Source organism: Polyangium sp. 6x1 (assembly GCF_029946515.1).
In the GTDB taxonomy this organism is placed as follows: Bacteria; Myxococcota_A; Polyangia; order Polyangiales; family Polyangiaceae; genus Polyangium.
This window is the reverse complement of record NZ_JARZHH010000021.1, coordinates 1-56,496: the sequence shown is the minus strand read 5'-3', so window position 1 is coordinate 56,496 and position 56,496 is coordinate 1. Positions and strand designations below refer to the sequence as shown.

The following is a 56,496-nucleotide window of genomic DNA, read 5'->3' as shown; positions in this document are numbered from 1 at the left end:
CATCCGCGCGAGCGCGCTCGCGTAGCCGGACAGGATCGTCGGATCGTTCGGCGCGCGTTCGAGCGCTTGTTCGAGCAGCTTCACGGCTTCGCGCACGTGCTGCACCCAGAACTTCCGGTACTCGACGCGCGCCTTCAGGTAGAGCTCGACGGCCACGGGATCCGTCGGCGACTCGCGCGCGGGCTGGGCCATGTCGACGGTCAGCGCGTCGGCGATCGCCTTCGCGACCTCGTCGTTCACCACGAAGAGATCTTTCTCCGGCCGGTCGAATCGCTTCGCCCAGAGCTGGAACCCGTCGGCCACGCTGAGCACGCGCGCGCTGATGCGCATGCCTGCGGGCGTCCTGCGCACGCTGCCCTCGACGACGACCTGCACGGCGAGCTCGCGCCCAATCTCGCGTGGATCCTGATCGACGCCTTTGAAACGCATCACCACGCCGCGCGGCCGGAGCTTCAGCCCGCGCGTCATCGACAGCGTATCGATCAGATCGTCGGTGAGCCCTTCCGCGAGGTAATCGTCGTCCGGCGGCCCGCTGTTCCGGAACGGCAGCACGGCGACCGTCTTCTCGCCCGGCGACGTCTGCGCGGCGGGCGGCGGCGTGCCTCCGCTCGGCGTGGGCGTCGCGGACGGCGTCACCAGCGTCGCGACGGGCGGCAACTTGTTCATGGCCGGCAGGGTCAGGCTCGTGAGCTCCTCGGCCACCTCCTGCGCCGTGCGATATCGCTCGTCGCGATCACGCGCCATGCACTTGAGGACGAGCGTCCCGCATGCCGTCGGCAAATCGTGCCGCTTCGCGCGTGGATCCGGCGGCGGCTGCACGAGCCGCGCCGCGGCGATGCTCACGATCGACTCCCCGCGCCACGCCTTTTCCCCGGTGAAAAGCTCGTACAGCATCGCGCCGAGCGCGTAGATGTCCGCGCGCGCGTCGATGTCGGCGAGCCCTTGCACCTGCTCGGGCGCCATGTACGCCGGTGTCCCGATCACCGCGCCGACCTGCGTCCGCGCCCCTTCGGGCTCGTGCATCCGCGCGATGCCGAAATCGGTGATCACCACGCGCCCGTCCTTCGCCATGAGCACGTTCTCGGGCTTCAGATCCCGGTGCACGACGCCCGCGCAGTGCGCGGCGGCGAGACCTGCGCAGATCGCAGTCGCGATCTCCACGACGCGCCCGACCGACATCGCGCCTTGCCGCGCGACAATCACGTTGAGGGGCTCGCCCTCGACGTATTCCATGGTCAGGTACTTGTCGGCGCCGTGCTCGCCGATGTCGAAGACGCGGGCGACGTTCTTGTGGGTGACGCGGCGCGCGAGCTTCACTTCGCGGCGAAACCGTTCGAGCATCCCGGGCTCGTTCACGAGGTCTTGCCGCAGCACCTTCAGGGCCACGACCTCGTCGAGCTCCTCGTCGCGGGCGCGGTAGACGCTGCCCATCCCGCCGATCCCGAGCAGACCGAGCAGCGTGTATCGCCCGGCGACGCGATCGCCTGGCGCGCTCGAGAGGACCAGGCCTGTCGGCGCCTCGCTGAGGGGATCGGAGAACGATGGGGTCGCCTTGAAGTCGGTCATGTACTGCTGCGACGCAGGCTAACCGATCTGGGCCTCGTTCGGTGCTACCCTCCGCCGCCCATGGACGCCGCCGTCGCGGTCCGCGCACTCACGAAAGTCTACCGGGTCCACGAGCGCCCGGCCGGTCTCGCGGCTGCGCTGCGCAGCGTTTTCCGCCGAACGTACAAGGAAGTTCGCGCGGTCGAAGACCTCTCGTTCACGATCGAGCCTGGCGAGCGCGTCGGCTTTCTCGGCCCGAATGGCGCGGGGAAAACGACCACCTTGAAGATCCTCGCGGGCCTGCTCCACCCGACGAGCGGCGAGGTCACGGTCTCGGGCCACGTCCCGCGGCGCCGCGAGGCTTCTTTCTTGCGGACGATCACGCTCGTCATGGGCCAGAAGCAGCAGCTCCTCTGGGATTTGCCGCCGGCCGAGACGTTCGATTTGAACCGCGCCATTTACGGCGTCCCCGACGCGGCCTTCACGGAGACCCTGCGCGAGCTCGAATCGCTGCTCGACATCGGCGCCCTCACGAAAAAGCCCACGCGGCAGCTCTCGCTCGGCGAGCGCATGAAATGCGAGCTCGCGGCGGCGCTCCTGCATCGCCCGGGCATCCTCTTCCTCGACGAGCCCACGATTGGCCTCGACGTCTCCATGCAGCTCGTCGTGCGTGATTTCATCCGCAAGTACAACGAGAAGCGCGGCGCCACGGTCCTCCTCACGTCCCATTACATGGACGACGTCGCCTCGCTCTGCCCGCGCGTCATCGTCATCGACAGGGGCAAACTCCGCTACGACGGCGACCTCGCCACGCTGGTCAAGACGATCCGCCCGGACAAACGAATCGTCCTCGCCTTCGCCTCGCCGCCGGATCGCGCGGCCCTCGAGCGCGTGGGGACCGTCGTCGAGCTCGAAGGCACGCGTGCCGTCCTGCGTGTCCCGCAAGCGGACGTCCGCGAGGCCGTGAGCCACCTCGTCGCGAGCGCGGAGGCGAGTGACCTCACGATCGAGGATCCGCCGCTCGAAGAGGTCATGCGGGACCTCTTCGCGCGCCCCGCCGAGGAGCCGGCCGAGGCCCTCAAATGAATGCGCGGTCTGCGATTGGGGGCTCCGCTCGGACGAGCCGAGCTACGCCCCCAAACCCCCTGCGCGCCTATCCGACGCTCTTGCGGGTGGGCTTCTCCGCGGCGCTCGCCTATCGCGCCGAGCTCGTGATCTGGATGCTGACGACCACGATGCCGCTCGTCAGCCTCTCGATCTGGACCGCGGTCGCGCGCGAGGCGCCCGTGGGTCGTTATGGTCCGGGCGAGTTCGTGGGGTATTTCCTGGCCGCGCTCATCGTCCGCCAGGTCACGGGCTCCTGGCTCGTCTGGGAGATGAACCAGGAGATCCGCCAGGGCACGCTCTCGCAGCGCCTCTTGAAGCCGATTCACCCGCTCTGGATCTACAGCGCGGAGAACCTCGCCGCCTTGCCGCTCCGCGCGGCGCTTTGCCTCCCGGTCGTCGTCGTGGCCGTCGTTTATGCGGACCTGACGCGGAGCGGCCCGCTCCTCGCGATCTTTTTCGTCTCCCTGCTCGGCGCGTGGCTCATCAATTTCTTCACGATGGCCATCATCGGCTCGCTCGCGTTTTTCCTGGAGAGCTCCACGAGCGTCTTCGAGCTCTGGCTCATCACGTTCATGTTGCTCTCGGGGTACGTCGTCCCGCTCGAGCTCTTCCCGGGCTGGGTGCGCGGCGTCGCGGAGGCCTTGCCCTTCCGCTACACGCTGGGTTTTCCCGTCGAGGTCGTGATTGGCCTCATGGATACGAAGGCCGCGCTGCGGGGCCTCGCGGTGCAATATACCTATGCTGCTGCCGCCGCGACGGCCGCGATCCTCGTGTTTCGCGCGGGTGTGCGGCGGTTCGGGGCGTTCGGGGGCTGAGCCGGATTACAGAGCAAACGCGGCTGCGTAGACGGTGACGAGGCCGGGGAACCAGTCATCGACACCTCGAAACGCAGGTCTCGGCACCGTCGTACGGATCTCGACGCCCAGATACGAACCTCCCCGGATTGCATGCGTCAGGTAGAGCTCGTTCGGCGGCATCGACGGCCCGAAGGGGGTTGGTACATGGACGGCGAACCCGGCGCGCCGGACCAGCATGCCGTCCATCCGTTGCGCAGGCTGGAACATGGTGAAATTGGGCAGCGGAGCGATGAACTCGTTGAACAGCAGGGAACGCTTGACGAAACCATCGGACACCACCTCTGCCTGGACCGGGTTGAAGACGTTATCCATGGTGATCCAGATCTGGAGCTCCCCGCTCGAGTCGATCGCCACGCAATCGCGGCCCGATTTGATGGTATATCCGCTCGGCAGAGCAAACATGGCGCCGCTGGTGGGGTCGCCGAAGATTCTGTACTCGAGGTTGGGGCTGAGCGGTTTGGTGCTCATGTTTGCTGCGACGACCACGGACTGGATCTGGGCCAAGCTCAGAGGGTCTGCGCTGCTCAGAACCTCTGCCAAGGTCCTGGTCGCCAGGTGAAAGAACTGGCGTCCACCACAGGTGACGAAGCGCATGCCTTGCGGCGGCCCGGCGCCCTGACCGCTCGACGAACCCGAGGGCTCCTCCCCCGCAAGCAGCATACTCGTATCCGCGACGCTCCCGCTCGACGTGGGCATGCTATCCGTCGACACCGCGAGCTTGGCCACGCTGTCCGCCGGAAATGCCCAGGTGATGGCCGATGTGCCCGACATCAATCCGCCGTTGGCGACGCCGATCACGCTGCCGGAGTCGTCGAACACCGGCCCGCCTGAGTCGCCCTGCAGGATGATGCCCTCCAGGTTGATGATGGGCTCGCTGAGGCTAGGAAACCGCTGGGTTTGCAGGTCGGACAGGGTCCTCGGATTGGTGACGAGGCTGCCGATGTCTCTCGCGCCCAATTGACGGACCGCGATGCTTTTGCTGACAAGCCCGCTCGTCTGACCGTACCCGAGCACGTGAATTTTCTGCCCGGGCGTGGTGGAGCTCGTGTTGAGCGGGAGCGGTTGAAAGGCGAGGCTCGACGGCAGGCGCAAGGCCGCGAGGTCCGCGGACAGCAACACTCTCTGGACGGAGGTCGTCTGGCTGTTGCCCTGCTGATCGACGAGCGAAATGGGCGGCCGGCAAGGAGCCACCACGTGCAGGGCCGTCACGACGAGCGTTTCATTGCCAACCTTGGTCACGAACGCCGTGCCGACGCGTGCATTCCCCGGTGTCAGGCCCTTGCAGTTCGTGCTGACGACCTTGAACACCCCGTCCTTGGCCGATTGCATCCAGGACCGCTGCTGCCCGGACGCAGGGCTCTGGAACAACAGCACAGTCGCGAGCAGCGAAAAGGCTGTGACAGTCGTCTTCATAACTTGCACCTCTTCCGAACATATTGATTCAATTGGCCGACACGCTCGCCCTCGGGAGCTTTTTCGATCTCATTCGCCTTGCTTTTCCAGGGCTCCCCCAGCGTCCTAAAATGGTCGAGCCCATCCTGGGCGGCGACGAACTTCATTCCTCGCAGGACCGCACACGCCTTCACATCGTCGTTGAGCAACACGGTGTCCTTGGCGTTCACGGTGTCGCCATACGATTCGACGATGCGGGAGGGGCGCGGGTCCCCGGGAGGTGTCGCCGAAGCCGCCTCCTTGGCCGCAAACGGCGGCGCAACGCCGGCGCTCGACTCTTGGGCGGGCGGCTCTTCACGCGCCGCGGGGCCGGCGCCGGCTTCTTTCTTGGGGGGATCCGGGTGGCGCAGCTTGTACCCCAAGCCAACGGCGACGAGTTCCTGCGCTTCCGAATCCGTGAAGCCGGCGGCCGTCCAGCGCTTCGTGAGCTCTTCGGGGGTCGGCGAAAGCAGATCGTGCGTCCGTATGTAGATGCCTACGAGCAACCCGAGGCACGCAAACACCCCGAATCCGATGGCAGCCCCCGACGCTCGCCCCGGCGCATCCTCGTGGGCCTGCAAAGCCGCCGCCGCCGCGCTCGCCGCCTCTCCGCCCTGCGAGCTCGCCGCCTTGGCCTTCTCTTCACCCGCCCCCTCTCCCTCCGTCGACGAGCCGCTCTCCGTCGACGAGCCGCTCTCCGTCGACGAGCCACCACGCGACGAGAAACCCCGGATCGTCGCATACGTCACGGCGAGCGCCATGACCGAGCTCGTCACGGAGGCGACCAGAGGGTTCTCACGGACGGAGAGCGCGAGCACGAGCCCGATGAAGGTGCCAAGCGCACTGCCTGCGGCGAACGTCGTCGCCCAACCGCCACGTGACGCCTTGGACCGGAGCTTTGTTCGTAAGGGTGCCACGGTAGTTACCCTACCACATATAGTACCTCGTACGGAAGCACCGAGGGCGCGAGGTATAGCTGCGCCTCATGGGACATCGCGTCACAGGTTTGGGCCCGACGCGGCGCGCCGGCCCCCCGGTGCCTTTCACCCGAGAAACCCGCCCGCCGCCGCCCGCGAAAACCCCGCGTGCAGGCTCGCGCGCATCGCCGATTGCGAGAACATCCGGAACGCCCGCCGGATCTCCCCCGCGTCGCTCCGCGGCGTCAGGATCCACCGATCCTCGATCCCCATCGCCCGGAACACGTCCCGGAACGGCGTACGCCCGTCGTCGATCCCCATGGCCGCCACGATGTGCTGCTCGCTCGCCAGCATGTCGCGCACGATCACGCGCACGTCGCTCGCCCTGGCTTTGCGCGATCCCTCGTCGGCCCCGTCCGTCAAAATCAACGTCACGCTCCGCACCGGCACCCCGCTTTGCGCGAACTCCTGCGCTTTCGCGATCACCGTCCCGAGCAGCACCACCGTTTGATCGTAGAGCGGCGTCCCCAGCGTGGGATCGTAGTTCTTCGTCGTCATCCGCTCCGCAAGCGCAACCGGTCGGTACGGATAGAGCACGAATCCATTCAAGTACCGCGTATGCGCCAGGATCGAATCCTTCTGCTTCGACGACGCGAGCGCGTCCACCACCGCGTTGTGCCCTTCCCGCACGGCGTCGGCGTTCCCGGAGAAACGGATCGACCCCGAATCGTCCGGCATGATCGTCACGAGCACGACCTCGGACGCCTGCACGTCGTCCACGCCCACGCCGAGCCCGGCCTGGATCTGCGCTCCGATATCGATCGCCGCGAGCGCCGCGAGCGCCTCCGGCGACAGCGTCCCTTCCTCCTCCGCCGCCTCGAAGAGCCGCCGGATCTCGTTTGCCTTCCCATTTCCGTTCGTCATGACGTCCTCCTCTCCTATTTCAACCAGCGCCCGATCTCGTCCGTGCTCTTCACCAGGTTCATCCCCGCCGCCGCGAACTTCGCGAGCGCCTTCTCGGCCTCGGGCGTGAAATCCGCCACGAGCCCGCCCTTGCCGTCCGGCACCGTCACGGCCGACATGCAATCGGTGAGCAAATAGATCTTCCTCGCGAGCGCGGCGTCGACCGAGGCGATCTCGCCGAGGATGTCGTCGATCGAGCTCTTCACGCAATGGCTCGCCGCCTGCCCCGCGATGATCACCGCGTCCGCCGCGAGCAGCGTCTTCAAAAAGAGCGTATTCTTCTGCCCGAGCGGCTGACCGTCGAACCGCGTGAGCACCTCCGGCGACAGCACCGAATAGTTCTCCGTCAGCGGATTGCCTCCCTTCACCTCCACCCACGACTGCGCCCCGCGCACGTACGAGTGGAAGAGCCGCGCCTCGTGGATCGCCCCCACGAGCGCGTGCCCGTCGCTGCCGAGCAAGCAATGCGGCGGCCACAGATAGAGCGTGTACTTCCCGGCCTTCTCCAGCTCGTCGCAATAATGCCGCACCTGCTTCACGAGCCACGGGTAGTTCCCGCCGCAGAGCCATTTCGCGGTGGCCGGGTTCGGCCGCACCTCGCCCGTGTCGATGTCGCGCGTCGTGATCACGCGGTGCGCCGAGAGCGACTTGCCCTCGCGGTCCACCCAGAACGACGGAAAGAAGATCTGGTGCGAGAAATGCGTATCCATCGTCGTCGTGATCGCCGTGAGCACGTCGAGGTTCCTGTAGATGAACTCCGCGATGCGCCGGCTATCGTCGATCGCGCCCTTCCCGCTCCGCCCCGCCACGAAGAGCGCGCCCTCGGGGTGACAGAAATCCTTCTGCACGTCGATGAGCAGGAGGTGCACATTCGTCTTGTCCGCGCCCGCCGGCCGGATGTCGAGCGCCTTGCGCCAATCTTCGGCGGCCACGAAGAGCAGCTCCTCCTTGGGCCGATGGCCCCACTTCTCGGCGCTCTTGTGATCGTAAAAAACCGGCAGCGGAAGATCCTTGTGGTTCATGATGTACCTCTCGTCTCTTTCTATGAATCAACCCATTGCGAGCGCCGTGAGCTCGCGCGCCCCCACGACCCAGAGCCCCGCGGATCCCGCGAGGATGCGCGCGCCTTCCTGCACGAACGGCTCGGTGTCCGGGAAACGCCGCGCCTCCGCCGGCCCGCCTGGGCCGAGCTCGACCCGCACGAGCCCACTGTCCGTGGCCACGAGCAGCGCGCCTCCGATGGCCTTTTTGCCGGCGATCGACCCGAGCCACGAGCCGTCGCCCGCCTCGGCCTCGGCCACGCCGAGCAGCGCGCCGCCCTCGGCCACCACGGCGCACCGGTTCATCGTTCGACCGGCGCGCACGTACGTCAGGAAAAACCAAACCCTGTCCTTGTCGATCGCGGCGTCCGCGGCCACGATCTGCCCGCTCGGCCAGGGCAACTTCACCGTATCGCGAATCCCGCGGCACTCCGTATCCCAGGTGAACGCGACCGACACCGCGCCTGCCCGGTAAAACCCGAACCCGAGCCGCTCACCGACCCAGATGCGGGTCTGTCCGGACAGTACCTCGCCCCAGGGCTCCGCCACGCCTTCCGCGAGGCCCGCGAGGGGCGCACCGGAAGGCCGCGCGGCGCGCCGGAACAGGCGCCCTCCATGGACGAACCATCGATATCGATCATTCACCACGAATGCGGGTTCCTGGCCCAATACGTCGACAGACATCCCCTGCTCCGCTTGCCCGGCCTCGAATGCAACGACCCGCCCGCGCCGCCCGATGAACGTGGTTTTCCCCTGGATCCAGAACCGCAATGCCCCGTCGAGCGGCCCACGCGCGACGACGGCCCCGTCCTCCCGCTTGTAAACGCCGTCTTCGTGCACCACGTACGCCGGCGCATCCCCCACGAGCGTCGCCGCGACCATCGAGCCCGCCGTGGCGAACCTGCGAGACGCCTTCACATGCCCCCGCACGACGACCACCTCGCGCGCCGCGCCGTGATCACACACCGGGCAACGCGCCCGCGCATGCTCGGCCCCGCACGAAACGCACGCCGTAAACCGCAGGTTTGCAAGGAGCGCGAGCGGAAGCGGGGCCCGCGCGTCGCGCTCGAAGATCGACGAGAGCGCGTGCAACAGGTCGTCCGGTAAAACCCCGTACGGAATCGCCGGCTTCGGATAACGCACCTCCGGATCAAAAACCGTGATCCGCCGGAGCGGCCGCGCCGCCTCGGGGACACGTTTCGCCGGATCCCGCGGCCGATACACGCCGCCGTAGGGCCCCACGCAGAGCAGCGTGCCCATCACCATCACGGCGAACGCATACCAGTCCGATTCCGCAGAGAACGGCCGCACGGGCCGCGGACGCGGCTCGCTCGCCTCGCAGAGCAGCGGATCGACGAATCGCTCGGTGTACACGGGGCACGGAAACCGGCCGAACTGAAAGCTGTCCGCGTCCACGATGTGCGCCTCGCCGTCCCGCGCGAGCACGTTCAGATCGTTGAAATCGCCGATCACCGCGCCGGCGTGATGAAGGGCCGCGACGGTCGCCCGCAGATCACAGAGGATCCGCGCCGCCGCGTCGCCCCCGAGGGCCCTGCGCCGCGAAGGCTCGCCGAGGCACATGAGCGGCTCGGCGCCCGCGATGAGCCGCATCGTATACCCGAGGATCGTCCGACCTTTTCGATCCATCGCGAATGCCATCGGCGAGGCGACGCGCTCCGGCAATCCCGCCGGAAAATGCGGCATCTTCTCCTGCACGAGCGCGAGCCTGTCCGCCGCCGCGCGCGCCTCGACCGAGACCCCGGCGACGTCCGGATGATCCGGCCCCTTCCATAACTTCAGCGCGATCCCGCCGCCGAGATCGAAGACGTCCGCCTCGCCGCCCTTGCCGATCGAGGCCTGCGGGCTCACGCGAATGCGTTTGTCGTCGATGTACACTTCCATGGCACACGTCTCCCGTCCTCGCCTCGCGGCGAGCCCGAACGGCCACTTCATCGAAACAACCTCTCTTACGAGACGGCGCTCGGCTTCTTGCGGCGCACGACGAGCAGCGTCGTATCGTCCTCGAGCAGCCCCGGCTCCTTGTGCATCCGCCGCTCGTCCCAGAGCGGCCGCGTCACATCACGATTGACGAGCGCGAGCGACCGCCGCACCGCATCGACGTTCCGAAAATACCGATCCTCGGACCAGAACGCCCGCAGTGGCGGCACACGCTCGCCGTGCGCCCCGGGGATCGCCGCTCCCGCGAGCGCGTCGTAATCGACGGCCCCGTCCGTGCCGACGAGCACCGAAGTGAGCGCCGACGCGGGCAGCACGCGGTGAATCGAGAACCGCGGCCCGGCCCCCGAGAGCCCATACCCGAGGTAAGGCGGCGCATTGCCGGGAAAAGGCCCGAGCCGCACGACCTCGTCCCCCACCACGAACATCCCGTCCCCAGCGCCGAACACGACGGCCCGCTCGGCGGAGATCACCACGCCGAGCACCGTGAACAGGAAAAACTCGGCCACGCCGCGCGGATGCGCGACGCCCATGTCCTCTGCAGCCGAGGCGAGCGAATGGAGCAGCCGTTCCCTGACGCGCTCGAACGTCGCCTCGTCGTGAATCGCCGCGCCCGCCTCCATCTCGCGAAGCACCTGCGCCGCGACGATCCGCGCCCCCATCGCCGCGCCGATCTCGTTATGCGCGCCGCTCCCGCACCCGTCACAAACGACGCCGACGATCCCGCATTCGGCCGAGCGAAACGCGAACGCGTCCTGATTGGGCTTGCCGGCGAGGACGTGCGAGCGCCCCGTCACGCTCCCCACAGCCATCTCGAATCGCTCGTCCACGCGCATGGCACCCTCCTCGCCTCAAATCTCGAACAAAAAGCCCTCTTTTTCGAGCTTCCGATACGCCTTCTCGTCGAACGTGTAGAGCCTCGCGGCCCGGTGCGCGACGTCCTGCTCCACCTCGTCGAGCTCGATCAAGAGCCCCGTCGCGACCACTTTCTTGCGGAAATTCCGCTTGTCGAGCTCATGCCCGAGCACCTTTTCGTACACGCGCTGGAGCTGCGTGAGCGTGAACTTCTTGGGCAAGAGCTCGAATCCGATCGGCGCATACCGCACCTTGCCGCGCAGCCGCGCGATCGCCTTGTCGACGATCGCCTCGTGATCGAAGGCGAGCCGCGGCAGATCGTCGATCGCGAACCACGCCGCCTCGCGCGCGTCCGTGGCCGCGCGGACCGCGTGCTCGCTCAGCTTCACGAGCGCGTAATACGTCACGGAGACGACGCGCTCGCGTGGATCCCGCTCGACGGCCCCGAACGTATAAAGCTGTTCGAGGTACACCTTTTCGATGCCGGCCTCCTCGCGGAGCTCGCGCCGCGCGGCCTCGTCGAGCGTCTCGTCGAGGCGCACGAAACCACCGGGCAACGCCCAGCGCCCGGCGAAAGGCTCGACGCCGCGCCGGATGAGCAGGACCTTGAGATCCTCCTCGTCGAGGCCAAAAACGACGCAATCCACGGCGAGCGCCGGGCGCGGGTAACGGTAGGTGTGGGTCATGTTCGTGTACGTGTAGGATGTACACGAACCTTAGTGTCAACTCGACACCATGTCAAGGGCGCGTGCGATCGGGCCTGGAAGATCGAGCGAAGATGGAAGGGCGTTCAGGTCGTGGTCGACGCTTGGGAGCTACGCCCCTGGACCCTTGACCCGCTCCACCTGTCCATCCGCATGCCGCGCGAACCGCCCCTCCTCGCGCCCGTGCACCGGGTCGTCGCTCGGCCACGGCCACCCGCCGAATCGGGTCCGCTGGTAATCCATCATCGCGCGCTGGATCTGCTCGCGGGTGTTCATCACGAACGGACCGTACTGCACGACCGGCTGCCCGATCGGACGCCCCTGCAAAAGGAGGATCTCGGCCTCCTCGTCGCCGGCCTCGAGCCGCACGTCCACGTCGCTCCGGACCCGCGCTGCCGCGTGCTCCGTGAGCGCGCGCTCCCCGATGCGCAGCGACGCGCCGTCGAAGAAATAGAGCGTCCGCACCGATTGCGGGTTCGCCGCCTTCGGCAAGGTCCACGTGGCGCGCGGGGCCATTCGAATGGTCCAGATCGCCACGTCCGCATCCGGCCGCGACGCCCATGAATGCGGCGGCGGCGCCGGCGCGTGTTTCCCGTCGAGCCTCCCAGCGACCACCGTCACCTCCGTCGATCGCCCCGCCTCGTCGAGGAACGTGCACCGCGGGATCGTGCTGCTCCACAGCATCGAGAAATGCGGCGGCACGAGCTTGTCCTCCGCCGGCAGGTTCAGCCAGATCTGAAAGAGCTCGACCGGATTCGGGTTCGCCCGATCGAGCAGCGGGAACATCTCGGAATGGACGATCCCTCCGCCCGCCGTCAACCATTGCACGTCACCCGACCCGAAGCGCGCCGCCGCGCCGAGCGAGTCCGCGTGGTCGATGAGCCCGCGCCGCACGATCGTCACCGTCTCGAAGCCGCGGTGCGGATGCTGCGGGAAGCCGGGCACGACCTCGCCGTGGTACATGCGCCAGCCGTCCTTGCCGGCGAAATCCTGGCCGAGGTTGCGCCCTGCGAGCGACGCCGCCGGCCCCATCCGCTCGTTGCCCGCGGGGTACGCGTCGTCGTGGTGCACGCAAAAGAGGAAGGGATCGGCCGTCTCCCAGGGAAAACCGAGGGGGCGCGTCTCGAGCACGATATCGTTCGCGGAGCTCATGCTAATACCCGATTCCCACGGCGGCTCGGACGTATTTCATCGCCATCATCTCGGCCACCATGAACTCGGCGAGGTCCGCCCGGCTCACCTCGTACGCCTTGCCGGCGGGCCCGTCCTTCGTGATCTTGTAATCACCCCTTTTGGGTCCGTCCAGGAGGCGGGGCGGGCGCACGATCGTCCAGTCGGAGTCGCTCGCGCGCAGCCGCTCCTCCGCCCTTCGTTGATCGGCATACACGTGCCGCGCCATCCATCGGCCCACGGTCCGGTACCAGAGCGGCTCGTTCGGATCCTCGATCGTCCCGGCCGACGTCACGCACACGAACCTGCGCACGCGGGCCTCGGCCATCGCCCACAGGATGGCCGCGAACCCGTCCGAAAAGAGGTTCGTCTCGCCGAAGTCCTGGCCCGTCCCGAGCGCCGAGATCACCGCGTCCACGCCGCGCATCGCGGGCCCCACGTGGCCCCACTCGAGCACGTCTCCTTGCACGAGGTCGAGGCGCGGCGACCAGGCGCCGACGGCCGCGGGCCTGCGCGCGAACGCCCGCACCTCGTACCCCGCGTCGAGCGCCTGCGCGACGACCTCCCGACCCGTGGGCCCCGAAGCCCCGAAGACCAAGATCTTCATGCGGCGATCATCGTACGTTGCGCGCGACGTAGCAACGTCGATCGCGCTACAATGCCGGCATGCGCAGGCTGCCTCCGCCGCCCCCGAGCTCCGAGATCACGCCCGAAGCGCGGTACCTGCGCCGCCGCGAGATCCTGAAGAGCGCGGGCCTCTTCGTGGGGACGGCCGCGGCGATGGGCACGGGCCTCGTCGCGCTCACGGGCCGCGGCCGCCGCGCGAACGTCACCGCCGAGCCGCTCCCGCCGGAGCTCCTGGCGCCGCCCGCGTCCGCGACGCCGCCCGCGCCCTCGGGCTCGCCCGCCGTGCGCAATCCCTTCACCACGGACGAGCCACGCACGCCTTACGAGGACGTGACGACGTACAACAACTATTACGAGCTCGGCCTCGACAAGGAAGACCCGGCGCGAAACGCGAAAACGTTGAAGCCCCGGCCGTGGACCGTGGTCTTCGAGGGCGAGATCAAAAAGCCCCAGCGGGTCGACATCGAGACGCTCTTGAAATGGTTTCCCCTGGAGGAGCGCGTCTACCGCATGCGGTGCGTGGAGACGTGGTCGATGGTGATCCCGTGGCTCGGCTTTCCGCTCGGGAAGCTGCTCGAACGGCTCGAACCGACGTCGCGTGCGAAGTACGTCGCATTCAACACGCTGATGGATCCGGAGCAGCTCCCGTTCCAGCTCACGGACGTGCTCGAATGGCCTTACCGCGAGGGCCTGCGCCTCGACGAGGCCATGCACCCGCTCACGATCCTCGCCGCCGGCCTCTACGGAAAATCGCTCCCCGGGCAAAACGGCGCCCCGCTGCGGCTCGTCGTGCCGTGGAAGTACGGATTCAAAGGGGTCAAGTCGATCGTGCGGATCGCGCTCGTCGAGAAGGAGCCGGAGACGTCGTGGCACATGGCGGCGCCGCGTGAATACGGATTTTACGCGAACGTGAACCCCGCGGTCGCGCACCCGCGCTGGAGCCAGGCGATGGAGCGGCGCATCGGGGACCTCGAAAAACGCCCGACGCTCCCGTTCAACGGCTACGCCGAGGAGGTCGCGCACCTCTACGCGGACATGGACCTTCGGATGTACTACTGATGTCGACGAGCGCAATCACCACCCCGGACAAACCTGCCGCGCCTCGCGCGGGCGCGGGCAAGCTCGGCTGGCTCGTCCCCGCGATCGTCACGGGAGGCCTTTTCCCGGCCGTCGTCCTCGCGGCGCGCGCGGCGAGAGGCGACCTCGGGGCGAACCCGATCGCCGAGGCGATGAACCAGCTCGGGCTGCTCGCGCTCGTCCACCTCGTCCTCTCGCTCGCCGCGACGCCGCTCCAGATCGTCACGGGCTGGAAATGGCCGATCCGCATCCGCAAATCGCTCGGCCTGCTCGGCTTCTTTTACGTCTGCGCGCATTTCCTGGTGTACGCGCTCGTCGATCAATCGCTCGCCCTGCGCGCGATCCTCGAGGACATCACGAAGCGCCCGTTCATCCTCGTTGGGTTCGCCGCGTTCGTCCTGCTCCTCCCGCTGGCCGCGACGTCGACCGCGAAGGCCCTGAAACGGATGGGGTTCGCCCGTTGGAAGCGATTGCACCGGCTCGCGTACGTGGTCGCGATCCTCGGCGTCGTCCATTTCGTGATGCGCGTGAAGAAGGACGTGACCGAGCCGGCGATCTACGGCGCCGTGCTCGCGGGTCTCTTCCTGATCCGGATCATGGACGGGGTGCGGAAGCGCGGGAACAAGCGCGGTTAAGCCGGACCTCCCGCCAATCGACCGATTCCGAACCGCCCCGCCACGCCGAGCAGGATGCCCACGTTTCGCACGTCCTCGGTCGGGAGCAAGATCCGCTCGCCCGAGGCGAGCCTGACTTCGAGCCAGCGAAACGAGAGCTGCATGGCGTCGACGTCGTTCTCGCGGCCGTGGCGCTTGCCATAATGAATGCCGAAACCGTCGACCATCATCGGGCCAAACCAGAGCCGTTCACCCGCGTCGAGCGCAGCGATCGTCTCGGCGAGCATACGCGCGGCCGTCTCCGTCTGCACCCGCGTGGCCAGGTCCCGCGCGCCTTCGAGCTCCGTCGGCAGCTCGATCACGCGGCCGTCGCGCGTCCCGAGACGCATGATGACCTCCGGTGATCGTACGGGCTCGTAGAATCGCGCCCAGATGCCCGTCACGTCGTCCCAGAAGAACGAGGTTCTCCCCTTGTGGCTGGTGATGCACATCCCCTCGTCGTGTACGGTCACGCGTCCGCGGACGCGACGCGCGTAGGCGCGCAGCGCGAACGCAGCGCCGGTCCCGACCACGCTCGCTTGCAGGAAGGCCAGGACCCAGAGGCCGGGATCCGAGCCGCCCCCGAGCGGCGAGAGCAGCAGCGCGAGCGCGGCGAGGCCGGCAGCCGAACCCACGGCGAGGAAACCCACGCGCTGCAGCTTGCTCGAGCGGTACGTCGCGACGGGCGGGCCAAAGGAGAGCGGCGCGGCGCGGTAGGGGCTGATCGCCTTGGCGCTCGTTTTGCGAGGGGCTTCGAGGCTCGGGGGCACGCGTCGCGCGAGTATAACCTCGTTCTGCCCGCGGCATGCTACCCTCCGCGCGAACGCGCGATGCGGTATCTCTCCCTGCTCGGCCTCCAGCTCCGCAAGTCCGCGACCGTCGCGATGCATTATCGCTGGGATTTCGTGGTCAGCGGGGCGCTCGCCCTGCTCTGGACGGTCGCGGGCCTCGTGCCGTTCCACGTGGCCTTTCACGACCGGCCGCCCGTCGGGGGCTGGACGTACGAGACCGCGCTCGTCGTCGTGGGCTTTTTCACGCTCCTCCGCGGCGTCCTCGACGGCGCGGTGAACCCCTCGCTGCTCACGGTCGTACAGCAGATCCGCGAGGGCACGCTCGATTTCGTGCTGCTCAAGCCCGCCGACGCGCAGTTCCTCGTCTCGACCACGAAGTTCGAGGTCTTCCGCGTGTTCGACGCGATCGCCGGGCTCGCCCTCGTCACCGTCGCTTTCGTTCGCCTCGGCCGCGTCCCGAGCCCGCTCGGCGTGCTCACCGCCCTCGCCATGCTCGCGGCGGCCACGGTGGTGCTTTACTCGATCTGGATCCTCGTGATCGCCGCGGCCTTCTGGGTGGTTCGCGTGGACAACCTCGCGTACCTCTTCGATTCGCTCTTCGATTTCGCGCGCTGGCCCGTGTCCGTGTTCAAGGGGGTCTGGAAGATCGTATTCACCTTCGTCATCCCGCTCGGCGTGATGACGACGTACCCGGCCGAAGCGCTGCTCGGCTCGCTCGCCGGGCAAACCGCCGTGGCCTCGGTCCTCGGCGCGGCCCTGCTCGCCGTGGTCGCGCGGACCGTCTGGACACGCGCGATCGGCCATTATACCTCCGCTTCGAGCTGAACCTTCCCATGCCCTCCGATCTCGCCCTCGACACCGCCGTCACGCCCGTCCCCGGCTCGGCCGGGCATTACACGACGAACCTGCCCGACGCCTGGAGCTGGAACCTGCCCTCGGGCGGCGTGCTCATGACGGTGGCGCTCCGCGCGATCGAGGCCACGATCGCCGATACGAGCTTTCGCCCGGTCTCGGCGACGACGCTCTTTTGCAATCCCGTCCCGCCCGGCCCGCTCGAGGTCCGCGTGGAGCTACTCCGCCGCGGCAATGCGGCCGTGCAGGCGCGCGCCATGCTCCGCGCGCAGGCGTCCCCGGGGACGGACCTCGAAGTGAGCGCGACATTCGCCCGCGAGAGGCCAGGAATCGATCTCGTCGACACGGCGCCGCCGCGCGTGCCGAGCCCCGAAGACGCGTCGCCGATCGTGGAGCCGCGCCGCTCCGTCGCGGGCCGGAGTGAATACCCGTTTCTCGACAATTTCGATTCGCGCCTCGCGCTCGGGCACGTCTGGTGGAAGCCGAACTGGCCCGCGGGCGCTGCCCGGTATGCGCGGTGGATGCGTTACAAGATCCCGCAGCGCCTCGCGGATGGCACGCTCGATCCCTTCGCGATCCCGCCGATCGCGGACCTGATGCCGCCGGCCCTGCGCCAGAAGCTCGGGCCGGAGGGCCCGCATTTCCACGCGCCGAGCCTGGACCTCACGGTGCATTTTCTCGACCCCACGGCGAGCGAATGGCAGCTCGTGAGCGTGTGGGCGCGGAGAGCGCGTGCGGGCTATGCGACGGCGGAGGCCGAGGTGTGGGGCGCCGACGGAAAGCTCACGGCGTACGCGACGCAGACGATGTTTCTGCGGAAGCCGTCGCGCTAGCCGGCAAGAACGGCGCGAGGAGGAGCCCGAGGTAGCTCTTCGGCGCGGCGAACGGGACGCCGAGATCGTACGCCTCGTCCTTCGCGGGACAATGGTGCGTCCCGAAGATCACGTCGAGGAAAGGGGCGACGTTCGCGAAGTTGTGCCGCGTGCGCTCGAGGCGCGCGTGATGCCAGTGGTGAAGCTCGGGCGCGCCGAGGAGCCATTTCAGCGGGCCGAGGGGCAGGCGCACGTTGGAATGGATGAAGATGGCCCACGCGCCCCGCAGGACGATGAAGCCCGCGAGCGCCCGCGGCGAGAAGCCGAGCGCGAGCGCCGGCAGGTTCGTCGCGAGCTGCGTGAGAATGCCGTCGACCGGATGCTCGCGGTGCGCCGCGACCCAGTCGAGGTGCTCGCTCGTGTGATGCACAGCGTGAAACCGCCAGAGGACATCGAAGCGGTGGCAAGCCCGGTGGTACCCGTACACGCAAAGGTCGCCGAGCAGGACCACGAGGACGGCCTGGGCCCAGAAAGGTTGTGCCGCGAAAAACGCGCGCGGGCCTTCCGGAATGTAGCCGCCGATCCACGCAGAGGCCGCGCGCGCGACGAAGATCGCGACGGCATTCCAGACGAGGTATTGCCCGAAGAAGAAGCAGAGGTCGAGCCCCACGGCAGGCCGGAAGATCCGCTGATGTCTGGCCGGAAAAACCCGTTCCAGCGGGACGAACATCACCACGAGCACGGCGAGGCTCGCGAGCGCGGCCCAGAGCGCGTCGAGCGCCTGCGAGAGCTCATTGCGGGGCATGGGCGTTCGAGGGGGCTTGGTTGTTTGGGGCCGGCGCGTTTTGAAGGATGCCCGATTCGCCCTTCGGGTCCGCGGAGCCCTGGGAGCTGGGCCGGAAGATCTTCCCCGATTTCGTGGTGCCGAACATCTCGTCACCCACGTCGAGCGAGCCCGTGGTCGCCGGCGCGGCAGCGGAGGTCGCGGGCATGGGCCCCGGCGTGGCGCTCGGCGCGGGCGGCGGGACGGCGGCGCGTGGCTCGGGGACGGCCGAAGGCGCGGGGGGCTCGCTGCGAGAGCAGCCGGTCGAGAGCGAGGCCTGCGTCACGAGGACGCCAAGAATGCCGACGGAGAGCATCAGGGTGGCCACGCGAAGGAGGAGCGAGGAGCGCGGAGGAGCAGCCATGGCCCGTTCGACGTAGCAGACCCCCACGCGCGTTGACGAATCCTTCGCGGACCCGCACGATGCCTCGCCATGGAACGAACCAAGGCGCGATCGACGGCGATCCTGTCGCTCGTCGCCGCCCTCGCCCTGCCCTCGTGGGCGCGCGCGGACGCCGTCCCGCCCCCGCCGACCTCGTGCCCCAGCGAGACCCACGGCATCACCGGACACGCCGGGACGGGCTGCGCGCCCGACACCTGCCCCCTCGGCTCCGAACCCGCGGTCTGCGACGCCGGCGCGCGGCCTTGCTGCATCATGAAGGCCTGCCGCGACGCGAGGTCCTGCCAGCCGGGAGAGGGGTGCGTCGAGGTGCGGATGTGCGTGGCGCCTGGAGTCATCTCGATGCGGGGACATCAGATCGGCGAATGGCGCGAGGCCGTGAGCTACGTGAACGAGGACAAGGGCTGCGCGCCGGGCTCGACGCAGGAAATCGTGGCGACGTGCATGACGAAGACCACGTCCGCCGTCAGCGCCCCGGGCCGCCGCCGCGGCGCCGCTTGCTCGTGTGATCTCGGCGCGTCGGGAGACGCCCCCGCGCTGCCGCTCGCCGCGGGCGGGATGGTTTGTCTCGGCGCATGGGCGCGGAGGCGCAAGCCGCGATGCTGAAATGGCTGCTCGTCGGGCTCGTGGTGTTCCTGATCTACCGGCTCGCGATGAAGCGGCCGCGCTACGATCGGCTGTTCTCCCCGGATCACCTGATGGAGATCTCGCGCGGGCTCGATCGCGCCAAGCAGGCCGCGCTCGCGGGCGTCGGATTGGGCCCGCCCGCGGATCCGTTCGCCGCGGGCAATGCATTCATCACGTCCGCCGATATCGCCGTCGCGTACACGGTCGCGAACGCGGGCGAGGAAGACGGCCACGAGCATCACGTCTCGCTCTCCCATCGCGGCGGCGCGTTCGCCGGCGCGGCCGCGGGATTTCTGGCCGCGGCGATCCTCCGCCTGCTCGGCGTGGAGGGAAAACCCTGCGTGCTCGCGCTCTCGAACAGCGGCGTCTACCACCTGATCTTCAAGATCCCCGCGGCGGAAGAAGCGCGCTTCGCGTCGAAACCCGTCCCGGCGCTCGACGAGGAGGCCGCGCGGGCGCTCGTCGGGACGGCGATGGACGAGCGGGGGCCGCTGCTCGCGCGGCTCGGCAAGCTCGACGTGAAGGTGCCGAAAGGGGGCTCGTGAAAGCGACGCACATCGCAGACCCGAGGGCACGCGAGGAGCTCGCGCGGCTCCTCGAAGGATTCGCCCGAAGGCGGCGCCGGATCCGGGTCGTGAAAAAATCCGAATACTGGCACCAGCGGGCCGCCGGCGCGGCCCTCTGGGTCGTGACGTTCGGCGGCCAGAACAAGTACCTCACCCATTACGTGACCACGCTCGGCCACACGATCTACGTGCCCGACGATTTCGACGACTGGCTGCCCACGCGCGCGCTCCAGATCCTCCGCCACGAGGCCGTGCACGTCGCGCAATTCGAGCGGTACGGCTGGATCCTCATGGTGCTCTTCTACGGCGTCCTGCCCTTGCCGTTGGGCCTCGCCTGGTTCCGCGCCCGCCTCGAGTGGGAGGCGTACGAGGAGACGCTGCGCGCCGTCGCCGAGATCGAGGGCCTCGCCGCGGCCCACGCCCCCGCGCTACGGGCGGAGATCGTGCGGCGCTTCACGGGGCCGGATTATGGCTGGATGTGGCCCTTCCCGCGCACGGTGGAGCGCTGGATCGACGAGGCGCTCGTGAGGATCGAGGGCGAGCTCGCGCGAAAGGCGCCCTCGACACCGTCTCCCGAGAAGCGTTAGCCTGTCTCGCCCGAGCCCCCCCGGAGGTCGTCCGCCGTGTGGATCATCCTGGCCGTCTTCGCCGTCCTCGTCATCGCCGTCGCGATCTACGACCTGACGCAAACGAAACACGCGATTCTGCGCAATTTCCCGATCATCGGGCATTTCCGCTACATGCTCGAAGCGGTGGGGCCGGAGCTCCGGCAATACATCGTCACGAACAACGACGAGGAGCGCCCCTTCAGCCGTGATCAGCGCCGGTGGATCTACTCGTCGGCGAAGAAGGAGAACAACTACTTCGGGTTCGGCACGGACAACGACCTGGAGCAGAGCCCGAACTACCTCATCGTCAAGCACGCCGCTTTCCCGCTGCCGGAGCTGCACGCGGGCGAGCCCGGCTACGACCCCGGCTACCGCGTGCCCTGCGCGAAGGTGCTCGGCGCCAAGCGGAACCGGAAGAAGGCATTTCGCGCGAATTCGGTGATCAACACCTCGGCGATGAGCTACGGCTCGCTCTCGGGCGCCGCCGTCGAGGCGATCAACCGCGGCGCGAAGATCGCGGGCTGCATGCAGAACACCGGCGAGGGTGGCGTCTCGCCGCACCACCGGCACGGCGGGGATCTCGTCTGGCAAATCGGCACGGGCTATTTCGGCTGCCGCGATCCCCAGGGGCGCTTCAGCATGGAGCGATTCCTCGAGACGATCGCGTCGGCGCCGATCCGCGCGATCGAGGTCAAGCTGAGCCAGGGCGCGAAGCCCGGCCTCGGCGGCGTCTTGCCAGGCGCGAAGGTGACGGCCGAGATCGCGAAGATCCGCGGCATTCCGATCGGAGAAACCTGCATCAGCCCGGCCGCGCACACGGCGTTCTCCTCGGCCGACGAGATGCTCGATTTCGTCGAGAAGCTCGCCGAGGCGTCGGGTTTGCCCGTGGGGATCAAATCGGCCGTCGGTCAGGAGAAATTCTGGCACGAGCTCGCGAAGCTCATGGCGCGCGGCGATCGGGGCGTCGATTTCATCACGATCGACGGCGGCGAGGGCGGGACGGGCGCGGCGCCGCTCGTGTTCAGCGACCACGTGGCGCTGCCGTTCAAGATCGGGATGAGCCGCGTGTACCGCACGTTCGCCGAAGCCGGCATCGCCGAAAACGTGGTCTTCATCGGTTCGGGCAAGCTCGGCTTCCCGCACGCATCGCTGCTCGCGTTCGCGCTCGGCTGCGACATGGTCAACGTCGCGCGCGAGGCGATGCTCTCGATCGGCTGCATCCAGGCGCAGGAGTGCCACACGGGCCATTGCCCCACGGGCGTCGCCACGCAAAACCGCTGGCTCGTGCGGGGGCTCGATCCGACGGACAAGGCGGCGCGATTCGCGAATTACGTAACCGTGCTGCGCAAGGAGCTCTTGCAGCTCGCGCGGGCCTGCGGCGTGCCGCATCCGGCGCTCGTGACGCTCGACGAGCTCGACATCCTCGACGACCGGCTGCACGCGCGCTCGGCCACCTCGGTATTCGAGTATCAGCCCGGCTGGGGCTGTCCCTCCGTCGTGGACATGGAAGCCATTTCCGCGATCATGGCCGGCAAACCGGCGCCGGCGCTCCCCGGCCGCGAGGGGCTCGTCATCGCGCCGGCCTGACGCTCGCTCGAACCTTCGAAAACGAAAGCGCCGCCCGAGGGGGGCGGCGCTTTTTTCATTTCACGCGCGCTCCGGAGAGCGCCGCGAAAAACTCACTTCGCTTCGACGGGGATCGAGACCTTCTCGACGAACGGCTCGCACGTCGACTCCGTGCAGACCGCGCCCTTGAGCTCGGCCTCGATCGTCTTCTTGCCGGGCGCGGCGGCCGTCGCGACCACCGTGAAGCTCAGCTCTTCCTTCGAGACCTTCGCGTCGGCGGCGACGAGCTTCGCCTTCTCGACGGTCACGCCCTCGGGCGCCGTGAGAACGAGCTTGTGCGGGTACTCGAGGTTGACGTGATACGCGCCCTTGGCCTTGATGGTGACGGTCGCCGTCGCCTTGCTGCCGGACTTGGCCGACGCGGTCGAGACCTTGAGGTCGTACTTGTCGCCCGCGAATGCGGCGCCAGCAAAAGCGAGGATTGCAACAGCAGCGAGCGAAAGGGCTTTCTTCATGACGACCATCCTCCTACGTGATTCCGTTTCAGCACGTCCCGTGCCAGACGTCAACGCCCGCTGCACACCCGGAACGAGCGCGAAGAATTACCGTATCCTCGCGATTTTTCGTCGTTACGGGCCGGGACGTCAGGAGACGCAACATACGGGGATGGATCAAGAACGGACCGGGTGGGGAAATATTCATCCACCCACCAGGGGGTCGAGAAACTTGCTGCGCGCCCTGGATCGTCGGTCGTCGTCCTCGGAATACTGAAGTATTCCTGCGTCCTCCTCCCTAGCCCCAGGGCGCTCGCGGCGCCTCTCAACCGCCTGCGAGGGGGACGATCCACTGCTCCGCCCGATAAAACTCGAACCGCTGCTCCGTGCCGGGCCAGTACGCCACGCGGAGGCGCGAAGGGAGCGTGAGGCCGCCCTCGCTGCGCTCCTCCTCGACGTCCACGCCGAACGGGATCCACGTGAAGCGCTTGTCCTTGGTCTGGTTCGACCAGCGAAGCAGGCTCGCCGAGCGCACCCCGCCCGCGTCGTTGATGGAGATCGCCACGGTGTGCGGCTCGCCCGCGATGCGCAGCGTGGCGCGGATCGCGTCAGGCCCCTCGACCTCCCAGCGAACCCCACGCGAAGGGAGCAGCGACGCCGGCGAGAGGATCGATTCGAGCGCGAGGCGGCCCGCCGCAGAGCGACGCACGTCGAGCCCCCGCGCATGCGCCACGGGGAGGGCGCCGATCGCATAAAACTCGCTGCCCGCGTCCTCGCCTTCGAGCCAGTCGTACCCCACGAAGCGGCTGCCTCCCGTGCCGACCGACGCCTTCCAGACAAACCCGCGCGGCGGCGCGAGCAGCGCCTCGGCCTCCATCGGTCGCCACGCGTCCGTCGGCGACAGGCGCATCTCGCCGCGAATCGCGATCCGCACAGCCGGATCGAGCGGAGCCCCCTCCGCGAGCGCATGCCGGAAGTAACGCGCCACAGGCTCGGGAAGGTCGTCGAGCTCGCGCGGATCGAAGCGGCCTTCGCTCGGCCGAGGCAGGAGCGCGCGCCACCTTCGCTGGATGACGTGGTCACCATACAGCCGCCGGCCCGCGAGGAAAACCGCGCCGCCGAACAACGTGCCCGTGACCCCGTAGACGATGCGGGGGATCAACCTGCCACCGCCACGAGAAGCCATCCGCTCCTTCGCCTTTCCTTTCAGGGCGTCGCGCCGGCGTCCATCTTCGCACGCGAGAGCAGGATGGCCACCTCCATCGGCATCGGCGTGCCGCAGAGCTCGCTCATCACGGGCTGCAACGTTTCGGCGTGCGGCTCGAACCCGTCAGCCGTGACGAGCACGTTCACCGGGCCGCTCGTCCAGAGCTCGCACAGGAGCGCGGCGAGATCCGTGGGCGGAGGCTTGGTTCGATCGAGGTTGCAGACGAAGTTCGCGCCGTCGTCGAGCGTCTTCCACGTGGTCGCGTCGGACAGGTCGAACGCCGGTTCGTCGCCGGCGCTCCACTCGACGACGATGCGCAGGTCGGGCGGGAGGGGCTCTTCGTCCGCGCGAACGTCGAGGACGAAGAGCGGCTCGGGAGGACGTACGGGACAACCCCCCTCGCCGCCATGTCCTCCGTCCACATCGGGCGGCGGACGCTTCGGATCCTTACACGCCGGGAGCCCTGCTAGGACGGCCCCCAGAAGCCCTAAGCCCAGGACGAACACTCTGCGCAAAGACACAGTGCGTCGGAGAATAACTGATTTTTCCGCCGATCACTTGGGCGGGGGCGGGGGCGGGGCGATGGTCGCGAGGTTCAGCCCACCGGGGTACTGGTAACTCGTGTACGAGCCATACCCCATGACCTGGATGCCGACGGGCTCGGTCGCGGTGAGCACGTGCGCGCCGTTCTTCCCAGGGCCGAGCGGGAGACGCACGATGCCGAAGCCCGAGCTGATCGGGCTCGGCGGCTGCCCGACCTCCGACCCGTCGAGCGTGACCTTCGCCGTGAGCGGCTGCACGACGTCGACGTAGCTCTCGTCGTAATCGTTCGGCGCGAGGAAGATGTACTTCAGGCGGTATTGCTCGACCGCAGTGGCGAGGCTCTGCGCAGGATCCCCCTTCGCCTGATCGCTCGCGAACGGATCGACGATCGAGGCGCCGAGCTGGAAGGAGGCGATGGCAAACTCGTGGTCGCCGGTGATCTCGAAGTCCTGGCCGACCTGGCCGAGGTCGACGACCTGCCCCGCGTTGATGCTGAGCGGCGCGCCCGGCGGCGTCACGCCCGCGTACGTGAGCTTCGTGCCGTTCACGTTGCCGAAGAGGCGCACGACGTGGCCGACAGGGCCGCCGCCCGGCGAGGTCGGGACCGTGACGAAGTAATGCTTGCCGAGCGTCTCCGCCGGGAAGACGGACTCCTCGATGTGGTCGCACGCCGAGGAGCCGAGCGGCATCTGCGTGCAAGGCAAGCCCGCGATGACCTGGACGGGTTTGTCCGCGTACACTTGCGAGCCGGCCGGGTCGGCGAACGGGGAGTAGACGACCTCGACGACCTCGCCGCGGTTGAGAGAGAAGCTCGCGACGCCGCCCGGTCCGGTGCTCGGGACACCACCGCCGCCGACGAGGTCGCCGAGGCCCGAGACCTGGACCTGCACGTTCGTCCCGTCCACCGTGCCCGTGATCGCGAAGTAGGCGCCGATGTTCGGCGAGGGCCAGCCGGCCGCGCTCGTGATGCGGTAGTTGCCGGTCATGGCCGTGCTCGGGAGCAGGAGCGAAGCGTCGTTCGAGTAGGAGAAACAGCCGATGCCGCTGAGCTCGCCGGGGCACGAGCTCCAGTCCTTGCCCGGCGGGCCGCCCTGCGGGCCGTACTCGAGCGCGTTGAACTGGTAGACCGTGACCGGGCGCGTCGCGACGAGGTGGTAGGCGCCGTTCGGCACGCGCACCGTGTTCGAGAGCGGCGTGGCCGAGCCGAAGGCGTCGGCGTCCGGGCCCTTCAGCTCGGGCACCCACGGGAGGTAGATCTTCGCGAGGTCGTTCGGCTGGACCGTCGCCGTCGCGATGGTCTCGGCCCCGCGCGTGACCGTGACGTTCGCCGGCTGATCCCCCGCGTTCGCGACGACGACCGCGTAGTCGAAGATCGACCAGACGTTGTTCGCGACGACCGTCGGCCAGAAGTCGCAGCCGATGTACGTGCGCGCCGCCGCGGCCTGATCACACGTCGTCGGATCGGCGCCGGGATCACCGCCGCCGAAGCCGCCCGCGCCGCCGGGGCCGACGAAGATGTTGCCGCCTTCGCCGCCGCTTCCAGGCCCTCCCGGGCCTTGCCCGTCCCCTCCCGCGCCGCCGTCGCCGAACTCGTTTCGGTTCGACGTCGCGGAGCAGGAGACCGCGAGGGCCCCCGGGACGAGGAGAAGCGCGAAAGCAACGAGTGTTGTTTGCTTGAGCCCGGCTGAAGTCATGGGCCCGATTATCCGCCCCGCGCCGTCTCAGGCACAAGGGCGATCGGGGGCACCACGTGGTTCAGTGGGCGGCGCGGTTCCGCTCGTGAATGCTCTCCAGGATGATGACCGCCGTCTCCTCGATCGCGCGCCCCGTGACGTCGACGACCGGCCACTCGGGGTGCGCGCGGAAGATGTTGTGCGCGAAGTCGAGCTCCGTGCGCACGTGCTCGCGCATGGCGTAATTCGTCTCGGGGGGCATGCCGAGCTGGCGCAGGCGCGCCTGGCGGATCTCGCAGAGCTGATCGAGGCCGATCGTGAGGCCGACGATGCGATCGCTCGGCGCCTCCTCGATCTCGTGCGGGAGCGGGACGCCGAGCACGAGCGGCAGGTTCGCGACCTTGAGGCCGCGCTGCGCGAGCAGCGTCGAGAGCGGCGTCTTCGAGGTGCGCGAGACGCCGACGAGGATGATGTCGGCCTTGCGGAAATTGCGCGGCTCCTTGCCGTCGTCGCTCTTGACGGCGAACTCGACGGCCTCGATGCGGCGGAAGTACTCGTCGCTGAGCGGCAGCATCGCGCTCGGCAGGTTGATCGGCTCGCGATCGAGGAAGGTGCCGAGCTTGCCGATGAGCGAGCCGATCACGTCGATCGCCTCGATGCGCAGCTCCGCCGTCGCCGAGTGGATGAACTCGCGTAGCTCGGGGCTCACGACCGTGAACACGAGCAGCGCGCCTTCCTTCGCGGCGCGCTCGAGGACCGGACGCGCGACCTCCTTCGTGCGCACGCGCGTGTGCAGGCGGATCTGCACGCCCGCTTGCGGGAACTGGAGGAGAGCGGCGCGGACCACCTTTTCCGCGGTCTCGCCTGTCGAGTCGCTCAGCACGTCGATGAACTTGGACATGGGCTTGCTCATACTCGTCTTCGTCTCGGTCGGATCGAGGAGCGCTGACGTGGTCGTTTGAGCCACGCTGCTCGAACGACAAGCCTACCCAAAAAGGTTCTTCAACTTGTCCATGAAACTCTCATGCTCGGCCTCCTGGGGCACTTCGCCCAGGGTCGAGGCGAGCCGCGTGATGAGCTCCTTCTGCTCGTCCGTGAGCTTCGTAGGGATCTGGATGCCGATTTCGACGAGCTGATCCCCACGACCGCCCATGACGCGTCGCGTAACCCCCTGGCCTTTGACGCGCACCACCGCGCCCGGCTGCGTGCCCGCGGGGATGCGGAGCTTGCGCTGTTTGCCTTCGAGCGTGGGGACCTCGATCTCGCCACCGAGCGCGGCGACCGGGAAGGAGATCGGGAGCGAGCAAACGACGTCGTCGCCGACGCGGCGGAAAAACTCGTGCGGCGAGACGCGGATCGTGAGCTCGAGATCGCCCGGCGCGCGGTCGGGGCGCGTGCAGTTGCCGCCGCGCGCGACGATCCAGGGCGTGCCGTTCTCGATGCCCCCGGGGATCGTGACCTCGATCGTGCGCGGCTTGGGGACGATGCCCGCGCCGCGGCAAGGTTTGCAGGGGTCGAGCACGATGCGGCCCGTGCCGCGGCAACGCGTGCACGGACGCTCGATCGCGATCGGGAAGACGCCCTGCTGCATGCGGACGCGGCCGCGGCCGAGGCAGAGGCTGCAGCGCTCGGTCTGCGTGCCCTTCGCCGCGCCGACGCCGCCGCAGTCGTCGCAGGGCACGACGCGCTCGTACGTGATCTCCTTCGTGCAGCCGAACGCCGCTTCTTCGAAGCTGATGCGGATCTCTTTCTGGAGGTTGCCGCGGTCGCCGACCTTGATGCCGAGCGCGCCGAGCAGGTCGCCGAAGAGGCCGTCGATGTTGAGGTCGTTCAGATCGACGGCGCCGCCGCCGAAGGGCCCGCCCGCCGACGCGGCGTTGGCGCCCATCGGGCCGAAGCGATCGAACGCGGCGCGCTTCTGCGGATCACTCAGGATCTGGTAGGCCGCGTTGATCTCCTTGAAGCGCTGGTGCGCCCCGTCGTCGCCCGGGTTCTTGTCCGGGTGGTGCTGCGCGGCGAGCTTGCGGAAGGCGCTCTTGATCTCGTCCTGCGTCGCCGAGCGGTCGACGCCGAGCACATCATAGGGATCGCGCACGGGGGCCGGAATAGCACCGATCCGGACGAGGGCCCAGGGGGGTGAGGGCCGGAACGGACGAGCGCGTGCTCAGGGGAGGACCTTGCGCGTCGGGCACTCGCCGTCGCCCTGGTAGTCGCCGAGCGTGCGCGCCTGCGCGAGGACGTAGTCGTACGCGGTCTCGATCGGGACGCCGGCGAGGCTGTACTTGTCGGGCGGGAACACGGCGGCGGCCTGCGTCTGCTTCAGCTCGTCGAGCGTGGTCTCGCCGTCGCCGTTCGCGTCCGCGTCGGCGATGTACTGGGCGTAGCGCGCCGTGACCTCGGCGCCGGCCGTGATGTTGTTGAAGAACCAATGATCGCCGTGGATCGTGGGTTTGACCGGCACCGTGCCGCCGGCCGGGACCGCGAAGCCGGGGCTCTCATCCTCCGTGGCGCAGTCGTCGTACGAGGTGCCGGCGGAGAGGCCCCAGCGGAAGGTCTTTTGCGTGGTGCCGTTGTCGAGCGTGCCCGCGATGTAGAGAGACCATCCGTTGTCGACGAGGAGCGAGACGTCGGCCTCGGCCGTGTCCCCGAGGCCCTTGGCGCCGGGTTTGGCGTTCGGCAGGTCGAAGCCGAAGCGGTCCCATCGGGTCGCGCTCACGTCGTCGAACTTCGCCACGACGTACCCGCCCGCGGGGACCTTCTTCAGGTCGAGGACATACACGTCGGGCGCGGAGAGCGCCTCCGTCGCATCGGAGCGCGAGGCGCGGATGTTGCCAATCGTGACGAGGAAGCGGTCGTAGGTGACGCTCCAGCCGTCCTGGATGTCCTCGTCGCCCATGCCGGCGGCGAGGCCGTTCGGGATGGTGTCCTCGGCCTCGACGAACACCTGAGCCGAGCCCTTCTCGGCCGTCGCGCCGTCCTCGCCGCCGCATCCGACGACGAAAAACGCCGCACTTCCGAGGGCGAGGAGCTGCGCACGGATCCCGCACATTCGCTTCACTTGAATCACCTCCGCAAAAGCAACGATGATCAAGTAGCAAACGAGTTGCAGTAGCGCAAGGGATGAACGAGGGCGCTCGCGCGGCGCGCGCGGGCAGGCAGAGCGAGCGCCCGGGGCGGCGCGGATCAGTTCTTGGTGAGGGTGATCGAGTCGATGATCGGGTCGGTCTCGTCGGGCCGGATCTCGTGCGACTCGATGGTGAGCGAGGCCTTGTCGACCTTGAGGAACGAGTAGAAGCCGAAGACGCTCTTGCTGTCGTAGCTCGCGCTCTTGTCGGTCCACACGCTGGTTCCGTTGCCGTACGCGTCGGCGCCGGCGCCGGCGCAGACCATGTAGGTCGTGCCCTTCACGGGCGGGTCCTGGACGACGGGATCGAGCGTGCCTTCGGCGAGTGGTCCCGTGAGCCGCTTCGTGCGCTCGTAGTTGTGGTCGTGGCCGAGGACCATGAGGTCGACCTCGTACTTGTCCCAGATCGGCACGAAGAACTGCCGCCCGAGCAGGACGTCCGCGTCGGTGCCGTGCGACGACGAGGAGAACTCCGCGTGGTGGTGCATGCCGACGATCCACGGCACGTTCGCGCGATTCTGGTTCGCCGCCTCGAGGTCCTTCTCGAGCCACGCCTTCAGCATCGGCGCGTATTCGGGTTTTCCGGTCGGGGACGTGATCCAGAAGTCGTCGACGACCACGACGTGGACCGGGCCGATGTCGACCGAATAAAACAGCTCGTTATATTCGGGGAATTTCGTGGTGTCCTGGGGCAGGACGACGCTGCTGTAGAAATGCGTCGTGTGGTTCTCGTGGTTGCCGTGCGTCGAGAGCGTGAGGATCTGGCCGAGCGTGAGCAGGCTGCCGTCGGCATCCTTGGCCGCGAGATCGAGCCACTTGTGCCATTCGCTCTGGTCGGTGGCGAAATTGATCATGTCGCCCGAGAAGAGCTCGGCCGTGACGCCGGCCTTCATCATGCGGCGCTGGATCAGGCGCCAGGCCTGGTTGTCCTGGCCGCGCGCGTCGCCCGAGACGCCGAGGATCACCTCGGCATCGGGATCCTTCGGCGTGGTCGTGAAGGCATGGACCTCGCTCCAGACCTCCTTGCCCGCGGGGCCGCCGCCGACACGATAATAATAGGTCGTCGCGGGGGTCAGGCCGCAGAGGTAGGTCTCGTGCATGCGGTCGTCGCCCTGCGGGGCGATGAGGCCCTCCGGGGTCACCCACGTGACGCCGCTCTTGCGGTTCTCGGCGGGCCAGGTCGTGGGGTCGGGCGTGGTGCCCCACTGGATCTCGCTCGCGAGGGTCTCCATGTCGGTCTGCCAGCCGAAGCCCGCGGAGGTCGCGGGGTCGGCGCGGCCCGGCGAGCCGACCTCGACGTTGCCGCCGAGGCCGAGGCGGACGCGGCGGATGTCGGGCGCGGCCGAGACCTTGGCGCTGCCGCGCTGGTAATGGAGGTATTCGGGGCGGGTGGCGACCTCGAATTCACACCCGTCGGGCTTGAAGCGCTCGATGTCGGGCTCGGGGGGCGGCGGCGGGTTCTGGTTGGGCTCGTCCGCGCAGGCAGGAGCGAGGAGCGCGAGACCGGCGAGCGCGGCGAGGCCAGCGAGGCCGAATGCATACGAAGCGATCGTTTTCTTCATGAAGCCATCTCCCTCGTCAGAAGCCTGCCGTTGCCTGGAGCATCACGCGGTGGGACCTGATAGGGTCGCCCCAGACAATGCTCGTGTTTTCGTAGAAGAGCTGCGTCTTGAGCCGGTGCCCGCGATCGAAAAAGACGTTGGCTCCACCGGCGAAAACGATGTTCGGATACCCCCCATCGCTCTCGACGTATTGCCCCTGCAGGGCGATCTCCAGGTGCTCGCGGAGGAGCCCGAACGGTAAAAAATAACCGAGCTGCGCATGGGCCGCGAGCGAGCGAACCTTGGAGGTCGGCGGGGAGGTCGGCGGGGAGGTCGGCGGGGAACTCGACGGCACGGCGAGCCTCCCATCCTGGACCCGGTAGTAGAATTCGCCATGAAACGACGCGCCGGCATACCAGAAGCCGACGTCGGCGCCGACCGCGTGCGTCGTGAAGTCTCCCGAGCCGAACGACGCCGGTCCCCCTCCCTGCAACACCTCGTACGTCGCGCTCGTCCGGAGCACGCTCGCCCCGATCAACAGGACCGGCTTGCGCCTTTGCGACACCGGCCGCACGTCGCCCTCGAACGACGGCGCCGGGCCGAGCGGCTGGAGCTCGATCCGGCCTGCGTAAAGGAGCCACGGTTTGTCGATCACGAACGATTTCGGGGGGTCGGAGGGGGGAGGCTGGACCGCGCCCCATCCACCATTGAACACCCCAGCGAGCAAGCGAATCTCCCGATCCAGAAAATCGACGCCAAGCATGCCGCCCATTTGCCGGTTGGGCGTATCCAGGATGTATTTCCCGAGCTCGGGTGTCTGAAGGCCGAAGGGCTGGATCAAATTCTGCCGGCTGATCGGCACGCGAAACCGGCCGAGCGTGACATCGATGCCCCAAAAGCGGCTCCGGTGGGGCGTGAGGACGACGTATGCGTCGAGCACGGTCGGCGGCGACAGGGTCGCCCCTCCGAGGGGCGCGAGGTCGAGCTCCGTCTGCATCCGGCCCCATCGGCCGAGCGTCGCCACGGCACCGAAACGCGCCTGCGGCACGCTGAACCGAACGTTGGTCTCGTCCGGGGTTTCGATGCTGCCCGCCGTGACGGTCAAGCGCGGCGAAACCCACCCATAAAGATCGAGCGCGACCGCCGGTTTTTCCACGGTCGCGACCCGGACCTGGGCCTCCGTCACGCGCGCCGAGGCACTCGCGGCAACCAAGATCGCAGTGAAGGCGAGGGCGCGGCGCATGAAAACCGCGGCGAGCTTAGGCCGAAGCGCCGCGACGGGGAACCCCTGTCAGGCGTGGGACAGCGCGTCAGGCGCCGGGGGCGAGGTGGTAATCGCCTGACGCGGTCCGGAGGACGCGCCCCTCGCGCACGAGTTTGACCAGGTGCGCTTCGAGGCTCATCCGCGCGAGGGGCCAGAGCAGCGGCGGCGTGTCGGCGTAGGCGACGGGCAAGAGCGCGTCGAGGCTCGCGCCCACAGGAGGCATCGACGCGAAGGCCGCGACGACCTTGGCCTCGCGCCCGAGGCGATGCGCGATGTAGCGGCGGAAGAGCGCGGTCGGCTCGTCGATGGGATCGCCGTGCGCAGGGAGCGCGACGAGCGCGCCGAGCCCGGCGAGGCGATCGAGCTGCGCGAGATACTCGATCATGTCGCCGTCCACGGGCTCGATGAGGATCGTGCCCTCGCTCGCGACCATGTCCCCGACGATCGCCGTGCCCGTGTCCTCATCGAAGAGGCAAACGTGGCCCGGCGCGTGGCCCGGCGTATGGAGCACACGGAGCTGCATGGGATGCGGGCCATCGAGGACGATCCGCTCGCCGTCCTCGATGTGGCGATCGACCCGGACCTCCTCGGCGAGGCGCGCAGCCGTCGCGCGGTGCGCGAGCAGCGGCAGGCGGAGCTCGTTCGCGAAGAACCAGGCGCCGCCCACGTGATCGGCGTGATGATGGGTGAGGACGATGCCGATGGGGTGGCGGCCGTGGCTCGAAAGGGAGCGCGCCCACGCGAGCCACTCACGTCGCTCGTCGTCGAACGGCGTCGCCGGCTCGACGAGCAGGACCTCCCGCTCGCCGAGCGCGTAGCTGTTCGTGTGGGTGGCGGGAGGCAAGGTGGGCGTGAGCGCGGGAAAACGCTCGACACCCAGCGTGACACGCCACGGCCGCCCCATGTCTCTACCGCTCGAGCACGACGGCGAGCGCCTCGCCGCCGCCGATGCACAACGTCGCGAGGCCGCGTTTGTCGCCGCGATCCTTCATGGCGTGGATCATCGTGGTGAGCATGCGCGCGCCCGTGGCGCCGATCGGGTGGCCGAGGGCGACGGCGCCGCCGCGCACGTTGACGCGGGCGTTGTCGATGCCGACGAGCTTGTTCACGGCCAGCGTGACCACGGCGAAGGCCTCGTTGATCTCCCAGACGTCGATCTGCTCCTTCGTGAGCTTCGTCCGCGCAAGCGTGTTCTCGATGGCGGCCGCGGGCGCCGTCGTGAACCACTCGGGCTCCTGGGCCGCGCCGCCGTAGCCGGCGATCCGCGCGAGCGGCTCGAGGCCGAGCTCCTTCACGGCCTTCTCGCTCGCGAGCACGAGCGCCGAGGCGCCGTCGTTGATCGAGGAGGCGTTCGCCGCGGTGATGGTGCCGTCCTTCTGGAAGGCGGGCTTGAGCGTGCCGATCTTGTCGGGCCGGCCGGCCGGCGGGCCCTCGTCGAGCTTCACGACCACGGCGTCGCCCTTCTTCTGCGGGACGGTGACGGGCGCGATCTCCGTGTCGAAGAGGCCTTCCTTCTGCGCGGCGAGCGCGCGGCGGAAGCTCTCCTTGGCGAACTCGTCCTGCGCCTCGCGCGAGAACTCGTACTTCTTGGCACACAGCTCGCCGGCGTTGCCCATGTGGAAGTTGCCGTAGGGATCCCACAGGCCGTCGTGGATCATGCCGTCGACGATCTTGTTGTCGCCCATGCGGTAGCCGCCGCGCGCCTGCGTGAGGTAGTACGGCACGTTCGACATCGACTCCATGCCGCCCGCGACCACGATCTCCGCGTCGCCGAGCGCGATGCTCTTGGCGCCGAGGATCACGGCCTGCATGCCCGAGCCGCAGACCTTGCCGACGGTCGTCGCAGGCACGTTCTTCGGGATGTTCGCGTAGATGGCGGCCTGGCGCGCGGGGGCCTGGCCGACGCCGGCGCCGAGGACGTTGCCCATGAAGACCTCGCCGACGCGGTCGGCCGGGACCTTCGCGCGCGCGAGCGCAGCTTCGATGGCGACAGCGCCGAGGCGCGGGGCGGGGAGCGCGGAGAGGGCGCCGAGGAAGGCGCCGATGGGCGTGCGGGCGGCGCCGACGATGTACACGGGAACGGGCAAGGTCATCGCATCCTCCGGGAGGCTCGGGCGCAGCGCGCGCCCCGGAGAAGCGAACTACTCCAACATGTTGCACTGCACAAGCGACGCGTCCCGATCGGCTTCGAGGGCCTTGGCGAGCAGGCGCCTGCCGCGATGGAGGCGGCTCATGACGGTGCCCACGGGCACACCGAGCTTCTCGGCGGCGTCCTTGTAGGACATCTCCTGGAGGTCCACGAGGATGAGCGCCTCGCGATACACCTCCTGGATGGCCTCGAGCGCGCGGAGGGTGGGCGGCGAGAGGGCCGTCATTTCGGAGACCGCGGGCGCGGCCGTCCACGCGTTCGGGTCGGAATAGAGGACGTCGAGGGCGCGGCGCTCGCGGCGGTTGCGGCGGCACTTCGTGATGAAGACGCTGAAGAGGATCTGGTGGACCCACGCCTTCAGGTTCGTGCCGGGGCGGTACTGGTTCTCGAAGCGGAGGGCGCGCTCGACGGTGTCCTGGACGAGGTCCTCGGCGAGGGCGCTCGAGCGCGACATGCGAAGGGCGCGGCCGAAGAGCTCGGGGGCCAGCGCGGCGACGCCTCGGCGGAGCTCCTCGATCGAGTTGGCCTGAAGAGACTTCGAGGGGGCGGGCGTGGTGGCGAGGACCTGAGCGAGCATGGCGACGTGACCTCCTGTTGGGCACTTGGGGCTCCGGAGCGCCTTCGGCGTCCTGCGCCCCAAACCCCTGTGCTCGGGTCCTTTCGCAAGGCAGATGCCCACGTGTGGCAAGCCCTAAATGCTCGAAATCATTGAGGAGCCACAGGCCGCGTGTCTCCCCGACGTGTCAAATCGACACCGGGGCGTGTCCAGGCGCCAACCTGGCGTGGGAAGGCGGGGGATCGTTCGGGCGTACGGCCGCCCTTCAGGTCGCGAGGGGATCGGCGCCGCGGGCGAGGGCCGCGAGGATCTCGGGGACGAGGTCGGGGATCTCGCCGGCGAAGAGGCCACGGTCGCATCCCGTGCGGGCGCGCCAGAGGTCCCCCGCGAGGGCGTGGACGAGGACCCCCGCGCAGGCGGCTTCGTCGGCCGACATGCTGCACGCGAACGCCGCGATGAGGCCGGTGAGGACGTCGCCGGAGCCCGCCGTCGCGAGCGCGGGGTTGCCCGCCATGCAGATGAAGAGGCGGCCCTCGGGCGTGGCGATGATCGTGCGGGCGCCCTTCAAGATGACCGTGGCGTTCGTGCGCGAGACGGCCTCGCGGACGGCGCCGAAGCGGTCCTGCTCGATCGCGGTGGCGCTGCGGCCGAGGAGGCGGCCGAGCTCGCCCGGGTGCGGCGTGAGGACGAGGCGGCCTTTGGCCTGCGCGAGCGACTCGGGGCGGCCGGCGAAGTGGGTGATGGCGTCGGCGTCGACGACCTTGAAGCCGTCCCAGCCGAGCACGACGTGATCGACAGCGGCGCGCGCCTCCGCGCCGAGGCCGAAGCCAGGGCCGATGGCGACGGTGCGGCGGCCCGCGAGCGCGGCGTCGAGCGAGGGGCCGATGCGGCTCGGGTCGATCCGCGTGGTCATGACCTCGACGACGCGCGACTCGAGTGACGTCGCGGCCTCGGGCCAGGTGCCGATCGTGACGAGGCCAGCGCCCGCGCGCATGGCGGCCCGCGCCGTGAGGAGCGAGGCGCCGAGCTTGCCGGGCGAGCCCGCGACGACGAGGACGTCGCCGGCCTTGTGTTTGTGGACGCTCGCCTCGCGGGGCGCGAAGTACGAGCCGACGGTCTCGCGGCGGATGACCTCCGCGACGTACCCGACGTGGGCGAGGATCGGCGGGTCGGGGACGCCGAGGTCGACGACGTGCACGTTGCCCGCGAGGCGCGCGCCCTCGGGCGTGAGCATGCCGATCTTGAGGTGGCCGAAGGTCACGGTGTCGTCGGCGCGCACCGCGATGCCGAGCGGCGCGCCGCTGTCGGCGTCGAGGCCCGAGGGGATGTCGAGCGCGACGCAGCGGGCGGCCGCGTCGTTGAGGACGGCGATCACGTCGGCGAGGTGGCCGGTGATGGGCCTGTCGAGGCCGGTGCCGAACAGGGCGTCGATGACGAAGTCGGCGCGCGTGAGGGCGGTGTGGAGCGGGCCGAGGCTCGCTCCCTCGGGCAACTCGAAGAAGCGTCCGCCGAGGTCGATGTAGGCGTCGTGGTTGATGCGCGCGTCGCCCGTGACCTTCTCGCTCTTGCCGGCGAGGTAGACTTCGACCTCGGCGCCGCGGGCGTAGAGGTGCCGCGCCACGACGAACCCATCGCCGCCGTTGTTGCCCGTGCCGCAGACGACGACGACGCGCGCTTCGAGCGGGTACGTCGCGGGCTGGCCGGGGCTCTGCACGTGGCGAACCGGGAAGGAGCGGGCGCGCGCGGAGATCGCGTCGGCCTCGCGGCTCTTCGTGTCCGGGCGGCGGCGCGCCTCGATCATCGCGGAGAGGACGTCCGCGGCGCCGCGGCCGGCGTTCTCCATGAGGACGACGCCGGGCACGTGGCAGGTCTCGATCGCGTACTTGTCGAACGCGCGCATCTGGGCGCGCGTGAGGACGGGGATCATCGCGAACGGCCTCGGGCGCCGCGATCGATGGCCCTTCGAAGGTCTCGCACGGCGCGATCGAGCCCGAAGAAGACGGCGTCGGCGATGACCGAGTGGCCGATGTTGACCTCGACGATGTCGGGGATGGCCACGACGGGCCCGACGTTGTGCCGGGTGAGCCCGTGGCCCGCGGCGATCTCGAGGCCGAGCGCCGATCCGCGGGCGGCGGCGCGCTTCAGCCGATCGAGCTCGTGCTCGGCTTGCTCGCCCGAGGCGTGGCAGTACTCGCCCGTGTGCAGCTCGATCTGCGCGACGCCGAGCGCCGCGGAGGCCTCGACCATGGCCTCGTCCGCGCCGATGAACAGGCTCACCTTGATCCCGCGCTCCTTGGCCATCTTCACGGCCGCCTCGACGCCCGCGCGTTGCCCGATCACGTCGAGCCCGCCTTCGGTCGTGCGCTCCTCGCGTCGCTCGGGGACGAGCGTGATCACGTCGGGACGAACCCTCGACGCGATGCCGATCATCTCCTCGGTGACGGCCATCTCCAGGTTGAGGAGCGTCTGGACCGAAGCGCGCAGGCGCGTGACGTCGTCGTCGGTGATGTGGCGCCGATCCTCGCGCAGATGCGCGGTGATGCCGTCGGCGCCGGCCGCTTCGCAGAGGCCGGCGGCGAAGACCGGATCGGGGTAACGCGTGCCCCGCGCGTTTCGCACGGTGGCGACGTGATCGATGTTGATGTGCAGCCGAACCGCCATGATGGCGGGACTCTACACCAAAGGCGGGAACTAGCGCGCCACGGCCGCGTTGGAAGCTTGCACGAGCAAGTCCTGGATGTGCTGCACGAGCTTGGCCGGGTCGGTCACGACGCCCTCGGCGAGCAGCGCCTGCTCGTAGAGCAGCTCGGACCAGAGCTTGAGGGGCTCCGCGCTCGGGTCCTTCTCGGCGAGCGCGCTCAGGTTCTTCACGATCGGACTTTCGGGGTTGAGCTCGAGGATCCGCTTCGCCTGGGGCGCGTCCTCGCCCATCATGCGCATGATCCGCTCCATGTTGACGCCGAGATCGCCCTCGGCGGCGACGAGGCAGCTCGCGCTGTCGGTGAGGCGGCGCGAGGCGCGCACGTCCTTCACGCGATCACCGAGCGTCGCCTTCACGGCCGAGACCGCGCTCTTGATCTGCTCGCCGGCCTTCTCGTCGGCCTTCTCGTCCTTGTCGCCGAGATCGATGTCGCCGTGCGCGATGCTGCGCAGGCGGCGCTTGTCGTACTCGGTCAAACCTTGCACGACCCACTCGTCGACGGGCTCCGTCATGAAGAGGACGTCGTAGCCTTGCTTCTTGAAGGCCTCGATGTGCGGGCTCTTCTCCAGCGCGCGGCGGCTCGTGCCCGTCAGGTAGTAGATCTCCTTCTGTGACTCCGGCATCGCCGCGACGTACTGCTTCAGCGAGATGAGCTCGGCCTCCGGCGTGTTCATCGAGCCGAACCGGCAGAGGTCCGCGATCGCGTCCTTGTTCTTCCAGTCGACCGACACGCCCTCCTTGAGGACCTTGCCGAACTCGTTCCAGAGCTTCTTGTACTGCTCGGGCTCGTTCTCGGAGAGGTCCTTCAGGCCCTTCAAGACCTGCTTCGTGATCTGCGTCTCGATCTGCTTCAGGGCCTTGTCCTCCTGGAGCATCTCGCGCGAGACGTTGAGCGAGAGATCCTCGGAGTCGACCACGCCGCGCAGGAAGCGCAGGTAGATCGGCGCGACCTTGTCGCAGTCCTCGACGATGAGCACGCGCTTGGCGTAGAGGCGGATGGCGCGGCGATCGCGCTGGAAGAGGTCCGGCGGCGCCTTCTCGGGCACGTAGAGCAAGGCCTGGAACTGGACGGGCGCGTCGATGGAGACGTGCAGGTGCCAGAGCGGCTTCTCGCCCTCGTAGCCGCCCGTGACGTGCCGGAAAAACTCGGCGTGTTGCTCCTCGGTCACCTGCGACTTCGGCAGCGACCAGAGCGCCGCCTTGCGGTTCGCGACCTCGCCGTTCACCGAGATCGAGAAGTGCACGAAGTCCGAGTACTTCCGGATGATCTCCTTGATCCGCCAGGCCTTCGTGTACTCGCGCGCGTCCTCCTTGAGGTGCAGCGTGATCTTCGTCCCGGGGTGCTCGCGCTCGCCCGTCGCGACCGTGAACGTGCCGGCTCCCCCCGAGCGCCAGAGGACAGGCTCGGCGCCCGGCAGCATGGAGCGCGTCTCCACGTCGACCCGCGCGGCGACCATGAACGCCGCGTAAAAGCCCACGCCGAACTGACCGATGAGCTTGACCGCGCCGTCCTTGTCCTGGCTCGCGCGGAGGGCCTCGGCGTGCGCCTTCAAGAACTCGAGCGAGCCGCTCTTCGCGATGGTGCCGAGGTTCTGGACGACCTCGTCACGCGTCATGCCGATGCCGTTGTCCTCGATGACGATGGTGCGGGCCTCGTCGTCGAGCTTGATCGAGATCGCGGGCTCGCCCTCCTGCTCGGTGACGTCCTTGCGCGTGAGGGCGAGGAAGCGGGCCTTGTCGAGCGCGTCGGAGGCGTTCGAGACGAGCTCGCGCAGGAAGACCTCCTGGTTCGCGTAGAGCGAGTTGATGACGAGGGAGAGGACCTGCTGCACCTCCGCCTGGAACGGCATCTCCACGGCGGCAGGAGACGCGGCGGGGGCAGCTTCGGGCGTCGGGGGGGCTTCTTGGCTCATGGCGACGACGAAATGGATCCGGTTTTTGGAAATGCAATCCCCCTCCCCGCATGAAATCCTCGGCTGCTAGAGTGGCCGCGTGTTCCCCACCGAACGACCCCGCAGGCTCCGCCGCTCGTCGGCCATCCGGAGCCTGGTCCGCGAAACCTCGCTCGCCCCCTCGGACTTCGTCCTGCCGCTCTTCTTCAACGAGGCGCTCGCCGAGGCCCGGCCCGTCTCGACGATGCCCGGCGTCTCGCAGCTCCCGGTCGCCGCGGCCGCCGAACAGGCGCGGCAGGCGCGCTCGCTCGGGCTCGGCGGGATCATCCTGTTCGGCCTGCCCCGGACGAAGGACGCGAGCGGTTCGAGCGCGTACGATCCGAACGGCCCGGTGCCGCGCGCGGTCGCGGCCATGAAAGACGCGGCGCCGGAGCTTCTGGTGATCACGGACGTCTGCGTCGACGAGTACACCGAGCACGGGCATTGCGGGATCCTGAAGCCCGGTCCGCGGGGTGATCTCGAGGTCGACAACGACGCGACGCTCGAGGTCCTGGCGAAGACGGCGGTCGTGCACGCGGCCGCGGGCGCGGACATCGTGGCGCCGAGCGACATGATGGACGGGCGGGTCGGCGCGATCCGTCGCGCGCTCGACGGCGCGGGGCACGAGGGCACGGCGATCCTGTCGTACGCGGTGAAGTACGCGTCGAGCTTCTACGGCCCGTTCCGCGAGGCCGCGGACTGCGCGCCGAAGTTCGGCGATCGCGCGGGCTACCAGATGGATCCGGCGAACACGCGCGAGGCGCTGCGCGAGGCGCGGCTCGACGAGGAGGAAGGCGCGGATCTCCTGATGGTGAAGCCCGCCCTGCCCTACCTCGACGTGATCGCGAAGGTGCGCGCGGCCTCTCCCTTGCCGCTCGGCGCGTACAACGTGAGCGGCGAATACGCGATGATCAAAGCCGCGTCGGCCGCGGGGATGATCGACGAGAAGCGCGCGGTGCTGGAGCTTCTGACGTCGATCCGGCGCGCGGGGGCCGACTTCATCCTGACGTACCACGCCGTGGACGCGGCGCGCTGGCTCGGCTGATGGGCCACGCGACGCGCTGGGGGATCCTCGCGGCCACGCTCGCGCTCGCGGGCGCGAGCGGCTGCAACGCGATCAACGCGATCGGCCCGAACTGCGACCGCTCCGCCGAGACGAACACGCCGGTCCGGTACACGGAGGGCACGGTGGAGCACGGCGTCTACATGAGCGCGCCGTGGAACGGGGAGCTGCTCTGGTTCCCCGCCGGGATGCGCTACGAGCTCGAGCACGGGCTCGGCGAGGTCCCGCGGTTCGTGAACATCTGGCTGTCGTTCCAAAAGTGCGGGACGGGGGAGAGCACCATCGCGCCCGCGTCGGGCAACCAGGCAGAGCTACGCGAGGTCGACGCGGACAAGCTCGTGATCGTGAACGGGAGCTGCGTGGATTACTGGCTGCTCGTGGTGGCGGGGACCGGAGACGGCGAGCCGAATCCGCCGCCGGATCCCGACGCGATGCCGCACGGGAGTTGTCCGGTCGACGCGGGGATGTGAAGGAAGACACCCCGCCCTCGCGGAACGACACCCCGCCCTCGCGGAACGGCATCCCGCCCTCGCGGAACGACATCCCGCCCTCGCGGAACGACACCCCGCCCTCGCGGAACGACACCCCGCCCTCGCGGAACGACACCCCGCCCTCGCGGAACGACACCCCGCCCTCGCGGAACGACACCCCGCCCTCGCGGAACGACATCCCGCCCTCGCGGAACGACACCCCGCCCTCGCGGAACGACACCCCGCCCTCGCGGAACGACACCCCGCCCTCGCGGAACGACACCCCGCCCTCGCGGAACGCCTACTCCGCCGCGCGCGCCTCGCCCCGGCTGAACTGGAGCTGGTAGAGGCGCGCGTACGCCCCGCCCTGCGCGAGCAACGTGTCGTGGCTGCCCTGCTCGACGACGCGGCCCTTGTGGAAGACGACGATGCGATCGACCGCGCGGATCGTCGAGAGGCGGTGGGCGATGATGAGCGCGGTGCGGCCCTGCATCGCGGCCCAGACGGCCTTCTGCAGGCGCGCCTCGGTGTCGCTGTCGATGTTCGCCGTGGCCTCGTCGAGCACGAGGATCGGCGGGTCGCGGTAGAGCGCGCGCGCGAACGCGATGAGCTGGCGCTCGCCCGCCGAGAAGTTCGAGCCCCGCTCCTGGACCTTGGCGTCGAGCCCGCCTTCGCGACGCTCGAAGAGATCGAGCGCGCCGATCCGCTCGAGCGCGCGGACGACACGCGCCCGATCGACCTCGACGTCACCCGCCGCGATGTTGCTCGCGATCGTGCCGGGGAAGAGGAAGACCTCCTGCGGCACAACCGCAAAACTTCGCCGAAGCTCGTCGCGCGGCGCGGTGCGGACGTCGCGGCCGAAGACGCGCACGTGGCCCTTCTTGGCCTCGTAGAGGCGCAAGAGCAGCGACGCGACCGTCGTCTTGCCCGCGCCCGTCGCGCCCACGAGCGCGATCTTCTCGCCCTTCGCCGCCTGGATCGAGACCTCGCGGAGGATGGGCACGTCGGGCTTGTACTCGAAGTCGACGTGGTCGAGCTCGAACGCAATCGCGTCGTCCTTCTTCGCGGCTTGCCCATCCTCGGCCGCGGGAGCCGGCGCGTCCTCCTCCTTGTTTTCGAGGAGCTGGAAGATGCGCTCCGCGCCGGCCATCGCCGACTGGAGCTGCGTCATGCGCGCCGAGAGGTCGCGGATCGGGATGAAGAACATCTCGATGTACGCGACGAACGTGACGAGCGTGCCGAACGAGACGCGATCCGAGAGCGAGCGAACGCCCGCGTACCAGAGCACGGCCGCGATGCAGAGGCTCTGCACGAGCTCGATGGCCGCGTCGAGCGCAGCGTCGAAGACAATCGAGCGGTTGTTCGCCTGCCGGTACGCCTCGTTGATCTCGTCGAACTCGGCGGCGCTCTGCTCCTCTCGCGCGTACGCCTGCACGACGGCCATGCCCGAGACCTGCTCGTTCAGGTAGGCGTTCATGCGCGCCGTCTTGGTGCGGATCTCGCGGAACGCGTCGCGGATCCGGCGCCGCGTCCACATGACGCCGACCGCGACCGGCGGGACCGCGACGAACGTGATGAGCGCGAGCTGCCAGTCGCGGCGCAGCATGACCACGATGATGAGGACGAGGCGCACGAGATCGCCGATCGCGTTCAGCGTGCCCGAGGCGAACATCTCGTTGATCGCGTCGACGTCGTTCGTCACACGCGTGACGAGCCTGCCGACGGGCGTGCGATCGAAGAAGCCGAGCCTGCGCGTGTGCAGGAAGCGGAAGACGTGCACGCGCAGATCACCCGCCGCGCGCGCGCCCGCGAGCTGCATGAGGTAGACCTGCGGGAACGCGATCAACTGCTCGATGAGCTTCAGGACGAGGATGAGGGCGCCCATCTGCATGAGCGTCCGCGCCGCGTCGCGATGTTCGAACGCGTCGAACGTGAGCCCCATCAGCCACGGCTGAAGCACGGCGAGGCCCGAGCCCATGAGGAGCAGCACGAGCGAAATGACGAGCCACTTCGCGTGCGGCCGCATGAACGGCCAGAGCCCCGCGAGGATGTTCGCGTCGAGGCCCTCGCCGAGGCGGTCCTCTTCGTGAAAGCGCGCGAGCGCCTTCTCGGCCCGGGTTTTCCCGGGCGCCTCCACCTTCGCGCCGTTCGCCTTCGGATCCACGGACAAGCTCGTCATGCGTGCACCGCCTCCGGCGAGGGCATCGAGGAGGGCAGGTCCTCGGCGCCGAACGCAGCGAGCTTCTCCTCGATCTCCTGCTCCTCGGCGAACGACGCGTAGAGGCCGCCGGCCGCCACGAGCTCCTCGTGCGAGCCCTCCTCCACGACGCGCCCGCGTTCGAGCACGATGATGCGATCACAGCGCTTCGCCGCGGCGACGCGGTGGGTGATCAGGACGAGCGTGCGGCGCGCGGCCTGGCGCTCGATGGCGCCGAGGATCGCGGCCTCCGTCTTCGCGTCGACCGCGGACATCGGGTCGTCGAGGACGAGGATCTGGGGCTCGCGCAAGAGCGCACGGGCGAGCGCGACGCGTTGCCGCTGGCCACCCGAGAGCTGCACGCCGCGCTCGCCGACGACCGTGTCGAAGCCGTCCGGCAAGGACTCGATCTCCTGGAGCACGCCCGCCTCGGCCGCCGCGGCGCGGATCTTCTGCATCGCCTCCGGCGAGTCCTGCTCTTCGAGCGAGTAGCCGATGTTCTGCGCGACGGTCGTCGAGAAGAGGAACGCGTCCTGCTGCGCGTAGCCGATGCTCTCGCGTACGACCTCGAGCGGTAGATCGCAGATGTCCTTGCCGTCGAGGAAGACCGTGCCGTGCGGCGTCGGCAAGAGCCGCGGCAGGAGCGTGGCGAGCGTGCTCTTGCCCGATCCGGTGCGCCCCACGATCGCGAGCGAGCCGCCCGCGGGGATGTCGAACCGGACGTCCTCGAGGACCTTCCGATCGCCGTGGGCGAACGCGAGGCCCTCGACGCGCAGCGCGCCGGAGACGGCCTCGGGCGCGGGGAGCGCGCCGCTCACGACCTCCGGCACGGCGTCGAAGATCGCCTTGAGCCGCATGTAGCTCGCCCGCCCGCGGGCCAGGATCGCGGTCACGAAGCCGAGCGCGAGCATCGGCCAGATGAGGCGACCGAGCGCGGCCCAGAACGAGATGAACGCGCCCTTCGAGATGTCCCCGCGGAGCACGAGCGCGCCGCCGTACCAGAAGACGATGATCGTCCCCGCCGCGAGGATCGAGCCCATGATGGGCTGCATCGAGCCGCGGATGCGCGCGAGCCCGAGGTTCTTCTCGACGTAGTCCTGGTTCGCCCGCTCGAACGTCGCGATCTCCGCCTCTTCGAGCGCGAAGCTCCGCACGACGCGGACGCCGGCGAGGCTCGCGAGGACGCGATCACTCATCTTGCCGAGCGCCTCCTGGTTCTCGCGCATGCGCGAGAACATCTTCCCCGAGAAGGTGCGCGTGACGAGCATGAGCACGGGGAACGTGACGAGCGCCGCGAGCGTCAGCTTTCCGCTCACGCGCACCATGACGTAGAGCGCGCTCGCGAACGCGAGCAGCGAGTTCACCACGTTGAGGATGCCGAAGCCGAGGAGGAGGCGGACCTGCTGCAGGTCGCTCGTCGAGCGGCTCATGATCTCGCCCGTGGGCATGCGCCGGAAGAACGCGGGGCCGAGCTTGTGCAGGCGCGCGAGCAGGACCGCGCGGAGCTCGTACTCGACGTTCCTGCCGCCCGTGAACATCGTCCAGCGCGAGAGGACACGCACGATCGCGGCCGTGACGACCACGCCGAGCATGAGCAGCGCGTCGGCGGCGGCGTCGCTCGCGCGGAGCTGATCGGCGGCGTCGACGGCTTCCCGCACGAGGAAGTCGCGCTTCACCATCAGGATCTGCTGCGCCGCGAGGAGGACCGCGCCGCTCACGTAGAGCCAGATGTTGCGCCGGAACTGAGCGCCGAGCCCCGTGGGGAACTCGGCAGGATCGACCTTTCGCATCAGCGCGCTTTACGGGGCATCGGGGCCGTGGGCCGCCGGTGGGAGCTCTGGATCGCGGGCCGCTCGCGCCCCTCGGGCACGAGCGCGAGATCCGTGACCTCGATCCGCGTCGACAGGAGACCGAGCAGCACGCGCGCGCCGCCGCGTCCGTCGAGCTCGCCAACGACGCCGATCTTGTCCAGGAACGGGCCGCTCAAGACGCGCACACGCGCGCCTTTCTCCATCGTGGTCGGTGCCGCCGCGCTCGTGTTGCTCGAAGCTGCGGGCGCGGGCGCGGGCGCCTGGGCCGCGGGCGCGGGCGCAACACGAGGCGGCGTGGGCGTGTGCTCGCGCTCGCGCTCGCGCTCTCGCGGCGCGGCCGGCGCCTGCGCGGCCTTCGGCTCTTGTGGCCTCCCGCCGCGCCGATCGCGATCCGCCTCGCCCTTGTTGTTCGGCTTGAACAACGTGTCGAGCGAAGGCCTGCGCGGCGCGCCGTGCCCCCCGCGCGCGCCATGCGCGAACGGAAGCGCGGACGCGCGTGGCCCCTCCTCGCCGCGCGCCTTCGCTTCGGCGAGCGACTTCTCTCGCGCGGCCGCCTGCTCGGCTTGCCACTTCTCGGTCTGCGCCGAGACCTCCGCGTGCGTCCGGGCGCGCTCGCGCTCGATGCCTGCGAGGCGCCGATCGAGCGCGATGTGATCGTTCTGCCGCGACCACGCGACGAGCGTGTAGATCGGCGCGAGCGCGAGCAGCGCGTCTTCGAGCTGCTCGTCGAGGATTGAAGCGTGCTCCAGCGCGACCTCGCGCGGCACGGCCCATCCGATCCAGAGCGGCACTTGCCCCTCGGCCGCGCGCTCCAGCATCGCCTCGATCGCCTCCGGGCTCGCCGCGCTCGCCGCCACGCGATCGGCGCCGACGCCCACCGCGAACTGCTCCGGGAGCGCGCGCAGCGCGGCCGTGAGCTCGGGAGCGAGCGCCGTCGGTCCGGCCTGGCCCGCCTCCCCCGCGTCCTTCGCCGCGAGCCGCGCGCGCAGGTTGTCGATGTCGACCTTCGCCTCGGGGTGCACGGCGAAGCAGACCTCGACGCCGTGCGAGTCGATCCGGAGCGCGAGGAACGCGTGCCGATTGTACGGGCTCGGATCATCGATCGCGGCCGAGATCGATCGTCCTGCGTCGAGCAGCCGATCGAGCTCTTCGCGCGCCGCCGCGTCGCGCCAGAAGAAGACCCACTGGCACTCCACGCGTTTCTTGTTGCGCAGGGTCGGATGCTCGTCCGATCCGTGCACGTCGACCGTGATCCCGAGCTCCGCGAGGCGCGCGATCACGCCGCGCGCCCAGGCGAGCGCGCGCTGCTTCACTTCGAGGCGCGGGCGCGAGTAGGCGTTCGATGTCGCCTTCTCCGGGGCATAGGCGTCGAAGTCGCTGTCCGTCAGGTGCAAGGGGGCGTGGGTCATCGCTCTGCTCGAAGGGCGCTCTTCGTTTGCGTCGCGGCGTACGCGCGAACATGCGTCGCGCACGCGGTGCGTCAGCGAAGGCGGAATGGCGTCGTGGCTCCCCTTGTAGCACTGGCCAAAACGCGGTGATATCCCCTCGCGTCTTCGCGCGTCGCGCACAGCCGAGGCGGACCGCGGAGAGCGCGTGGAGGCGAGGAACGAGCGCCTTGACCCCGAGGGGCTCCATGTCACCTTGATCTCCACGATCTCCGAGCGCTCGTCCTGCACAGGGCGGGCGTTTTTGCCGTGAAATCAGGGGGTGCCGAGCGCGCCACGCGGGCGCGCGGACCTCGGCGCCCACGCCCTTTGCGAAGAGTTTCCGGAGTGTCCATGGAGCAGCACCGAGACGAGCAGATCAACTGCGCGAGCTGCGGCTCGTCGTTCCTCTTTTCCGCCACCGACGCGGCCGCGCGCGCCGAGCGAGGGCTTTCGTCCCCGCCGACCCTCTGCAAGCCCTGCTGGCGCGAGAAGCGTTCGAAGAGCACGGGCCGCAGCGAGGGCCCGGGGCGCGGCGCTCCGCGGGGGCGCGAAGGTCGAAGGCACGAGCCCGCCGCGCGCCCCGGTCGATACACGGGCGACGTGAACGAGTACCGGAGCCCGATGGCCGATCCGCACTTCGCGACGTACCCGTCGTACGGCCGTCCCGCATCTCCGGGGCCCCGCGGCGGCGGCTTCTCTCCGCGAGGTCAGGGCCCGCGAGACAGCGGCCAGGATCGCGCGCAGGGCCCGCGCGCCTCGTCCGGCCCGCGTGGCCCGCGCGGCCGCGGTTTCCCGATCACGTGCGCGGCGTGCGGCGTCGCGGCCACCGTCCCGTTCAAGCCGGCCGAGGGCCAGAAGGTCTACTGCCGCGCTTGCTTCCAGGCCGAAAAACCGTCCTGAAGCTCGTCACGAAGAACCAAGGGGTTCGGGGGGCCAAGCGCGGCCCCCCATCGTGCAGCGATCAAGCGCTCAAGCGATCTCGCAGGTCAGCTCGGGCGTGAACCCGACCTCACCGGCGCTGATCGCCACGCGCACGTCGAAGCTCGCAGCACGGCGCGCGGTCTCCTCGACCATCCCCACGACCCACAGGCGTAGCGCCAGCGACGCCGGCTCGAACTCCGCGATCTGCAGGACCACCTTGCCGCTTTGGCTCGCGCCCACCTTCCACGCGCCGAAGCTGAAGAGCCGCGACCAGATCGAGATCCCGCGTCGGATCGCGATCTGCAGATCCGGCGCGGGGCGGAGCACGCTGCGCACCGTGTTGTGGAGCTCGCCGCCGATCGCGAGGCGACCGAGCGCGCGCCATCGTGAAGGCTCGTGCAGCGAGATCGCCGTCGCGATCTCCATGTACGCGTCGAGCGCCTCGAGATCGTACGCGACGAGCGCGTTGATCGAGTCGTTCAGGAAGTCCTCGGCGTAGCGCTGCGGGAGCTGCGCGACGACCTGCTCGCGCACGCGCGGACCCGCGTCCTCCGTGAGGGCCTTGTCCACGGCGCGCAGCACCGCGCCGCGCACCTGGTACATGCCGGGGAAGCGCGACGACGCCGAGCGCGACTGCACGTACCGCGACGGCGGACCCGCGTTCGAGGAGCCCACCGACGTGCTCGAGGAGCTCGCCGACGACGCCGCGTTCCGCGCCACGCCGAGCGGCTTCGGCATCGCCGGGGGCACGAGCGGCTCGACGTTGCGCGACGACGCGATGTAGTCGCCTCGCGGCGGCGGCCCGGGATCACTCGAGCGGCTGGGGCTCCCCATGCTCGGCACGACGCGCGTCGGCGCGTACGGGATCGACGAAGCGCCGCTATCGCTGAAGCTCGTGCGCACGCTCGGCCGGATCGGCGCAGGCGCGGGGGGCGGCTCGCGCAGCGGCGTGTTGATGCGCTCGGGCTCGGGCAGGATCGTGGTCGGCGGCGGCGGCGGAGGCCCGCCTTGCGCTTGCGCCACGCTCGCCTGCGCGACGCGTCGAGGCACGTTGATGATCCGACCGAGCGCCATCGCGCGCTTCATCGGATCCGACGAGAAGCGCTCGAGCTCGCGCGCCACTTCGCCTGCGGTGGCGTAGCGCTTCATCGGATCCTTCTGCAGGAGCCTCGCCACCACCGCTTCGAGCCGCTGATCGACATGCACGCCCGCCGCGGCGAGCGTGGGCGCCTCGGCGTGCACCACGCGGAACGCCGTCGCCACGGCCGTCGGCGCGCGGAACGGGCGCGTGCCCGTGAGCAGCTCGTAGAGCAAGACGCCCACGGCGAAGAGATCACTGCGGCCGTCGATCGGCGCGTCGCCGGTGGCCTGCTCGGGCGAGAGATAGTCGGGCGTGCCGAAGACGACGCCGGTGCGCGTGCGCGGCGAGGGGCCGCTCGAGTCGAGCACCTTCGCGATGCCGAAATCCAGAAGCCTTACGACCGCTTGACCTCGCGACACGTCGAACGCGACGAAGACGTTCTCGGGCTTCAGATCGCGGTGGATGATGCCCACGCGGTGCGCGGCGTCGAGGGCCTCGAGGACGGGGATGCACGTCCCGACCGACGCGTCGACGTCGAAGCGCCCGAGCCGCTGCAGCGCGGAGCCCACGCCCTCGCCTTCGAGGTGCTCCATCACGATGTAGGGGCCCATCTCGCCCACGCCCGCGTCGATCACGTCGACGATGTTCGGGTGGCGGATGCGGTTGACCGCCTGGGCCTCCTGGAAGAAGCGCTGCGCGAGCTCGGTGTTCTCCGACAGCTCGGGGTGGAGGAACTTGATCGCGACCGCGCGGCCGGCGAGCACGTTCTCCGCACGAAAGACGTGGCCCATCCCGCCACCGCCGATGCGCTCTGCAAGGCGGTACTTGTTGTCGACGATCGCGCCGGGGGCGGGGGTTCGAGAAGCCATTCAGCCGGTGGACATGCTCGGATCCAGATGGACTTGCCTCGGGGTTCGGCCCAAGGCCCCGCCTCGAGGCAGAGCCGCTACGATACCCGCCTCCCAGGGCGAAGAGCCACTTCGGATGGTGCCAAGATAGCGAATCTCGAAGAGCGTGGGGGTCTCTTCGTTCCGCCGCCTCGTCCCTGTGCGTCGTTGCTGGTCCATCCCACGTTCCATCCCCCGGATCGCGTGACAAACTTCACATTGCTGCAAGGCCGTCCCGCCTTCAACCGGGATGAACGCGGAGATCCACGAGGGTTGTCGCGAGCTCCGCGAAGCCGCGTCCCATGGCGGCCTGGGTCACAAACTTCGGCGGAACAGGCAACGAGGGCAAGTAGGCGCGCACGTTCGCCACGCCGATCGTGGTCGTGAACGCCGCGAAGGCCGCCGCGTCGTTGCCGCTGTCGCCCACGAACGCGTACGTCAGCCGCGCGCGGGTCGGGTCCTCCCCGAACGCCGCTTCGAGGAGGCGGAGCGTGCCCGTGGCCTTGTCGGCCGGATCAAAGGAGAGGTGCAGGTGCACGCTCGACGCGAGCGTGTGAACGCCGCGCCGCGAGGCCTCCGCGCGCATCGCCGCGACGTCCTCGGCCGGCGCGCGACAGTGCTCGCCGATGTCGAGGGTCACGTCCGTGAAGCGAGCGCTGTTGTCGTCCGCGAGCGCCACGATCGGAAAGCGGACGCGGAGCTCCTCGGCGAGGGCCCGAAGCTCCGCGCGCCTCGCCCCCGCCGCCGCGAGATCCGACGGGAACACGAGGCGCAAGCGCGGCGCGCCGAACGGGCGCCGCTCCTTGACGAAGGCCACCGCGCCGTTCTCGGCGATCGCCGCGTCGAGGGGCCACTGCCGCACGAGCACCTCGGCCCACCCGGCCGGCCGACCCGTACACGCCACGAGCCGGAGCCCCGCCTCCCGCAGCCGGAAGAGCGACGCATACGCGACCTCCGTGAGCTCGCCGTGATCGAGCAGCGTGTCGTCCAGATCGAAGACGAGCCCCGCGAGCCCACGCGCCTCCTCCGCGCGCATCGTGGCGAGCTCGCGCGGCGCGGCCGAAGGCGACGCGCCCGTCACAGCACCTCGAGCCGCGCGATCACGCTCTTCAGATAAAGCCCTTCCGGGAACGCCGCGCTCACGGGGTGATCCGCGCCCTGGAAGTGCCGATCGAAGATGACCGCGTGCATCCGCGCCTCCCGCGCGCCGAGCGCGAGCGCGCGCGTGAGGTCGTCGATCGAGACCGCGCTCGAGCACGAGCTGAGCACGAGGATCCCGCCTGCCTTCGTGGCTCGACAGCCCGCGGAGGCGAGCGCCTTGTACACGCCGAGCGCTCCTTCCTTCGCGCCGCGCGTCGGCGAGAGCTTCGGCGGATCGCAGAGCACGATGTCGAAGCCGCCCTCGGCCGAGGCCCGCGACAGCGCTTGACGCGCGTCATCACGCTGGAAGTGGATCCGCCCGAGCAGCCCGTTCTTGCGCGCGCACTCCGCGCCGACCTCGATCGCGAGCGCGCTCTCGTCGACCGCGACGACCTCCTTCGCGCCCCCGCGCGCCGCCGCCATCGCGAAGGTCCCCACGAAGGAGAACGCGTCGAGCACGCGCCGCCCGTGCGCGAGCTGCTCGACCCGCGCCCGCAGCGTGCGTTGATCCAGGTAAAAGCCCGTCTTTTGCCCGAGCGCGAGCGGGATCTCGTACGAAAGCCCGCGCTCCACGAACGAGAACCTGTCGACGCTCGCATCCCCGCGGACCACCCCCGTGGACGCCTCGAAGCCCTCCTTCTTCGCGAGCTCGGCCGAGGTGCGGTCGACGATCGCGCGCGGCGAGAGCAGCTCGGACAGCGCGTCGAACACGATCCCCTCGCGCCGCTTCACGCCGATCGTGCCGATCTGCACCACGGCCACGTCGCCGAGGATGTCGACGACGAGGCCCGGCAGCCCGTCCCCTTCGGCGTGGATCAGCCGGTAGGCCGTGGTCTCGTGGCCTGCGACGTGGTTCGGCAGGCCGAGATCGCGCCGGTGCTGGATCGCGCGCTCGATGCGGCGGCGGAAGAGCGCGCCGTCGATGGGCGAATCGTCGCGGGTGTAGATGCGGACGGGGATGGCCGACCTGGGGGTGTAGAGGCCGTGACCCAGCGTCGCGCCGTGGGGATCGACGACCTTCACCTCGTCGCCGGCGAGGGCGCCGCCTTCGATGCGGGCGATGGCCTGCGCGAAGACCCAGGGGTGTCCCGTCCAGACGGGCCTCACGTGGCCCGGCTTGAGGGTGACGAGGGGGATCGGGGACCCTGACCGACGCCCCTCGGGGCGCGGCGGACTCGGGTCGGGGGCATGGGCGGATCTCGCGCGCGCGTTCATGAGCTCCGGGGGCTTGTCCGGTCGAAAAGAACGATGGCCGCCCCCTCGGAAGGCATACCGACGGGTGACGGGCTGGGGTATTGTTCTCTGTAGGCAGCCGCTTGGCCACCGTGTGAACCATTCATCACAGCCCGCCGTGGCGGACGATGCACGCGAGTGCACCGAGATCTCGCGTGAACCGTCACTCTCTGCGTGCTGGCCGATGGCACTCCGGTTGCTAGGCTGCAAGCACAAACGAGGAGTCGTCCCATGCGCCGCTTGACCCCTGCTTTGATCGTGGCTGCCGCTGCCCTGAGCCAACCCGCCGTCGCGTTGGCGGATTGCCCGCCGGGATCGTGGTTCTGCGCGGATGAGGCGCAAGCTCCCGCGCAGCCCCCGCCCGAGGCCGACACGCTCCCGCCTCCGCCGCCCGCCATCGAGGAGCTGCCGGAAGAAGAAGATGAGGCGCCTCCGCCGCCCGCGCGGTCTGCGCCGCACGTTCGTCGCTCCCAACCGCCGGTCGTCATCTATCAGCCTGCGCCGCAGCAGCCGCAGGTCATCCAGCAACAACCTGCGCAGACGCAGATCATCATCGTCGCCCCGGGTGCCCGGACGCACATCGTTCGTCGGCACCACCCGGCGGTTCGTGTCGCGCCGCCTCCGGCGCCTCCGCCGCCGGCCCGCGTGATGACCGCGCCCGCGCGCCTGCGCACGCCGCTCGCGGCTCCCGCGAAGCGCCGCTGGCAGCCCGAGTGGGGCCTCAACCTGCGCCTGCAGGGCCTCTCGATCGGCGGCGATCACGATCGCGACAACGGCGGGCAGTCCGCGCATCCCGACGCCGGGATGGGCGGCTTCGGGCTCGGCTTGCGCTACCGCCCCGTGCCTGCGTTTGCCGTCGAGGGCTCGTTCGACATCCTCGGCGGGACCGACTTCAACGGCTTCGATCGCGTCGAGACCCCGTTCTCGTTGAACGGCATTCTCTACGTGAACCCGCGCAGCCGCGCGCAGTTTTACCTGACCGGCGGCGTGCACTGGTCGAGCGCGACCGTGCAGTCGGAGAACGCGGATCCGCGTTTGTCGCCGAACCCCGATGGCAACAACTTCTCCACCGAGTACAGCTACTTCGGCGGGCAGGGCGGCATCGGCCTCGAGTTCCGCGTCTCGCGCAGGTTCGCGCTCAACATCGATGCGCTCGCGTTCATCCGCCACCGGACGGACGACGGCGCCGATACGGGCCCGGCCGAGTTCGTCGATCCGAACACGGGTCGCACGACGAACACCTCCGGCGGCGGCCTCTTCCGTGGCGGCATGACGTTCTGGTGGTGACGGCGCGCGCCGGCCTCCCGGCGCGCGGCCCCCGCCGCTGCTAGATCCTCCTCGCGCGGCCCGGCTCTCTCTCCTCGCCGGGCCGACTCTCCACCATGCAACGACTGCGGCGCCACAAGGCCCTCCTCCTGGCCATAGCCGGGGGGATCCTCTTCGCCCTCACCTCTCCGCCGACCGACCTCTATCCCGCGGTGTTCCTCGGCCTCGCGCTCTTCGCGTGGTCCCTCGAGGATGCGCCGACGACGTGGCGCGCGTTCGGCCGTGGCGCGGCGTGGGCGACGGCCGCGGGCATCGTGGGCCTGCGCTTCGTGCCGAGCGTGATCCTGCGCTTCACGCCGCTCGGCTCGGCGGCTTCGTACCTCGCGCTCGTCCTCCTCGCCGCCGGACAATCGCTCATCTGGGCGATCGGCGCCGCGACGACGCACCTCGTCCATCGCCGCGCCCGCGCGCCGTTCGTCCTCGCGTTCGCCGTCGGCGTGTTCGTCGCGGTCTCGCTCCCCTCGGTCTTCGCATGGACGCCGGCCGGCCTCGTGAGCCCTTGGCCCGCGCTCGTGCAGCTCGCGGACCTCGTCGGTGAGCGTGGCGTGTCCGTGATCTTCGCCGTCTCGGCCGCGTTCCTCGCGCGCGCTCTCCAGGCGATGCTCGCAGACGACGCGACGACGACGAAGGCGCGCTTCGGCGCGAAGACCACGGTCCCGCTCGCGATCGCCGCGGCCATCCCCGCGCTCCTCGCGACGTACGGCGCGCTCCGCATGCGCTTTCTCTCCACGCAGCCGTCGGTCGTGCGCACGATCCGCGTCGCGCTCCTCAACCAGGCCGTCGGCCCGAAGGAGCGCTGGGATCCGAAGAACCACACGGCGATCCTGCGCGATTTGCGGCGCCTCACGAAGGACGCCGAGGCGGGCGGCGTCGACCTCACGGTCTGGCCCGAGGCGGCCTACCCCTACCCGCTCATGCACGGCACGACGCAGGCGCCGCGCGGCTCACGCGCCGTGCACGGCGACGGCGCGCGCGGGCCGATCCTGTTCGGGCTCATCATGCTGGAGAAGCCGACGGCCACGAGCCCCGGCCTCGTGGAGACCAACAGCCGCAACTCCGCGACCCTCGTCTTGCCGGACGGCTCGCTCCAGCCCTCGTACGACAAGCTCGAGTTGCTCTGGTTCGGCGAGACCGTCCCGCTCGGCGCCTACATCCCGTGGCTGCGCCGCATCTTCCAGGCGAGCGGCGGCCTCGTGCCGGGCACCGAGCCGACGGCGCTCGTGCTCCCCCACGCGGACGGCTCCGTGCGCATGGGCGTGCTCAATTGCTACGAGGACACGCTCGCGGGCGTCGGCCTGCGGATCACGCGCGCGCTCCAGCCGAACCTCCTCGTGAACGTCACGAACGACGCGTGGTTCGTGGGGACCGCGGAGCCCGAGCTCCACGCGCGCCTCGCGGCCATGCGCGCGATCGAGCATCGCCTGGACCTCGTGCGCGCCGTGAACCTCGGCGTGCTCTCGTGGATCGACGCGCGTGGCGTCGTCGTCGCGCGCGACGCTTCCACGTCGCCCTCCACGCTCGTCGCGACGCCCACGCTTCGCGACGGATCGCTCACGCTCTACGGTCGCTTCGGGGACAAGCCGCTCGTGTTCGCCTTCGTGGCCGCGATCGCCGCGTTCGCGTGGCGGGCGCGTCGCAAGGGAGACGGCGCGAAGGCGGGTTCGAAAAACGAAACCGGCGCGAGCAACGAGGCCCGCGCCGGTTCCGGCGAAACGGGAGCGTAGACCGGAGAGCCGGTTACGCGCCCACCTGATCCTTGAGGCCCTTGACCGGCGTCGCGCGGACCTTGCGGCTCGCGGGCTTGCCCTTGATGGTCATGGGCTCCTTCGTGAACGGATTGACACCCTGCCGATCGGCGGTGGCGGGCGTCGCCTTCGCCTTGAGCTTGACGAGCCCCGGGATCGTGATTTCGCCCGGACCATCCGATCCGAGTTGCTTGGCCACGAGCGCCGAGAGCGCGTCGAGGACGCCACCCACGGCCTTCTTGTCGAGGCCGGTGCTCTCGGCGAGAGCGGTCGTGATCTGGGCTTTCGTCAGCTTGCTAAGAGGCATCCTGCCCTCCTCTTGGATCGCCGCCCGAAATCGGTGACGACCGCATGAAATGGCTCGGTCCGAGCACGTCCTGGACGCGAGCGGGCGACCGTTTAACAGGCGAGGAGTGGCCTCGCAAGGCAAAATCTCGCCAATGTCACCGGGGGGCGCCCGCTGTCCGCGCGCTCGCCGCCGCCTCGAGCTCCCGCGTCCGCGCCGTCATCTCGCGGTCCTCGGCCGCCGTCCGGTGGTCGTACCCGACGAGGTGCAAGAGGCCGTGCGCGAGCAGCATCGTGAGCTCGGCGAGCAGCGGACGGCCTTGCTCCGCGGCCTGCCGCCGCGCCGTGTCAATCGAGAGGATCACGTCCCCGAGGGGGCCTGTGTGCGGCCATCCCGCGCCGATCTCCGCGCCCTTCGCGCCCTTCGGCTTCCACCCGGGCGGGCGCTCGTGCAGCGGAAAAGAAAGGACGTCCGTGGGTTTGTCCTTGTGCCGGTACGAACGATTCAGCTCGTGGATCGCCCGGTCGTCGACGAGCGCGATGCTGAGCTCGATCCCCTTCAAGGCCAGGTGATCGAGCATCTTGCCTGCGCGGCGACGGATCACGGTGGGCGAGGCGCCTTCGAACGGCCCTCCCCGCGTCGCGACCTCCACCACGTTCGGCGCGGGCGCGGGCGGGGCGGGTTTGCCCTTCTTCTTCGTCGCCACGGTTACGATTGCGGGATCTTCTTCGCGTCCGCGAGGAACTGCGCGAGCCCGAGGTCGGTGAGCGGGTGCTTGAGGAGCTGCTTGATCACCTTGAGCGGCAGCGTCGCGACGTGCGCGCCGATCAGCGCCGCCTGCACGATGTGCACGGGGTGGCGCACGCTCGCGGTGAGCACCTCGGTCTTGAACTCGTAGTTCCGGTAGATCTGCACGATCTGCTGGATGAGCTCCATGCCCTCGCCCGAGATGTCGTCGATCCGACCGACGAACGGCGAGATGTACGTCGCGCCCGCCTTCGCCGCGAGCAACGCCTGCGACGCCGAGAAGCAGAGCGTCACGTTCGTCTTGATCCCCTCGGCCGCGAAGATCCGGACCGCCTTCAGGCCCTCGTCGATGAGCGGGACCTTCACCACGACGTTCTTGTGGATCCGCGCGAGCTCGCGGCCTTCACGCAGGATCTCCTGGGCCTCGACGCCGATGACCTCGGCCGAGATGGGGCCGTCGACCACCTCGCAGATCTCCGCGATGGCCACCTTCGTAGGCTTGCCCCCCTTCGCGAGAAGCGAGGGGTTGGTCGTCACGCCGTCGATGACGCCCATCGACTGCGCCTCTTTGATCTCCGCGATGTCACCCGAGTCGATGAAGATCTTCATGCACGCTCTCCGCCGAGGTGCTTAGCGCGCGCGGCGCGGCGCGTCGATAGCGGAGCGATCGGCGCGGACCGCCCACGACGGCTCCGGCACCTCGCCGTGACGAACGCGTGAAGCCGTTCGTCGGGACGCGCGGACGAGCAGCCGGACCGACCTTATTCGCGTAAGATGCGTGCATGAGACCGCCCCGCATCACCCGCCCTTCCATCTTCCTTTGCACGATAGCCCTGGCACTCCCGCTCGCCGCGGTCGCGGCCGGGTGCGGCGACGACGGCAACAGTACGAACCCGACGAGCACCAGCAGCAGCAGCACCGGCCCCGGCGGCGCAGGTGGGCAAGGCGGCGCGGGCGCGCAAGGGGGCCAGGGCGGCGCGGCGGGCGAAGGCGGCGCGGGCGGGCAGGGCGGCGCAGGCGGGCAGGGCGGCG

The 56,496-nt window shown here is 69.3% G+C and carries 53 protein-coding genes (1 of these 53 only partly in view); 16 read left to right on the top strand and 37 right to left on the bottom strand.

All coding sequences use genetic code 11. From position 1 onward, the window contains the following. A protein-coding gene (locus QHF85_RS20790; protein ID WP_281328987.1) for a protein kinase crosses the window boundary here: on the bottom strand, window positions 1-1,566 show its 5' portion. The gene continues 813 nt to the left of window position 1, outside the view; 1,566 of the gene's 2,379 nt are visible here — the first part of the coding sequence; it begins with the start codon at window positions 1,564-1,566; its stop codon lies off the left edge, out of view. Between the two features lie 60 nt (window positions 1,567-1,626). Between QHF85_RS20790 and QHF85_RS20785 the strand changes: the two genes are divergently transcribed. Beyond that, window positions 1,627-2,631 carry an ATP-binding cassette domain-containing protein gene (locus tag QHF85_RS20785; protein WP_281328986.1) on the top strand — a complete coding sequence of 335 codons (1,005 nt, stop codon included), beginning with the start codon at window positions 1,627-1,629 and terminating at the stop codon, window positions 2,629-2,631. Beyond that, entirely contained in the window at window positions 2,628-3,467 is an 840-nt protein-coding gene (locus tag QHF85_RS20780) for an ABC-2 family transporter protein (protein WP_281328985.1), read from the top strand. The genes QHF85_RS20785 and QHF85_RS20780 overlap by 4 nt, the downstream gene beginning before the upstream one ends. A 6-nt stretch (window positions 3,468-3,473) precedes the next feature. Here QHF85_RS20780 and QHF85_RS20775 read toward each other — a convergent pair whose 3' ends face one another. The 9 genes from QHF85_RS20775 to QHF85_RS20735 form a co-directional block, all read right to left on the bottom strand. Next, window positions 3,474-4,922, bottom strand: coding sequence for a serine protease (locus QHF85_RS20775; RefSeq protein WP_281328984.1), 1,449 nt, complete (start codon window positions 4,920-4,922; stop codon window positions 3,474-3,476). Continuing rightward, on the bottom strand, window positions 4,919-5,857 hold the full coding sequence (locus tag QHF85_RS20770; RefSeq protein ID WP_281328983.1) for a hypothetical protein: 939 nt from the start codon (window positions 5,855-5,857) through the stop codon (window positions 4,919-4,921). Before QHF85_RS20770 ends, QHF85_RS20775 begins: the two co-directional genes overlap by 4 nt. Window positions 5,858-5,983: 126 nt before the next feature. Continuing rightward, window positions 5,984-6,781, bottom strand: coding sequence for a hypothetical protein (locus QHF85_RS20765; RefSeq protein ID WP_281328982.1), 798 nt, complete (start codon window positions 6,779-6,781; stop codon window positions 5,984-5,986). A gap of 14 nt (window positions 6,782-6,795) precedes the next feature. Further along, window positions 6,796-7,842 carry a nicotinamidase gene (locus QHF85_RS20760; protein WP_281328981.1) on the bottom strand — a complete coding sequence of 349 codons (1,047 nt, stop codon included), beginning with the start codon at window positions 7,840-7,842 and terminating at the stop codon, window positions 6,796-6,798. A gap of 27 nt (window positions 7,843-7,869) precedes the next feature. Continuing rightward, window positions 7,870-9,813, bottom strand: a complete 1,944-nt coding sequence (locus QHF85_RS20755) for a hypothetical protein (protein ID WP_281328980.1) — start codon at window positions 9,811-9,813, stop codon at window positions 7,870-7,872. A gap of 14 nt (window positions 9,814-9,827) precedes the next feature. Then, window positions 9,828-10,652, bottom strand: a complete 825-nt coding sequence (locus QHF85_RS20750) for a protein phosphatase 2C domain-containing protein (RefSeq protein ID WP_281328979.1) — start codon at window positions 10,650-10,652, stop codon at window positions 9,828-9,830. A gap of 15 nt (window positions 10,653-10,667) precedes the next feature. Then, complete coding sequence (locus tag QHF85_RS20745) at window positions 10,668-11,357, bottom strand: NUDIX domain-containing protein (RefSeq protein ID WP_281328978.1); 690 nt, start codon at window positions 11,355-11,357, stop codon at window positions 10,668-10,670. 129 nt (window positions 11,358-11,486) lie between these two features. Further along, on the bottom strand, window positions 11,487-12,527 hold the full coding sequence (locus QHF85_RS20740) for a pirin family protein (RefSeq protein ID WP_281328977.1): 1,041 nt from the start codon (window positions 12,525-12,527) through the stop codon (window positions 11,487-11,489). 1 nt (window position 12,528) lies between these two features. Further along, window positions 12,529-13,152, bottom strand: coding sequence for an SDR family oxidoreductase (locus QHF85_RS20735; RefSeq protein WP_281328976.1), 624 nt, complete (start codon window positions 13,150-13,152; stop codon window positions 12,529-12,531). Window positions 13,153-13,211: 59 nt separating this feature from the next. Here QHF85_RS20735 and msrP point away from each other — a divergent pair, with 59 nt between their 5' ends. Then, a complete protein-coding gene (msrP, locus tag QHF85_RS20730) occupies window positions 13,212-14,231 on the top strand; it encodes a protein-methionine-sulfoxide reductase catalytic subunit MsrP (RefSeq protein WP_281328975.1) in 1,020 nt (339 codons plus the stop codon). Beyond that, window positions 14,231-14,884 carry a protein-methionine-sulfoxide reductase heme-binding subunit MsrQ gene (locus QHF85_RS20725; RefSeq protein WP_281328974.1) on the top strand — a complete coding sequence of 218 codons (654 nt, stop codon included), beginning with the start codon at window positions 14,231-14,233 and terminating at the stop codon, window positions 14,882-14,884. The genes msrP and QHF85_RS20725 overlap by 1 nt, the downstream gene beginning before the upstream one ends. Here QHF85_RS20725 and QHF85_RS20720 read toward each other — a convergent pair. Beyond that, window positions 14,881-15,672 (bottom strand): DUF6585 family protein, encoded by a 792-nt coding sequence (locus tag QHF85_RS20720; protein WP_281328973.1) that lies wholly within the window; start codon window positions 15,670-15,672, stop codon window positions 14,881-14,883. The genes QHF85_RS20725 and QHF85_RS20720 overlap by 4 nt on opposite strands. A 60-nt stretch (window positions 15,673-15,732) precedes the next feature. Here QHF85_RS20720 and QHF85_RS20715 point away from each other — a divergent pair, with 60 nt between their 5' ends. Then, complete coding sequence (locus QHF85_RS20715; RefSeq protein WP_281328972.1) at window positions 15,733-16,518, top strand: ABC-2 family transporter protein; 786 nt, start codon at window positions 15,733-15,735, stop codon at window positions 16,516-16,518. An 8-nt stretch (window positions 16,519-16,526) separates the two neighbouring features. Further along, window positions 16,527-17,378, top strand: a complete 852-nt coding sequence (locus tag QHF85_RS20710) for a thioesterase family protein (protein ID WP_281328971.1) — start codon at window positions 16,527-16,529, stop codon at window positions 17,376-17,378. On the opposite strand, the gene QHF85_RS20705 is transcribed toward QHF85_RS20710, so the two are convergent. Further along, window positions 17,329-18,162 (bottom strand): sterol desaturase family protein, encoded by an 834-nt coding sequence (locus QHF85_RS20705; RefSeq protein ID WP_281328970.1) that lies wholly within the window; start codon window positions 18,160-18,162, stop codon window positions 17,329-17,331. The two genes, QHF85_RS20710 and QHF85_RS20705, sit on opposite strands and share 50 nt — an antisense overlap. Then, window positions 18,149-18,544 carry a hypothetical protein gene (locus QHF85_RS20700; protein WP_281328969.1) on the bottom strand — a complete coding sequence of 132 codons (396 nt, stop codon included), beginning with the start codon at window positions 18,542-18,544 and terminating at the stop codon, window positions 18,149-18,151. The genes QHF85_RS20705 and QHF85_RS20700 overlap by 14 nt, the downstream gene beginning before the upstream one ends. A 69-nt stretch (window positions 18,545-18,613) precedes the next feature. Between QHF85_RS20700 and QHF85_RS20695 the strand changes: the two genes are divergently transcribed. Genes QHF85_RS20695 through QHF85_RS20680 form a run of 4 tightly spaced genes read left to right on the top strand, consistent with a single transcriptional unit; the run spans window position 18,614 to window position 21,968 of the window. Further along, window positions 18,614-19,186, top strand: a complete 573-nt coding sequence (locus QHF85_RS20695) for a hypothetical protein (RefSeq protein WP_281328968.1) — start codon at window positions 18,614-18,616, stop codon at window positions 19,184-19,186. Beyond that, a complete protein-coding gene (locus QHF85_RS20690) occupies window positions 19,156-19,752 on the top strand; it encodes a hypothetical protein (RefSeq protein ID WP_281328967.1) in 597 nt (198 codons plus the stop codon). The genes QHF85_RS20695 and QHF85_RS20690 overlap by 31 nt, the downstream gene beginning before the upstream one ends. Continuing rightward, entirely contained in the window at window positions 19,749-20,360 is a 612-nt protein-coding gene (locus QHF85_RS20685) for a hypothetical protein (protein ID WP_281328966.1), read from the top strand. Before QHF85_RS20690 ends, QHF85_RS20685 begins: the two co-directional genes overlap by 4 nt. Before the next feature lie 36 nt (window positions 20,361-20,396). Then, window positions 20,397-21,968, top strand: coding sequence for an FMN-binding glutamate synthase family protein (locus tag QHF85_RS20680; RefSeq protein ID WP_281328965.1), 1,572 nt, complete (start codon window positions 20,397-20,399; stop codon window positions 21,966-21,968). A 92-nt stretch (window positions 21,969-22,060) separates the two neighbouring features. Here the strand turns inward: QHF85_RS20680 and QHF85_RS20675 are convergent, their stop codons facing one another. The 15 genes from QHF85_RS20675 to htpG form a co-directional block, all read right to left on the bottom strand. Continuing rightward, entirely contained in the window at window positions 22,061-22,462 is a 402-nt protein-coding gene (locus QHF85_RS20675; RefSeq protein ID WP_281328964.1) for a hypothetical protein, read from the bottom strand. A gap of 304 nt (window positions 22,463-22,766) precedes the next feature. Further along, entirely contained in the window at window positions 22,767-23,627 is an 861-nt protein-coding gene (locus QHF85_RS20670; protein ID WP_281328963.1) for a DUF6544 family protein, read from the bottom strand. Window positions 23,628-23,647: 20 nt separating this feature from the next. Further along, window positions 23,648-24,070: a hypothetical protein gene (locus QHF85_RS20665; protein ID WP_281328962.1), complete on the bottom strand. Its 423-nt coding sequence runs from the start codon at window positions 24,068-24,070 to the stop codon at window positions 23,648-23,650. 132 nt (window positions 24,071-24,202) lie between these two features. After that, complete coding sequence (locus tag QHF85_RS20660) at window positions 24,203-25,885, bottom strand: IgGFc-binding protein (protein ID WP_281328961.1); 1,683 nt, start codon at window positions 25,883-25,885, stop codon at window positions 24,203-24,205. 61 nt (window positions 25,886-25,946) lie between these two features. Further along, entirely contained in the window at window positions 25,947-26,765 is an 819-nt protein-coding gene (locus QHF85_RS20655) for a pyruvate, water dikinase regulatory protein (RefSeq protein ID WP_281328960.1), read from the bottom strand. An 84-nt stretch (window positions 26,766-26,849) separates the two neighbouring features. Continuing rightward, complete coding sequence (gene dnaJ, locus QHF85_RS20650; RefSeq protein WP_281328959.1) at window positions 26,850-27,959, bottom strand: molecular chaperone DnaJ; 1,110 nt, start codon at window positions 27,957-27,959, stop codon at window positions 26,850-26,852. A 69-nt stretch (window positions 27,960-28,028) separates the two neighbouring features. Next, window positions 28,029-28,913: a hypothetical protein gene (locus QHF85_RS20645; protein WP_281329089.1), complete on the bottom strand. Its 885-nt coding sequence runs from the start codon at window positions 28,911-28,913 to the stop codon at window positions 28,029-28,031. A gap of 134 nt (window positions 28,914-29,047) precedes the next feature. Continuing rightward, the gene (locus QHF85_RS20640; protein WP_281328958.1) at window positions 29,048-30,550 is read right to left on the bottom strand and encodes a metallophosphoesterase family protein; all 1,503 of its coding nucleotides are present in this window, start codon (window positions 30,548-30,550) and stop codon (window positions 29,048-29,050) included. Window positions 30,551-30,566: 16 nt separating this feature from the next. Next, window positions 30,567-31,772, bottom strand: a complete 1,206-nt coding sequence (locus QHF85_RS20635) for a hypothetical protein (RefSeq protein WP_281328957.1) — start codon at window positions 31,770-31,772, stop codon at window positions 30,567-30,569. Window positions 31,773-31,839: 67 nt separating this feature from the next. Continuing rightward, window positions 31,840-32,697, bottom strand: coding sequence for an MBL fold metallo-hydrolase (locus QHF85_RS20630; protein ID WP_281328956.1), 858 nt, complete (start codon window positions 32,695-32,697; stop codon window positions 31,840-31,842). Window positions 32,698-32,701: 4 nt separating this feature from the next. Next, a complete protein-coding gene (locus QHF85_RS20625; protein WP_281328955.1) occupies window positions 32,702-33,886 on the bottom strand; it encodes a thiolase family protein in 1,185 nt (394 codons plus the stop codon). A gap of 48 nt (window positions 33,887-33,934) precedes the next feature. Then, a complete protein-coding gene (locus QHF85_RS20620; protein ID WP_281328954.1) occupies window positions 33,935-34,519 on the bottom strand; it encodes a sigma-70 family RNA polymerase sigma factor in 585 nt (194 codons plus the stop codon). Window positions 34,520-34,763: 244 nt separating this feature from the next. Next, window positions 34,764-36,425 (bottom strand): NAD(P)H-hydrate dehydratase, encoded by a 1,662-nt coding sequence (locus tag QHF85_RS20615; protein WP_281328953.1) that lies wholly within the window; start codon window positions 36,423-36,425, stop codon window positions 34,764-34,766. Then, entirely contained in the window at window positions 36,422-37,162 is a 741-nt protein-coding gene (locus QHF85_RS20610; RefSeq protein WP_348652749.1) for a pyridoxine 5'-phosphate synthase, read from the bottom strand. Before QHF85_RS20610 ends, QHF85_RS20615 begins: the two co-directional genes overlap by 4 nt. A 27-nt stretch (window positions 37,163-37,189) precedes the next feature. After that, window positions 37,190-39,112 (bottom strand): molecular chaperone HtpG, encoded by a 1,923-nt coding sequence (htpG, locus tag QHF85_RS20605; protein ID WP_281328951.1) that lies wholly within the window; start codon window positions 39,110-39,112, stop codon window positions 37,190-37,192. A gap of 79 nt (window positions 39,113-39,191) precedes the next feature. Here htpG and hemB point away from each other — a divergent pair, with 79 nt between their 5' ends. Continuing rightward, window positions 39,192-40,175, top strand: a complete 984-nt coding sequence (gene hemB / locus QHF85_RS20600; protein WP_281328950.1) for a porphobilinogen synthase — start codon at window positions 39,192-39,194, stop codon at window positions 40,173-40,175. Continuing rightward, window positions 40,175-40,663: a hypothetical protein gene (locus QHF85_RS20595; protein WP_281328949.1), complete on the top strand. Its 489-nt coding sequence runs from the start codon at window positions 40,175-40,177 to the stop codon at window positions 40,661-40,663. Before hemB ends, QHF85_RS20595 begins: the two co-directional genes overlap by 1 nt. A gap of 301 nt (window positions 40,664-40,964) precedes the next feature. Here the strand turns inward: QHF85_RS20595 and QHF85_RS20590 are convergent, their stop codons facing one another. The 3 genes from QHF85_RS20590 to QHF85_RS20580 are packed head-to-tail and all read right to left on the bottom strand — an operon-like array spanning window position 40,965 to window position 46,080. Beyond that, a complete protein-coding gene (locus QHF85_RS20590; RefSeq protein ID WP_281328948.1) occupies window positions 40,965-42,842 on the bottom strand; it encodes an ABC transporter ATP-binding protein in 1,878 nt (625 codons plus the stop codon). After that, entirely contained in the window at window positions 42,839-44,650 is a 1,812-nt protein-coding gene (locus QHF85_RS20585) for an ABC transporter ATP-binding protein (RefSeq protein WP_281328947.1), read from the bottom strand. Before QHF85_RS20585 ends, QHF85_RS20590 begins: the two co-directional genes overlap by 4 nt. Continuing rightward, window positions 44,650-46,080, bottom strand: coding sequence for a hypothetical protein (locus tag QHF85_RS20580; RefSeq protein WP_281328946.1), 1,431 nt, complete (start codon window positions 46,078-46,080; stop codon window positions 44,650-44,652). The genes QHF85_RS20585 and QHF85_RS20580 overlap by 1 nt, the downstream gene beginning before the upstream one ends. Before the next feature lie 369 nt (window positions 46,081-46,449). On the opposite strand from QHF85_RS20580, the gene QHF85_RS20575 reads away from it, so the two are divergent. Then, complete coding sequence (locus tag QHF85_RS20575; protein ID WP_281328945.1) at window positions 46,450-46,998, top strand: CxxC-x17-CxxC domain-containing protein; 549 nt, start codon at window positions 46,450-46,452, stop codon at window positions 46,996-46,998. Between the two features lie 69 nt (window positions 46,999-47,067). Here QHF85_RS20575 and QHF85_RS20570 read toward each other — a convergent pair whose 3' ends face one another. The 3 genes from QHF85_RS20570 to QHF85_RS20560 all read right to left on the bottom strand — a co-directional run bounded on the left by QHF85_RS20570 (window position 47,068) and on the right by QHF85_RS20560 (window position 51,342). Beyond that, complete coding sequence (locus QHF85_RS20570) at window positions 47,068-48,969, bottom strand: serine/threonine-protein kinase (protein ID WP_281328944.1); 1,902 nt, start codon at window positions 48,967-48,969, stop codon at window positions 47,068-47,070. 259 nt (window positions 48,970-49,228) lie between these two features. Next, entirely contained in the window at window positions 49,229-50,068 is an 840-nt protein-coding gene (locus QHF85_RS20565; protein WP_281328943.1) for an HAD-IIB family hydrolase, read from the bottom strand. Beyond that, window positions 50,065-51,342 carry a class I SAM-dependent rRNA methyltransferase gene (locus QHF85_RS20560; protein WP_281328942.1) on the bottom strand — a complete coding sequence of 426 codons (1,278 nt, stop codon included), beginning with the start codon at window positions 51,340-51,342 and terminating at the stop codon, window positions 50,065-50,067. Before QHF85_RS20560 ends, QHF85_RS20565 begins: the two co-directional genes overlap by 4 nt. Window positions 51,343-51,591: 249 nt before the next feature. On the opposite strand from QHF85_RS20560, the gene QHF85_RS20555 reads away from it, so the two are divergent. Together QHF85_RS20555 and lnt are read left to right on the top strand one after the other, a co-directional pair. Beyond that, window positions 51,592-52,647, top strand: coding sequence for an outer membrane beta-barrel protein (locus QHF85_RS20555; protein ID WP_281328941.1), 1,056 nt, complete (start codon window positions 51,592-51,594; stop codon window positions 52,645-52,647). 95 nt (window positions 52,648-52,742) lie between these two features. After that, on the top strand, window positions 52,743-54,410 hold the full coding sequence (lnt, locus tag QHF85_RS20550; protein ID WP_281328940.1) for an apolipoprotein N-acyltransferase: 1,668 nt from the start codon (window positions 52,743-52,745) through the stop codon (window positions 54,408-54,410). A gap of 13 nt (window positions 54,411-54,423) precedes the next feature. Here the strand turns inward: lnt and QHF85_RS20545 are convergent, their stop codons facing one another. The 3 genes from QHF85_RS20545 to fsa form a co-directional block, all read right to left on the bottom strand. Continuing rightward, entirely contained in the window at window positions 54,424-54,738 is a 315-nt protein-coding gene (locus tag QHF85_RS20545) for an HU family DNA-binding protein (protein ID WP_271917145.1), read from the bottom strand. A 136-nt stretch (window positions 54,739-54,874) separates the two neighbouring features. Further along, window positions 54,875-55,321, bottom strand: a complete 447-nt coding sequence (ybeY, locus tag QHF85_RS20540) for an rRNA maturation RNase YbeY (RefSeq protein ID WP_348652748.1) — start codon at window positions 55,319-55,321, stop codon at window positions 54,875-54,877. A gap of 104 nt (window positions 55,322-55,425) precedes the next feature. Then, the gene (gene fsa, locus QHF85_RS20535) at window positions 55,426-56,073 is read right to left on the bottom strand and encodes a fructose-6-phosphate aldolase (protein ID WP_281328938.1); all 648 of its coding nucleotides are present in this window, start codon (window positions 56,071-56,073) and stop codon (window positions 55,426-55,428) included. A 173-nt stretch (window positions 56,074-56,246) separates the two neighbouring features. Here fsa and QHF85_RS20530 point away from each other — a divergent pair. Then, window positions 56,247-56,496, top strand: a 250-nt coding sequence (locus QHF85_RS20530) for a hypothetical protein (protein ID WP_281328937.1), incomplete at its 3' end; no start/stop codon positions are given.

Bases quoted from the DNA above. Each gene is read 5' to 3' on its own strand.
- QHF85_RS20765 (WP_281328982.1), bottom strand. From the start codon at position 6,781: ATGACGAACGGAAATGGGAAGGCAAACGAGATCCGGCGGCTCTTCGAG.
- QHF85_RS20655 (WP_281328960.1), bottom strand. From the start codon at position 26,765: ATGTCCAAGTTCATCGACGTGCTGAGCGACTCGACAGGCGAGACCGCG.
- QHF85_RS20755 (WP_281328980.1), bottom strand. From the start codon at position 9,813: ATGAAGTGGCCGTTCGGGCTCGCCGCGAGGCGAGGACGGGAGACGTGT.
- QHF85_RS20745 (WP_281328978.1), bottom strand. From the start codon at position 11,357: ATGACCCACACCTACCGTTACCCGCGCCCGGCGCTCGCCGTGGATTGC.
- QHF85_RS20785 (WP_281328986.1), top strand. From the start codon at position 1,627: ATGGACGCCGCCGTCGCGGTCCGCGCACTCACGAAAGTCTACCGGGTC.
- QHF85_RS20675 (WP_281328964.1), bottom strand. From the start codon at position 22,462: ATGAAGAAAGCCCTTTCGCTCGCTGCTGTTGCAATCCTCGCTTTTGCT.
- QHF85_RS20575 (WP_281328945.1), top strand. From the start codon at position 46,450: ATGGAGCAGCACCGAGACGAGCAGATCAACTGCGCGAGCTGCGGCTCG.
- QHF85_RS20700 (WP_281328969.1), bottom strand. From the start codon at position 18,544: ATGGCTGCTCCTCCGCGCTCCTCGCTCCTCCTTCGCGTGGCCACCCTG.
- QHF85_RS20735 (WP_281328976.1), bottom strand. From the start codon at position 13,152: ATGAAGATCTTGGTCTTCGGGGCTTCGGGGCCCACGGGTCGGGAGGTC.
- QHF85_RS20750 (WP_281328979.1), bottom strand. From the start codon at position 10,652: ATGCGCGTGGACGAGCGATTCGAGATGGCTGTGGGGAGCGTGACGGGG.
- QHF85_RS20630 (WP_281328956.1), bottom strand. From the start codon at position 32,697: ATGGGGCGGCCGTGGCGTGTCACGCTGGGTGTCGAGCGTTTTCCCGCG.
- QHF85_RS20545 (WP_271917145.1), bottom strand. From the start codon at position 54,738: ATGCCTCTTAGCAAGCTGACGAAAGCCCAGATCACGACCGCTCTCGCC.
- fsa (WP_281328938.1), bottom strand. From the start codon at position 56,073: ATGAAGATCTTCATCGACTCGGGTGACATCGCGGAGATCAAAGAGGCG.
- QHF85_RS20775 (WP_281328984.1), bottom strand. From the start codon at position 4,922: ATGAAGACGACTGTCACAGCCTTTTCGCTGCTCGCGACTGTGCTGTTG.
- QHF85_RS20580 (WP_281328946.1), bottom strand. From the start codon at position 46,080: ATGACCCACGCCCCCTTGCACCTGACGGACAGCGACTTCGACGCCTAT.
- QHF85_RS20560 (WP_281328942.1), bottom strand. From the start codon at position 51,342: ATGAACGCGCGCGCGAGATCCGCCCATGCCCCCGACCCGAGTCCGCCG.
- QHF85_RS20740 (WP_281328977.1), bottom strand. From the start codon at position 12,527: ATGAGCTCCGCGAACGATATCGTGCTCGAGACGCGCCCCCTCGGTTTT.
- QHF85_RS20645 (WP_281329089.1), bottom strand. From the start codon at position 28,913: ATGTGCGGGATCCGTGCGCAGCTCCTCGCCCTCGGAAGTGCGGCGTTT.
- QHF85_RS20695 (WP_281328968.1), top strand. From the start codon at position 18,614: ATGGAACGAACCAAGGCGCGATCGACGGCGATCCTGTCGCTCGTCGCC.
- QHF85_RS20620 (WP_281328954.1), bottom strand. From the start codon at position 34,519: ATGCTCGCTCAGGTCCTCGCCACCACGCCCGCCCCCTCGAAGTCTCTT.
- QHF85_RS20595 (WP_281328949.1), top strand. From the start codon at position 40,175: ATGGGCCACGCGACGCGCTGGGGGATCCTCGCGGCCACGCTCGCGCTC.
- QHF85_RS20705 (WP_281328970.1), bottom strand. From the start codon at position 18,162: ATGCCCCGCAATGAGCTCTCGCAGGCGCTCGACGCGCTCTGGGCCGCG.
- QHF85_RS20640 (WP_281328958.1), bottom strand. From the start codon at position 30,550: ATGAAGAAAACGATCGCTTCGTATGCATTCGGCCTCGCTGGCCTCGCC.
- QHF85_RS20715 (WP_281328972.1), top strand. From the start codon at position 15,733: ATGCGGTATCTCTCCCTGCTCGGCCTCCAGCTCCGCAAGTCCGCGACC.
- QHF85_RS20590 (WP_281328948.1), bottom strand. From the start codon at position 42,842: ATGACGAGCTTGTCCGTGGATCCGAAGGCGAACGGCGCGAAGGTGGAG.
- QHF85_RS20780 (WP_281328985.1), top strand. From the start codon at position 2,628: ATGAATGCGCGGTCTGCGATTGGGGGCTCCGCTCGGACGAGCCGAGCT.
- msrP (WP_281328975.1), top strand. From the start codon at position 13,212: ATGCGCAGGCTGCCTCCGCCGCCCCCGAGCTCCGAGATCACGCCCGAA.
- QHF85_RS20625 (WP_281328955.1), bottom strand. From the start codon at position 33,886: ATGACCTTGCCCGTTCCCGTGTACATCGTCGGCGCCGCCCGCACGCCC.
- QHF85_RS20710 (WP_281328971.1), top strand. From the start codon at position 16,527: ATGCCCTCCGATCTCGCCCTCGACACCGCCGTCACGCCCGTCCCCGGC.
- QHF85_RS20725 (WP_281328974.1), top strand. From the start codon at position 14,231: ATGTCGACGAGCGCAATCACCACCCCGGACAAACCTGCCGCGCCTCGC.
- QHF85_RS20635 (WP_281328957.1), bottom strand. From the start codon at position 31,772: ATGCGCCGCGCCCTCGCCTTCACTGCGATCTTGGTTGCCGCGAGTGCC.
- QHF85_RS20585 (WP_281328947.1), bottom strand. From the start codon at position 44,650: ATGCGAAAGGTCGATCCTGCCGAGTTCCCCACGGGGCTCGGCGCTCAG.
- QHF85_RS20760 (WP_281328981.1), bottom strand. From the start codon at position 7,842: ATGAACCACAAGGATCTTCCGCTGCCGGTTTTTTACGATCACAAGAGC.
- QHF85_RS20570 (WP_281328944.1), bottom strand. From the start codon at position 48,969: ATGGCTTCTCGAACCCCCGCCCCCGGCGCGATCGTCGACAACAAGTAC.
- htpG (WP_281328951.1), bottom strand. From the start codon at position 39,112: ATGAGCCAAGAAGCCCCCCCGACGCCCGAAGCTGCCCCCGCCGCGTCT.
- lnt (WP_281328940.1), top strand. From the start codon at position 52,743: ATGCAACGACTGCGGCGCCACAAGGCCCTCCTCCTGGCCATAGCCGGG.
- QHF85_RS20660 (WP_281328961.1), bottom strand. From the start codon at position 25,885: ATGACTTCAGCCGGGCTCAAGCAAACAACACTCGTTGCTTTCGCGCTT.
- QHF85_RS20615 (WP_281328953.1), bottom strand. From the start codon at position 36,425: ATGATCCCCGTCCTCACGCGCGCCCAGATGCGCGCGTTCGACAAGTAC.
- QHF85_RS20555 (WP_281328941.1), top strand. From the start codon at position 51,592: ATGCGCCGCTTGACCCCTGCTTTGATCGTGGCTGCCGCTGCCCTGAGC.
- QHF85_RS20690 (WP_281328967.1), top strand. From the start codon at position 19,156: ATGGGCGCGGAGGCGCAAGCCGCGATGCTGAAATGGCTGCTCGTCGGG.
- QHF85_RS20670 (WP_281328963.1), bottom strand. From the start codon at position 23,627: ATGGCTTCTCGTGGCGGTGGCAGGTTGATCCCCCGCATCGTCTACGGG.